The following is a 57,671-nucleotide window of genomic DNA, read 5'->3' on the forward strand; positions in this document are numbered from 1 at the left end:
TAACCTGATTACGCCAGTTATAAAGGGTAGCTTCGGATATTCCCTCCATCTGTGCAACAGCGGCCACAGTCATATTGTAGGGGGGCAACAGTTTTGCCAGTGTTGCAGCCTTACGCTCCGGTGAAATACGTTTCATGTGTCACTCTCCATGCCCTCAGATTGATTTATCAGGAGGTGTGACAACTATGCTGACACTGAGGGAACATCAGCGACCCCAGCGCCACACCCATAAGTAACTTTGAAGATTTCATTCTGCTTATCGCTCCTGACAATTCGCTGCCGGCTGGTACCCCATGCGCCAGCCCCTGCAGACAACCTGGAGCACGCCACAATACATGTAAGTGCAAATAATTCTCACATTAATATTTATTTACGAATGGATGTCGGCAGAGGTACCGAGAGAGGATTGGTAATATTTAATGGTGATAAAACATCCACCCAGCCAGGATAATAACAATTCCCGGCAAAGAAATTAGCGTAAACGACCCGCGTAATGTTTTGACTGTTTCACAACCATTATCCACTCCTCAGGTGAATTAATCATATAACAGTATCAGTTATTAACTAATTACCTAGAATTTTGAGTGACAGTGTCCCAGGGTGTGCATAGTAAATCAATAACTAGAGCTGTTAGAGTCTGGTGACTATATAGTCTGTCAGAGCTGCGGCATTCACCACAGCTATTTAATCAATATAAAAATCAATCACCTATTTCATTAACACTGAATAGATTTATTTATCTATTTTGGGAGGTTTTTTTATGAAAAAAAGGAATTAGCTTGACCTTTTCAGTTAGTGGTAATTCTATTTTCTTATGGATAAAAAAACCCACAGCCATGGAAAGGATAATACCAACAATTATCATTAGATAGTACATTTTATTTTGCATCCCAACTTCTTTGAAAGCAAGATACACTGCATTTATAGTTAGTATATGAGTCAAATAAACCGAATATGAAGCATCGCCCAGGGATGATAAGAAACTAATTTTTTTTGTGAATAAATCATCTGACAAAAAACCTATAAAAATCAATGCCGAAGGAATTCCGTAATGAAACACTCGGGCGAAACCATCACCTCCAACCTCAACACTGGAAGAAAAACAAATCCAGCCCAGACCAGTTAAAATCAGAAAAATGGCCATCTTTTTACCAATTGATATTTTTTTATAAATGAAAGAGAAGATAAGCATTCCAAAAACAAACTCGAGAGAGATCGTTGCACCTATAAACTTCACGTTAAAAGCGTTACCAACGCTCATTATTACCAATAGTATTGCTGTTGATGTTAAAATAGCATCCTTACGCAAAATAAGTGCAGCAGAAAAAATCAAATAGAAGTAAAATTCATAGCTAAGCGTCCATGCTACCATATTCAGGCTACCGCCATTTAGAAATGGAAGAAGTGTAATTGATTTCAATATTGAGGGTGTTTCGCTGTGAGTATTGACTATTTCAGGAAATAGTAGGAAGACAAATAAAAAAGGAATCAAGGTTACTAAGTAGATTGGGTAAATCCTTAGCACTCTATTCTTGAAAAATTCGACAGGTCCTAACTCTTTCTTTTCAGAAATATAGCTCATAATAAAACCCGAAATGACAAAAAACAAATCAACACCAGAAGCGCCGAAAAATAAATACCCCCCTCCTCCGTCATTTAGTGATGCTTTATTAGTCAGATGTAGTGTTACAACCATTAAGCAGGCAAAAAAACGAAGATATTGAATGGACCAGATCATACTTTTATAACCAAAAAAATTGTGTTTGTAATTTAGAATTATACCTGAAAGCTAGGGATTTTCCTAAAGTTTTGTGATTAATATATTTTTTTACTAATTCTGAGTGTAAGGTTATTCAGAAACTCAGGAGACTTTTCTCTGTTATATTCCGCCTGCCACCAGTCTGTGATATCCGGTACTTCATTCATTGTTCTAAACAGATAAAAATTTAGTAATTCAGTACTGCATGCCCAGTTAAATCATTCAATAAAAGCATTCTAAGTAGTTTTTCATGCCGTATAAAATTTAACCATACATTATGATCTTTGGTCTACTGGACCAGTGACAGTGGAATAAATTACAGTCCGATATCCATCCTGAGTTTCAGCGGATAACCACGGTGAGCAACGATTTTATCTAATCCCCTGATGCCCCACGATCAGTGCAATCTCCATGACAAGTGCCTCACGGTTAAAATCATCCTCCATATTGAATGTCAGGAAACATCTTACACAAACCAGAAAATCATTCATAAATTAAACTGCCAGCACTGATTTATTGCCTCTGGTAGAGTCAGCCGCACCGGAATACTTACCGGTGAACCCGCTTATGGTTCCCTGAATGACCATGTTGGATAATTACTTTAAAAAAGCTTTGTAAGAGCGTATTGAAGATAGCGCACAGCGAGTTTAGTGGAAGCTTCAATAACAGCGTCATTAAGCCATATATCCGGCTGGTAAGAAAATACCGTCCTGCTCAGTGATAATGTCCTGCATGCCTGACGTGTGCTCATGGTATACTGCGAGATCAGATAATGGGCGAGCTCACGCTTTATCACTGGTTTTAAGGATTTTTTCGATAACGTATTACAGTGTATGGTACTCAAAACTCAGATCAGCGAACATCTGTATTAGAAGCCGGTTTTCATATTCGAGGTTTTTCATTTTCCTGATATCAGAAGCTTCCATCCCGCCATAATTCGTTTTCCGGTTGAAATAGCTGCCTTCTGAAATTGTGGGTTCGCGGCAGGACCCCCCTCACTCTTCGAACGGCTTCAACAAACTAAAGAACGACGATAATCTGGTGTTCAGTAAACCAGGCTTGACGCATAGGGATCTCTATCCGGGAACCTAATCAATATGTCCGAAGGCCTCAAAAAGTGAATGGTCCTTTCTGCAAGGATACTTAGAATTGGAGATTGTAAGATACTATTAAGAGACATATGTATCGGAATAGGATTTTGTAGAAAATTAATTTAACGGAGTTATATGGGTGAAACCATCGGGACGACAAGGCTAAAGTTAATGTACAATAAAATTAATAAAATTGAGACGAGTGATAAATGATTTTCATGAAGTAGCAAATGCAAATATTTTCTGGAAATAACGCGTGTTAATTCTCGCTATATATTCCCAGGAGAATATTTTCAAACCTTAATTAAACTGGGTTTTAAATTTATACCAATACACTCAGATGCCAGCCCGTGAAAAATCAATAGGACAGTAACACTCCTAGATATTATCGTCACAGAGCACCCGAACATTGCATAGTATATAGTGTATACGTGGTCTTATATAAGGGTAATGTCATTGACTACACTATCACCGGTGACATTTTGATGAGAATATATTGATATCATCCAATGTGACTGATTATCTGTGATGAATAGATTGTATCAACTAACTGTCCATTATCGGAAGAGACTATTCCTGCTTCATTAACATTCTTTCCGACGATAGCAATTTTTGATTGGGCATTAGATAACATCCATTCGTATTCTATATCAATATGGCCAGTATCGATACATCTAATCCCAGCTTTACTGAGTTCAAAAGATAAGACAGTAGCAGTAGGTCCTAAAGATATAAGAGCAACATCAAACAAGTCTTTATTATCAATAACTTCCTGATAAATTTCACCATAAAAATTAAATGCATTTCTATTAACAGTGGTTATCCTGATGACATTCGATGCAATGTTAAGGAGATCATTGCCAACACCTAGTTTTGTTCCTGCCCCCTCAACAATTAGAACCCTTGAACCTGCTAATAAATCTTTGAATTTCTGGAACGCGATAACGGAACTCCCTTTGTCTTTATAATCATTATAAGGCCTAGTCAAAGACGTATTTCCGTAAATATACTCTTTTGAGAGCAAATGGTTGTATTTATGAAAAAAGAATGCTTTGTGGAAAAACCAAAAAAGTGCAGGGCCTCTTTTAAAGGATTTAGTGTTAAAAAAACCATCAGGCATACAGACAAGACAATTTTTATTGTCATTCACTTCTTTTAAAATATTTATTAACCTCGTAGATAGATCCGCATTAAAACTTTGGAAACCAATGTTTTTATAATTAAGCATCTCTAATTCACCATCACCGTACCTAGCGACAGATAAATGAGGGTTTTTTATCAAAATATCAAAAGTTTCATTAATTGATAATACCTTAATATTTTTAACCTTATGGTATGAAAAAAAATACATTATTAGAGCCAAAGAGAATTTAAATGGGAATCTAATTTTTTTGTAAATGTTGTTTAGTGAAGTCATTTTTACCTCCTATGTCAGTATTTTCTTTCTGAAACAACTGGATATTATCATCGGTTATGGAGTTAGAAATCTTTCTGGCGAAGAAACAGCCACTATTAATTACCTTATCTGCATCATCTATTGTTAAAACCCTCGGGAAATCAGGCCCAGAAGTCCAATCTGTGTACTTAAGAGAGCTGGACTTAACTTCATCACTATCAAAAAAAATAACTTCAGGCCAGGTTTTTATAATAGAATGAAAAAAAACTTCATCACAACAATATGAATGAATGAATGCTTTATAGTACCACGGATTTCCATCTATAAAATCAATAGTATATTGGACTGCTTTATTTGATATACCAAACCAGTTACTCCCTTTATATAACTGAGGGAATTTTTTTGAGTGTATATTGAAAGAGTTATTTCTATAAAATAAAAATCTTGAATACTTATATAATTTAGATAAGACTTTATCTGCAAAATTTTTATTTCTCTTAAAATACCAGCATGGATATCTAAACCTTACTCTATCAAGGGGATTAACATAATTATCCCGGTCTCCTTGAAACTCAAAAAATTCACAGCCAGCGTTAATACTTATAAATTTATGAAACTCCTTCTGACCAGTTAATGGGATATCGTTTCCTGATAACAGGAAAAAATAGTCGAAGTCAAAGTGTTGTGAAAACTTCAAAAGTTTATGGGTAACCTCTATTTGACTAAAAGTCCCCCAGACTATATCAATCCGTTCTTCAAAAAGGAGAACATTTACAGATTTCAAAAAATAAAAATCTTCTATATTTGATTTTTTATCCACATGGATAATAATCAAGTTAGACTCGCAAGCTGAAAGTGTCTTAACTGTGTATAATAGAGGGTTGGTGACTTCATGGCATATTATTGCATAAATAAACTTCATTATCTTACCCTGAAATGTTAAAGAAATACGGTAAAATAAATAAACACTTTTACTAAACCAAGAATGAAAAATATTAATTACCATTATAAATCTAAATTAAAAATTTATTTAGAGCGGCAGCTTATGTTAATTAGAAGTAACCTGTACAATAAGAATTAATTAACTTACTCACAAAAGCATGGAGTTCATTAAAACATGAAAAACGCTATAAATTAAAATGTCAACGATCGAAAAATTACCTAATATGTATAAATTAAAATACACATTTACATTTTAGTCTATAAAGCAATTAAACCTGATAAAATCATAATACGAATAAAAACCTTTTCAAAGTTTAATCATAGCTACTCTTAGCTCAAATTAAATGAAATAGAAATCAATTAAACAAAGGGTTAGAATATAAAAAATAGATCAGAATCATAGAATGACTTAGTGAAAATCAATTAGAAGAATAATTTTTGAGTACAGATTTTAATATGGAAATATTTTTTGGAATGTTAAATATATTCGCATGAATATGAAAAATTTCAGCTTTTCTGTAAAAATAGTTGATTACGGTGAGAGACAATATTTCACACAACAATGCACTCCATGCCGCACCGTATATACCAAACTTCATGATTAACAACCAGGAAAAAAAGATAGTGAAGATGGCAGTAATAACTGCTTTCTTAGCTTCAAATTTATACCCCCCCTGTGAGATGATGTATCTTGCAGCTACTACTCCCAACGAGGAAAGTATACTGACTGGGATCAAAATTAAAGATATTGAATATACCTGACTATAATCCTCACCATAAAGAGTTGTTACTATGTACCTTCCTGTTAGCACAAAGAAAATAAAATACAGCGCTCCTACAGTAATCAGAGCAAGAGATAGAAATGAAGTAATTTCTGAACTAGTTTTTTTTTGCGATCCATATAGCATAGGAGTTAATGAAGCGATAATAGCACTGTTTACAAAACTCCATGCTGTACCTAACACTATAGCAACTGAATAGATTCCCAGTGCAAACATAGAGTCATATTTGATTAAAAATACCCGACCTACATTCAGATAAATCATAACTGACACTGTAGATATGACAAGACCAAAACCAGCTGACAATCCATACTTAATATGTTTCAGCCTTGGTTTATAAAAAAAAGAGTATTTTGTATGATTACGTTTAAAAATAAAAAATCTAATTAAAAATGGTATTAATCCCTGAGCTATAATCGACAAAGAAAGAAACTCTGGTGTCAGTTTCATAGCTACAATAGAATACCGAATTGCGAGAGAAATAAAAAGACCAATAACATTAGCAATAACGTTTAAGTTAGACTTTAGCGTTGCTTCATTAAAAATATTAAAGTAATCAATTACTGCAAAAAAAGATGATAAACCTACTGCCAAAGAAAATATAAATGTTAACCTGTCATACTCAAAGTAAAAGTATAAAAAAATAAAAACACTTGATACAAAAAAAGCGATAAGTTTCAATACTCCAAATGACCTAAGAAAGTTAACACCATACACAGGAAATTTGGAGATTAACTTAACTCCAATAGCATCACTCCCCCAAAAGACCAAAGCCTGAAGAACGGAAAAGTAAAGGATTGCAGTATTAACTTTACCGAAATTTGTTGGGCCAATATACTTCGCAACTGCAGATGTAACTAAAAACAAACCTGTTATCGAAAGTATTCTTTCTGAGAGAAGCCAGATGGTATTTGATACAACCCTATTTTTCATGAATTTCATATTGATAACATAACCTGTTAGATATGAAGTCAACTAGTGACGATCTAATGAATATAAAATTTTAAGTAAACTGACAGGTAGTAACCTGGGTATAACTCGCATAATGAAAAAAATAAGAGCTTTAGGTCCTGTGGAAATTTTTAATTTACGCTTTAATTTATATAACTGAATTTCGCTATGTATATATTTAAAACCCCGTCTTTTCAACATGGTACTACTGTCTACTCGAGCTTTAACCAGAACAGCATCAATATTTATAATATTTTTATTTTCAGCAATTAGACGAAGCCACAGATTATAATCCTCCATATAGTAATGATGAATATAACTTCCTGACCTGATTATGTCTTCTTTCCTGAACATAACACTCATATGGTTGAAAGGGTTTTTTTTCTCAGAGAACTTCCTGATGGCAGAAAATTCCAGAGGTAATTTTTTTAACCTTTCCTCACCTTTATCATCAAACTCAATAATCCCGGAACCAACCATCACAAGTGACGGGTCTTTATCAAATTCTGCTATCTGACATTCGAACCTGTGAGGTTCACAAATATCATCTGTGTCCATTCTGGCGATAACGTCATAGGAACAATGTTGTAACCCGTGATTAAGAGCACGCCCTAAACCAACGTTTTTTTCAAGTGGTATTATTTTTAGATTAAGAGATGTAACATATTTTTGATAAACATTTACGAGATCTTGAAATACAGGACCATCAAGTACCAACACCACTTCATCTGCTTTTAGTGTCTGACATACTAGGCTGTCCAGACACTGAATGAGATTATTAGCAGTTTCTCTATGGTACAAAGACATTAATACAGAAAAATTATTTTTTTTCATCATTCAGTATTTCACACCAGGAAGAATATATTTTATTTTCGCTGAAACGCTCTGCATTCTCCAGAGCTTTAAAAGCCAGTGCACCCTTGACCTCTGAATCCGAAATTAACAAATTAAGATATTGGATATAAGATTCATCACTATCATAGCTAATTAAATAACCATCTCCATCTATCAGTTCTGAGGGTCCGGAAGGACAATTGAACGCAATCACAGGAAGACCAAAACTCTTTGCTTCTATCAAAACCATTGGAAGTCCTTCATATCTTGATGTCATCAATAAGCACGATGCCTTTCGATAATAATTCTGAATATTTTTAGTTGAGGGAATTATATCAACATTAGTCATTCCATTTTTTGAAATGTACGATTCTAAGGCGGAGCGTTCATCACCATCTCCGATAATTAGTAACCGCCAGTTTTCAGTCAGACTGTTCTTCCAGATTTCCAAAAGCCGGGTGAAGTTCTTCTGGTATGATAAACGACCTACTGCAATCGCTAAGTTTTCTTTTGTTGAAAGCTGAAGACTTGACTTTTCTATGATGGGGAAAGGCGACATGTTTTTTATTGATACTACTTTATCTTTATTAATAAATATTTTTTTTGCAATATAATCTTTATCGCTACCTGTGAGAGTTACTATTTTATCGTACAAAGAGTAGCAAGCTAACTTAAGAATCTTTAAGTGCACTGAAAATGAATTTATGCCAACATGGTCAGAGCAAATCACTTCATTATTAGCCAGCAATAATTTGGATAGAAGTATATATTGAACTGAAAGTTTACCCATAGATATTACGATGATTTTATTATTAGTTTTTCTTTCATCATTAATGATTTTTTTTATAGCTAAAATTCTGCTCAAGGAGCCATAGTTTTTCAGAATGACATTCTCATCCAGACTGTAGTAAGGCTCTCCATTGGACAAAGAATGAACAGTTATTTTGTGACCTCTTGATGAAAACATATTCGATAAAATAGATAATACTCTATCAGTTCCACCACTGTTAGAGACCCCATCAATCACAAATGAAATACCCATAATACCTCAAATAGTTTTTATTTATCCGCTTCTATAATTACTAATAACTTTAAAATTCCTGATAGAAAATGGCACAGATATGAATTAAATCTAAAATAGATTACCCATACCCATACTCATTTATCATTTATCATTTATCATTTATCATTTATCATTTAAGGAATGATGTTCTCTATTAGAGCTATTTTCAACTTCGATTGAAACTTTTTTACGGCATTTACTGGCTTTGTTGAATAAATCAGATTCGGGAGAGAGTTTCCCTATAGCAGGGCAGATTTACAAGCAAGACTCACGCTTTCAGGCATTCCTGCCTTTGTCATCCCGTTCAGCACCTGAACCATGGCCAGAGCCTCTGTCACCTGCCTGTCATAATCACGCAGCTTCAGTGAACACCGAACAGCTATTTTATTCGGTAAATCTCCGTCTATGTTATCAGGCGACGGTCATAATCTATTGTCTACTTCCACTGCGGATTGCTCCCGCTAACAAGCTGATTAGCAACGATACGATTACGGTCTGCATACTCACCGGTCCTGTAGCCCGCTTCATTTAGGACAGGGATAAGAGCGCTGATATTCATAAACCGCAGTTCATCATGACAAAGACGCGAATCGTAAGCTCCGTCGGCTTCCACTGCTCTGATATTTCTGTGAACCATCCGGATAAGACCCAGGAAGGCTTCTGAGTCCGTTACGTTGTTCATTGACAGGTCCGCACAGATGACTTCATGTGTTTTACCATCAACAGCAAGATGCTGCTTTCGCAAGATACGTCGGCTCTCTTTGGCGTGCTTTTTTTACTTTCCATTCGCCTTCACCTAAGACCTTCAGCTCATTAGAATCAATCACCTAATGCACGATTTCATCCCATTTGGACGATTTAAAACTGTTATTCACCGACTTTTTAAACCCTCATCAGGAAAAAATGGAATTGCTAAATCCACTGGCTATCAGGGTCAGCCAGAATACGCGTTTAATCATCAGGAGAGTCGTGATGGTAAGATCTGAATAGTGTTCATGCCGTCCGAGTGATGCAGGCGTTATAGAAATCAGATACATTACCTCTAATTTGATGCTTATTACCAGTCTGGTGATAAAATCATTTATTTTGAATTATAGCGCGTTTGACTACTATTTTCTTAACCAGGTAAACATCTTTTTTGTAAAAAATGAAAGTGGAACTGACAACTTTATCAAAAAAAGAAAAACTTTGGCGGTAGCGCTCAACGATTTTGAGGATAAAATATTGTGGTATGTGAAATATTTCTTGTTGGCGGCTTTTTTTAGTGCTTTTCCATCGATTAATGGCTTATTACTACTATTACATATTACATTAAATGTCACGAAGATAAAGTGAAACAAATAAGAATTAACGTAAGCCCGCCTGGTGTCATCGTTCCAGGAACCGTGAAGTTCATTATGAAGTTCTGTCAGAATCATTTCTTTATCACTGATACGGCGCCTGTCAAAACTTCGCATAATTGACCCGTTTCTTATACGATAGATATATAATTTATCATCTATGAAATCGACTTTCCTTCCTTTAAATAGTTTATAGAAGATAGCATAGTCTTCATATAACACCCCTTTAGGATATTTTATCCCCCTGAACACTTCATTTCTATAAAATTTTCCCCATGGATTTGGTTCAAGCATAATTGCCTCTATGCAAAGGGTCTCAATATTACTCCTCCTCATGCTTTCTGAGTAATAATCATTGTTATTAGATATTGACTTATCATTTAATTTCTTGTAGTTAAATACAACTATATCATTATCGTTAATGGCGTTTATACATGTTGAAAGACAATCTTCCGTTATCATATCATCGCCATCAACGAATATGATGTATTCACCTGAGGATAACTCTAAGGCAGTATTTCTTGCTTCGGAAACCCCCCGATTTTCAGTATTAAACAGTTTAAACCTTGCATCATCACTGATTATTCTGTTAATTGCATTTTCTGAGTTATCATTAGAACCATCATTGATGATTATAACTTCGAAATCAGCTAAACTTTGCTTTTTGATACTTTCAAGACAATCTGAAATGTATGCTTCAAGATTAAACACTGTAACTATAATCGATATCATAGGCATAAATTTATATTTTGTCAGTTAAGAGATGACTAAGAACAGTTTCAGGTGATTGATTTTCAGATAAAGAAGCTTTGTAACTCATTTTGAAAACACCAGGTTTATTATAGTTAATTCTCTCTGAAATTAATGGAGTCATTTCCCTCTCAAGATTTTCCTGTAAGAAGTACATATCACCCGTGTAATTACTGTTGCTTTCAATATCATCCCGCAACTCTGAGTTTGATTTAACTATACTGTCAAATATATAATCAACCAAGAAGTAATCAACGAGCTTATTCTCAGTTATCCAGTAACGATACAAATTATTCATCATTTCTTTAGCTGGTTTATATCCATCCGATACCCCAATAAAAAATATACACCACCTCCCTCTTGAAATGTATTTGTCTTCTTCATCAGCAGGGGTCTTCAGTGTGACTAAATCATTACAGTTTTCCAAGGATAATTTATTAGCCAGATATATGGTTGAATCCATCCACAATCCCCCATAAGTTGCCAGTAACGCCCATCTCAAAATATCACTGAAATGTGTTCTGGTGATTTCACCTGATGCATATTTTTTTTGAATATGTGCCGGTAATTCAATAAATTCGCTGATGTTATTTTCGCTTATTACAGTAACATTATAGTCTTCAGGTACATGCTTTTTAATCGATGCGATACACGCTTTTACCAGAAGTGGGGCATTTTCCTCTCCCTGCAACCATAGTATCCATACATACTTTTCCATAGTAACATTTACGTTTTTTTTGACAGAGAAATTCACTTTCTCTTTTTCAAGAATTTTAGAAACTTTAGTTTCTACTACCCTATGAACTAAGTTGTTTATTTTTCTTTTGAATACTACGTTTTTAATTATCAGGAATGATAGTTTCCTTAGCGCTTTAACAATTATAATCATATATATTTTCCCTTAATTTATTTACCTAACTCATGTCCAATCCAGTTACCATCGGAATTTATATATTTCAACTTACCTTCGAAATCTGCTTCGTTTCGTTCCAGATAAAATACCGGAGGTGTGACCAGTGACTTCCACATTTCACCAAGCATAATTGGCCTCCGTTGTAGGTAAATCGTCGAAAATGACAAGTTTAATAATGAAAAAACAAAAATAAATGTTACATATTTTTCAAGAGATTTTCTTTTTGAAAGAAGAAAAGATATTAAATAGAAATAAATCCCCATCTCTATAAAGTAGCGATTAAATGCGATATAAAAGGAAGAGAAAAGGAAACAACCACTTATATAGAGTGATACGAAGCTATTGTACTTTCTTGTACTTTCATTTTCATGGGTGAAGGAAAAAATAAGACACACTGCAGCTAGCACATAGTTATAATAGTTCACCATATTTTCATGTAGGTTTGTACTGGTATCCGCAAATGAAGCATTATCCACATATCCATTTATAGCATACTGGCTTATACCCCCAAGACTAAAGTTACCTAGAATATAGGGTACTATCAACTTACCTGACATGATTGATGCAGCAACTAAAAGAGGAACATGTTTTTTTTGGATCTTAATGACAAATGAAACTATTAATATCATAAAAGCAAATATCATTGCAAAGTGGACTAAGCAAGCAATAATTAGCAATGATATTGATTTGACCGTATTTTTTCCATTTGAAAAAAAGTATGTTGACACTCCGATTATAACGAATGAGACCCCCCATCCCATTCTTAAACCCAGAGCTATAACAATAATATTAACAAATGAAAGATAAAAGATATAATAATACTTAAGCTTACTGTCGCTAGCATCGTAGTTTTTATTAACAGCCATTTTCAATGCTGACAAATGGTTGAAAACCGAACTGGTAACTATAATAACTGATACATAATAAAATGGCAGCCCTGCTTTTTTTATCAAAAGCGTCAGTAAGTAATATATAACATCTACATGTCCCTGAACTGCCTCACTAAATGTCGTGCTATCTCCATAAATATTATAGGTTTCATAGAATCTGCGCGAAAGATCCTGATATGGAGGGATCATTGTAACCATTATCCCTGAAAACAGAGATATTAAGGCTATACTGACCCCCTGGTTCTTCCTGTTTAAATTCCCTATCACACCTAAGAAACCTAAAAAAGGGCATAACATGATCAGTATAAATGATCTGAAAATTTTAATGTTTATTCTCATGGCATGACTCTGTTCAATATGCTCCGTCTTTACCTAACACAACTGATATCGTTTTGAATAAAATCACAATATCATTCCACATTGACCAGTTTTTAACATACCACGCATCAAAATAGACGCGGGTTTCATAATCAACATCACTGCGGCCACTGACCTGCCAAAGCCCGGTCATACCCGGTTTACTCATCAGATAGTAATCCACCTGGTCGTGATATCGCTCAAGTTCTGCCTGAATTATCGGTCGTGGTCCTACCAGGCTCATCTCACCTTTTAGTACATTAAACAACTGCGGCAGTTCATCCATACTGGTGCGGCGCAGCACATCGCCAATTTTGGTAATTCGTGGATCATTCTTGAGTTTAAAGGTGGCATCCCATTCGGTTTTTGCTTCAGGGTCTGTGACCAGCAGTTGTTCAAGTAACTCTTTTGAGTTCACAGCCATCGATCGGAATTTCAGACATTTAAACGGTTTACCATGTTTACCGATGCGCTCATGTCCATAAATTGCCGGGCCGCCGTCTTTTTTCACTTTACTGCGTATATATAGCAGTAATGGCGACAACAGGATGATGATTGTCAGTGATGCGGTGATATCAAAAACCCGTTTCAGAAACCGTGATGACCATTTTGCCAGGCTCTGATGAACCCTGAAGATCATCACTTCATGGCTGAAGATAAACGACATATCGGTACTGTCCAGCGGCATACCGCGCAGGGTTGGGATCACCGATACATAGCGATAACCTTTAATCATCAGTTCACGCAGCCAGGTATTACGCAGTTCGCTCTGGTGATTTTCAACTGCCACAATAAACTGCAGTCTTTTATCAACCCCGTTACCCAGCCATGAGGTATCGCAGTGCAATAACGGGCCCCCCATTAACTCAGTTGTTTCATCCAGCTGCTGTTCGGTGTTAATAAAGCCGGTAACCCGGAACCCCAGGTTTTTTTCGCTGGTAATCGCCTGATACGCATCTATAGCATTTTTACCGCTACCGATAATAATAGCATCACGCTGCCAGAGACCGGCTCTGTCCAGTAATTTTTTTGTCAGCATACGCAGTACCGGCACCATTATCAGTACCAAAATCCAGGTCAATACCCAGAGATAGCGGGAAAAATACCACTTAGCAAAGGCGACAATCGCAATTTCAAATACCGCAAAGATTAACAGGGTACGCAAAATCTCTTTCAGTTCAAACCAGAAGGTCTTACGGTAGAAATAGTGACGTAACCGCATGGCAAACCAGCCAATACAGACCAGAGCCAGTGTCCAGTGCAGGCTAATCCAGCCTTCGGTGGGTTCCTCAGGAATACGGTCACTAAAATGGCTGAGTGTTAGATGTAATACTCCCATGGCGATATAAATTGCCAGGGTAAAACCGATAAAATCTGAGAGGATCAGCATTACACTGACCCAGAAATTTCGGGTTAAACGCGTCATGGTTTTCCTTACCAGTATCCCAAGTTTTGGTGGTATAAAGTGATATCAGACAGATTGGATTATGCCCGGTTGTATTTTAATTTAACCGCTCAGATATGAATTTAAATTGAGGCCTGCAGCCAGGTAAGCTGCAGGCTGGTTTGTCTTACAATTATTTCTGTTTGTCGTCGTAAGAATAGCCGTAGTGGCTGTAACCATAGCCATAGTAGCTGCTGGCTTTTTTGATTACCCCGTTCAGGATACAGCCTTTAATCTCTACCCCGCTCTGCTCAAAGCGACGAATACTAACCTCAAGTTCTTTCGTGGTATTTTGTTCAAAACGAGCCACCAGCAATGTAGTGCCGGCATAACGACCTATTATTGCTGCATCGGTGACCGCCAGAATTGGTGGAGTATCCACCAGTACCAGATCATAATTGCTGCTGGCCCAGTCGATCAGTTGCTGGAAACGGGAATGCATAAGCAGTTCTGCCGGATTAGGGGGGATTGCCCCGCGGGCGATAAAGTCAAAACCAGAAGATGTTACCGGTTTAATCCCCTGAGCCACAGATGATTTCCCGGACAGAATATCCGACAGGCCATGATCGGTACTATGATTAAAGATCTGATGGGTATAACCTTTACGCATATCCGCATCGATAAACAGCACCCGTTGTCCGCCCTGAGCAATCACCGCCGCCAGGTTACTGGTAATAAAGGTTTTACCGGCGTTTGGGCTGGCACCGGAAATCATTAGTACATTATTACGCGCTTCCATCATGGCAAAATGCAGGCTGGTACGCAGGCTACGTATTGCTTCAATCGCCAGATCGGCCGGATTATCAATCGCCAGAAAGCTGGTATTTTCTTTTCGTCTGCCTTTGACTTTCAGAGAACGTTTAGGTGTCTGCCGCGTCATCCATTCCGAAACAGGTACACTGGCATAAACATTAATCCCCAGCTCTTCTAATTGTTCGGGGGATTCGATACCACGGCGAAGAAATACTCTCAATAATACAAGTCCGACAGAAACAAATAATCCCAGAGTAACACCGATAAGTACAATCAGAACCTTTTGTGGCTTAACAGGTTTAGGCTGGGTAACAGCGTCATCGACAATCCGCACATTACCTATGGCACTATTTTTAGCAATATTCAATTCCTGCTGCCGATTAAGTAACTGCATATACACGGCGCGACCAGATTCAACATCTCTGCTTAACTGTAATACTTGTTGCTGAGCCGCAGGCATTTTAGAAACTTGTTTGTTTAGAATTGATTTTTCTTTCTCCAGAGTAGCTCTTTTTTCCAACAATGCTTTATAAGTAGGATGGTCTTTAGTATATAACTGAGAAATTTCTGCTTCGCGGAAAGTTAATTCATTTAACTGATTATTTACATTCACAATCTGATTTAAAGTAGACTGGGTCTGCATATTCAAATCAACAGAATCGCTTCGTTTACGATAAGCACTCAGTTTATCTTCAGCATTGTCCAGTTGAGTACGTACCTGAGGTAATTGCTGATTCAGGAATTCCAGGCTTTTGCTATCCTGCGCGGCCTGTAAATCGATATTCTGAGCCAGATAATTATCACTGATACTTTGTAGTACTCTTTTCACCTGATCAGGATCACTGCCGGTGAGAGTCAGATTCAGCATCCCGGTATCTTTACCCTGATCAACTGCCGAGAAAGATTGCTTCAGATTATTAATCGCATCCAGCCAGCTGATATACTTTACCGTAAATTCCGTGCCTGGCGCAGCCTGCAGGTCGGTAATCAGTAATGACAATCCCTTAGTTTCAATTAACTGACCGATATGCCCATGCAGGTTATAGCCCCCTCCGGTTAAATGATAATTACCATTCGCTTCGGCCTGCAGGGTAAGAACAGGTACTTTACCTGCCTGAGATTCAACATAGATTCTGCCGACTGTTATCTCCCCTGGCTTCTGACCTGTTAATCTTGCCAAGCCACGACCTATCAGCGGAAAATACTTTTGCTCTACCTGCGCCTGTAAAGTCAGGTCATCGACGGTTTTACCCAGAATCATTCGTGATCCCAGCAGAATAACCTCGGGTGCTGACTCTGGCTGGCTGTCGGGCAGCATCTGACTCAGACTGTTAATCAGTGAATTCCCCTGCTTTTGTTCTACCTGAATTAATGAGTTAGCCTGATAGACCGGCGTGGCAAATAAAGCATAGAAAATAGCCAATACAGTGAACAGCGCGGTGATACTAATAATTAATTTACGATGATCAATTAGCTCACCGAGTAAACGACCCAGATCAATTTCATCAGCATCCGGGCTAGCCGGTTTATTTGTTAAAGTGGGAGACATAAATTAACTTCCTAAGATTAACCGCCCAGTTTACCGGCCCAGCTGTTACATGCCTGGTCCAGTAACTGATAGACAAATTCAAACGCTTCCATACTCTGCCGGTAGGGATCTGGGATTTCTTTATTGCCCAGCCAGTGGCCGATTAACAGGGTTTTACCCCGTGCTTCGGGGGCGATTTTAGTCACCTGTTCGATATGGTGTTTTTCCATCACCAGAATAAGATCATATTGCCGTCCCAAAGTGCCGGTAAACTGCCGCCCTTTATGGTCTTCCAGCGACAGATTATGATTTTCGGCCACCGCGATCGCCGAATTATCGGCGGCATGGTCTACCAGTGCCCCTACCCCGGCCGAATCGATCTTTTTACCGGGCAGTGCCCGGCGCAACATCCGCTCGCCAATCGGTGAACGGCAGATATTACCGGTACAAACTACTAATATTGAATTAAACATTAATTTGGCCATTGTTTAATGTAGCGAACGGTTTCCGTCATATCATGTACCCCAGAAATGGTCGGTACCAGCTGCGAAATTACGCGGTTCCAGCGGACAATCGGAGCCGTGGTGACATAAACAATATCATAGGGCTGTAACTGGAACTCGGTAGACAGCACCATGGTAGAAGCATCTTTGGCATTTAGCTGATAGATATTAGCAATCCGGCCGTCTTTATCTTTGGGTATCTGACGAATAACGAATATTCCGGAAGCATCAGAATATTGCTGATTAATCCCCTGGGCACTGCCCAACGCTTCAGCCAGCGTCATACCACTACGGTCCATCTTCAGGGTGCTCTGTTGGCCTACTTCACCCATCACAAACACTTTCTGATCATCGTTACGTGGAACAAACAGAATATCCCCCGGATACAACAGGTGATTTTCCATTAAATCTCCCTTCTGCATCAGCGCCTGCAGGGAAATTACAATATCCTTACCATTATGGGTCAGCACCACGTTGCGCCAGTCGGCATCTGCCGATAACCCGCCAGCAGCATTAATCGCATCCATAATGGTCAACGGTACATTGGTAATCGGCTGCTGGCCAGATTTCGCTACCTCGCCGGTCACATAGGCTTTCTGCGAACGGAAAGCAGCAACAGCGACATCAACCTGTGGGCTTTCGATATAGGTTGATAAACGGCGAGCTATCTCAACCCGAACTTCATCCATGGTTCTCCCTGCAACATGCACCTTACCGATATACGGATAGAAGATATTACCGTCTGCACCCACCCAGTTACCGGTGTCACTGGCACTGCGGTAGGTACCTGCAGGGTTTGTGAGTTCCGGATGATCATAGACGGTAATCATCAGCACATCACCAGGACCGATACGGTACTGGTAACTGCTGAGCAGGCTGTCCAGTTGCGGATTAGGTTGCGCCAGCACCGGTTTAGACCGTAGCTGTTCGATTAAATCCGGGGTCATCGGGTAAACATTCACCAGTTTATCCCAGTCATAGTCGCTGTCCGGTAATTCAACTACATTTTTACGCAGACTGTTGAGGCTTTGTCCGGGGATGATGGTACAACCACTCAGCAGGGCTGCCAGGGCAGCTGCAGCGGTTAGTTTCAATACGGTTTTTTTCATCAATTTATTTCATCAGTTAATAGTAGACACTGCTGACTTTCACCTTCCCTGGGCCCTGCTGCACTCTGTAGCGGCCATCCCGGCCGCTGACTGCTGTTATGCAGGATGGGTAGTCAGTATTATAAATTAAACGGTACTTCCAGTGAGGCACCGGCACCCAGGTCATTATTATCGTTATGGTTTGCATCGGTGTACCAGCTGCTCAGATTGAGACGCACCGATTTATACACATCGCCTCCCCAACCCAACTGTACCCCTTTCAGGGTATCGGCATGCGGGAAGGCGCGGTTAATCCGCTGATTCTCCGGGTTTACTTTGGCGTAGAACAACCTTGCACTCCAGCGCTGGTTATCTTCAGTTACCAGTTCGGCTTTGGTCGCAAGCAAGCGGCCATCGCCACCCATGCTGTCACCCAGCGCATAACCCTGCTGGTAGTAGCCATCGGTATAAATATGGTGGGTATAGCTGTAGTTAGTGCGCCCCATATCGGTGCGGGTATCGTGACCTTCCACATACCAGTTTAGGGCATTTTTACCGATGCTATAGTGGCCTTCCACCCCGGCCAGATACATATTCGAGGAAGGCAGTTTACCGGCTTCATCTTCACCGATAATCTGCCCATAGATACTGATCGGAATACCGAGGGTCGGTTCCAGTTTTAGTTTGGCATCGAAACCTGCCAGCTGGTTCCCCGGCTCGTTCGGATCGTTGCCAGCAGTATTATCATCGCCGGCAAATCCATCCCAGAAATTACTCAAAGATTCCGGGCGTCCCTGCCCCCCCCACTGCATAATCCGGCTGGCGCCCAGTTCCAGTGACTGCCACGGGGAGACACTGAGCCGCATGCCGATAATCTTGGTATGGGGTACGGCGTTATATTGTGATTCCTGAGCCGCAGAAATCTGATACTGCCACGGGCCAATCCAGTTTAGCCACCAGGTCTCCGGGGCGGTCTGTTTATCACGCTGCAGCATAAACCCGGTCAGCGGACGTGCAGCATCGGAGCGGATCAGGCTGCCTTCATAACCCGGGCCCCACCACTGCGGGGTCTGACCAAAGGAGAGCCACTGGCCCCAGATTTTCACCGCACCATAGCTGTTATTCAGGTTAGCCCGGGAAGGAGATTCAATCTGCTCCCCCGCTTCCAGGTTGCCCTGCAGGTTGACATCCCACCAGTCGCCGCTGTTGCTGGCAATCACCGACAGGCTGTTATCGGCCGGGGTGGACTGAGCAAAAGGTTTAGGCTGTCCGGAACCGTCGGTCGAGGTATAGGCTTTCACCCGAACATCAGATTTCAGTACCCGTAACCGTTCCTGAACCCGCTGAAGCGCCAGTTGTTCAGAGGCATAAGAAGGATGGGCCTTATCCAGCGCCGCTTCGATAGCATCTTCGCTTAACGGCCAGGTACTCAGGCTAAGGTGAATTACCCCGCGATCGGCCAGCCAGCTCAGGTCTGAACGTAAATCACTGTCGGGTAATACCAGTCCGCCGGCAAAACTGCTGGCAGCAGGCAATAATGCAAGACCCACGGCCAGAGCTAACAGGCTCTTTTTTACACCGCGACGCGGCTGGCTGGGCTGCAGGTCATCTGCCCCGGTTAAGGCGTTATGCATCAGTGCTGTCTCCTTTGCTGTCCTCCCGGCCGCACAATCTGTATGGCTGTGGCAACCGGCTGACGTTAACATATAAATAAAGATGAATTTGTGGTTATTCTTAGTATGACTTCGCTTGACTTACCCCGTGTGCTGATGATTTTGCCAGAGCCTGCGGATTCAGGGCAACTGCTGCAGTTTTTTTCATCACAATTGTTCGGGGTTAACCAGATCTTTTAGCGGATGACTAAGAAAATAGCAGAGTTTACTGATTAGACTGTTTTTTTTTGCAGAAAAGTACTAAAAACCGTTTCACAGACACGCTACCGCCCCGGGCTTACAGCTACCCGTACACTTCAGGCAGGGAAGTTCAGCCGGTTTTCCGGTGATACCCGCCCGCGCAGATCTGCAGATTTTCGCCCTTCCGGAACCTGTTCCAAAACGACACCGGATAAAGTCTCAACAAATGATCAACAATTCCAGCAATATCTGCCAATTATTAAGAATTAATCCAGGTAAATATATAGAGAAATTCCTGGTTTTTTACCATTACTGACAGTCTGACTTGCAATTGACTAAAAATACCGCAGCACCGGCTCCCGGTGACGACTACCAATAAGATTTCTCCGCCAAAGAATACATTAGCGACACTACAATATGTACCAATGATGCAGAATTACCAGTATTGAGGCGTGGCAGAGAATAAAGCGCAGGGTCAGGTCTGTTAGATAGTTTGGGGTGAGATGAACGGGGTGAAATGGCTGCGGCCAGGGGCAATATGGCCCGGAACCGCAGGTACCTGAGCTAACCCCGGTCAGCCTTGACTGTCCGGGGACGCGGGCAGGAGTTACTTTGTTTCCGGGCGCAGCGCCGGGAACAGAATCACATCACGAATGGTATGGCTGTTGGTAAACAGCATCACCATCCGGTCAATACCAATCCCCAGCCCGGCGGTTGGCGGCAGGCCATGTTCCAGGGCAGTCACATAGTCTTCGTCGTAGAACATCGCTTCGTCATCACCGGCATCTTTGGCATTCACCTGTTGCTGAAAACGGTCGGCCTGGTCTTCGGCATCATTCAGCTCCGAGAAGCCGTTACCAATCTCACGCCCGCCGATAAAGAATTCAAAGCGGTCAGTGATTTCCGGGTTCTGATCATTACGCCGTGCCAGCGGTGAGACTTCGGCCGGGTATTCGGTAATAAAGGTAGGCTGAATCAGCTGGCTTTCGGCAGTCTCTTCGAAAATCTCGGTGACTACACGTCCCAGCCCCCAGCTTTTCTCCACTTTAATCCCCAGCGACGCGGCAATGGCTGTGGCCTTATCAAAGTCATCCAGGTCACTCAGCTCAGTTTCCGGACGGTATTTTTTAATCGCTTCACGCATGGTCAGGCGGGCAAAGGGTTGACCAAAATCAAACGTCTGGTCGCCGTAGGCCACTTCGGTGTGACCCAGCACTTTCTCTGCCAGCGTGCGGAACAGGCTTTCGGTCAGTTCGATCAGGTCGTTGTAATCCGCATACGCCATATAGAGTTCCATCATGGTGAACTCAGGGTTATGGCGTGGCGAAATCCCTTCATTACGGAAGTTACGGTTGATTTCAAACACCCGGTCAAAACCACCGACCACCAGACGCTTCAGATAGAGTTCCGGCGCAATACGCAGGTACATATCGATGTCCAGCGCATTATGATGTGTGATAAACGGACGGGCAGACGCACCGCCAGGGATTACCTGCATCATCGGGGTTTCCACTTCCATAAACTCGCGCTCTACCATGAACTGACGGATACCCGCCATAATCCTGGAACGCACCTGAAAAGTATGGCGGGATTCTTCGTTAGCAATCAGGTCCAGGTAACGCTGGCGGTAACGGGTTTCCTGGTCGGCCAGACCGTGGAATTTATCCGGTAACGGACGCAGTGCTTTGGTCAACAGACGCAGTTCGCTGCAATGAATCGACAGTTCACCGGTCTTGGTTTTAAACAATTTACCGCGGGCCCCGAGGATATCTCCCAGGTCCCATTTTTTAAATTGTTCGTTATAGTAGCCTTCCGGTAAATCATCCCGGGAGACATACAGCTGAATACGGCCGCCGTTATCCTGCAGGGTGACAAAAGAGGCTTTCCCCATGATACGCCGGGTCATCATACGTCCGGCCACGCTGACTTCGATGCCGAGGTCTTCCAGTTGCTCGCTGTCTTTATCATCAAACTGTTTATGCAGCTTGTCCGACAGGGTATCGCGACGGAAATCGTTCGGAAATGCTACACCATTCTGGCGCAGCGCGGCCAGCTTCTCACGACGACTTTTCAGTTCGTTGTTGAGTTCCTGGCTGTCATCAGCGTGCTGTGGTTGTTGTTCAGACATGGGGGTTCCTTATAAACCTGCTTTTAAACTTGCTTCAATAAAACGGTCGAGGTCGCCATCCAGTACTGCCTGGGTATTACGTGTTTCCACGCCGGTACGCAGATCTTTAATCCGCGAATCATCCAGTACATAAGAACGGATCTGGCTACCCCAGCCGATATCAGATTTGTTGTCTTCCAGCGCCTGTTTTTCGGCATTCTTTTTCTGCATTTCCAGCTCGTACAGCTTAGCCTTCATCTGCTTCATCGCCTGGTCTTTGTTTTTATGCTGGGAGCGGTCATTCTGACACTGGGTGACGGTGTTGGTCGGTATGTGGGTAATACGCACTGCCGATTCGGTCCGGTTAACGTGCTGTCCACCGGCCCCCGAGGCACGGTAAACGTCAATACGTAAATCGGCCGGGTTAATCTCGATATCAATATCGTCTGAAACTTCGGGGTAAACAAACGCCGAGCTGAACGAGGTATGACGGCGGCCGCCGGAGTCGAACGGACTCTTACGCACCAGACGGTGAACACCGGTTTCGGTACGCAGCCAGCCGAATGCATATTCCCCGGAAATACGGATAGTCGCCGATTTAATCCCCGCGACATCGCCATCAGACTCTTCAATCACTTCCGATTTAAAGCCTTTATCTTCAGCCCAGCGCAGATACATGCGCAGCAGCATGCTGGCCCAGTCCTGGGCTTCGGTGCCACCAGACCCGGCCTGCAGATCGATATAGCAGTCCGCACTGTCGTACTCCCCGGAGAACATCCGGCGGAATTCCAGTTCGGCCAGTTTCTTGTCCAGATCATCCAGTTCAGCCACTGCTTCGTTGAATGTCTCTTCGTCGTCCGCTTCTACCGCCAGATCCAGCAGACCGCTGACATCTTCCAGCCCCTGAGCCAGCTGATTCAGGGTGTTAACAATCACTTCCAGTGAGGAACGCTCTTTACCCAGCGCCTGTGCGCGCTCCGGTTCGTTCCACACATCGGACTGTTCCAGCTCAGCATTTACTTCTTCGAGACGTTCATTTTTAGCATCGTAGTCAAAGATACCCCCTAAGCACATTGCTGCGCTCAGTAAGGTCCTGGATACGGTTTCTGACCGGATTAATTTCAAACATGGCGTAATAGTTCTTTTAGTTGGTCGGTTATTGGCTTAATTAAGGCCACACAGTGTACCGCAAAGGTGAAGTTTCGGGTATCCCCTGTGCAGCAGCAAGCTGCTATTTGTTGCACAGAAAACCCCGTTTATTAAGAAAGATCAGCTGACCGGCCAGAGGTGTTCGACTAACAGTTGTACGTTACGCTGGCCGCGAAACTCATTAACATCCAGTTTATAGGCCAGTTCCGCCTGTTGAACGCTGTTATCCGGCCACAGGCTGGTATCGATATTAAACGCGATACCATCCAGTAGCGGGCCGCCGCCCAGTGGCTCCAGCATCAGTTTCAGGTGACGTTCGCCGACCAGCCGTTGCTGTAGAATGCGGAATTTACCGTCGAACACCGGTTCCGGGAAAGCCTGCCCCCAGGGGCCTGCTTCACGCAGAATTTCGGCGGTATGCAGAGTCAGTTCCTGGCCGGAAAGTTCGCCATCGGACCAGACCACTCCCTGTAGCTGCTGTTCATCCAGCCACTGTCCGGCAAGTTCGGCAAATGCCCGCCGGAAGGGGGCAAACTGTTCTTCCCTGATTGACAATCCGGCCGCCATCGCATGGCCGCCAAACTTAAGTATCAGTCCGGGGTTCAGGGTATCCAGCCGTTCCAGCACATCGCGCAGATGCAGACCGCTGATGGAACGCCCCGACCCTTTCAGGGTTCCGTCGCCCGCCGGCGCGAAGGCGAATACCGGGCGATGAAAACGTTCTTTCAGCCGTGAGGCCACAATACCGACCACGCCCTGATGCCATTGCGGATGATAGAAAGCCAGGCCGTTAGGTAACTGTTGCTGCTGTTCCAGTGAGTCGCACAGGCTTAATGCTTCGGCCTGCATCCCCTGCTCAATCTCTTTGCGGGTCTGATTCAGTGCGTCCAGTTCACTGGCCAGCATCCGGGCCTGTTGGGTATCGTTACACAGTAGTAACGCGACACCGACCGACATGTCATCCAGCCGTCCTGCGGCATTCAGCCTCGGCCCCAGGGCGAAACCAAGATCGCTGGCCACCAGCTTTGCCGGCTGGCGGTTTGCCACTTCCAGTAAAGCACGGATACCGGGACGACATTTCCCGGCACGGATACGCTGTAACCCCTGCCAGACCAGGATACGGTTATTAGCATCCAGTGGCACCACATCGGCGACGGTCCCCAGTGCCACCAGGTCGAGGAGTTCGGCCAGGTTGGGTTGAGGTCGTTCACTGAACCACTGTTGTTCGCGTAAATGCGCCCGCAGCGCCAGCATCAGGTAAAACGCCACGCCAACGCCTGCCAGTGAACGCGACAGAAATCCGCAGTCTTCAAGATTGGGATTCACGATAGCAGCGGCAGCCGGCAGGGTGTCGCCCGGCAAGTGATGATCGGTGATCACCACCGGGATGCCATATTCACTGGCCAGCGCCACCCCGGCATGTGAGGAAATACCGTTGTCCACGGTCAGAATAAGTTCCGCACCACGCGCCCGGGCCTGCTCTACCACTTCGGGGCTCAGGCCATAGCCGTCTTCAAAGCGGTTAGGGACCAGAAAATCAACATTCTCTGCCCCCATATTCCGTAATGCCAGCAGTGATAATGCGGTACTGGTGGCGCCGTCGGCGTCGAAATCTCCCACCACCATAATCCGCTGCCCTGTAAGCATCGCCTGGTGCAGTAGTGCCGCCGCCGTTTCAATTCCGTTTAGCCCGTGCCAGGGCAACAGGGCCGCGGCCCCCCGCTCCAGCTCAGTGGCTGAACGAACACCGCGCATTGTATATAACCGGCGCAATAATGCCGGCATGTCGTCAGGTAAAACAACCTCTGCGGTCACCTGACGACGGCGCAGTTGCGAAACATGTTTTCCGGCCAAAAGTTACTTACCTGTATTCAGACTATCGAGATATTGTTTCAGTTCCTGTGGTCCCTGATAGCCCGGGATCAGTGTGCCATTTTCGGTAATGATGGCCGGCGTTCCCTGAATACCATACATCAGTCCCAGCTGGTACTGACGGGCAAGGTCTATATTACAGCTGGCCGTTGACGGGGTCTGGCCATTCATAGCCGCATCAAAGGCTTTATTACGGTCAGCCATACACCATACCGATTGCATCGCTTTTGACACCTGACCGCCCATTCCCTCACGCGGGAATGCCAGATACCGCACGGTAATGCCTAACGCATTATAATCTGCCATCTGCTGATGTAACTTGCGGCAGTAACCACAGGTAATATCGGTAAATACCGTCACCACATATTTCTGTTTCGGTGCCTTATAAATAATCATATCCGGCACCATCTGTTCCATCTTCTTGCCCAGCTGACGGAAAGTGACATTAACCGGACGCGGACCGCTGACATCGTACAGCGGGCCCTGAATCATTTGCTTACCATCATCGCTTATATAGAAAACGCCGCTGTCAGTCAGCACGGTTTTCATGCCCGGTAATGGCGATGGCTGGATATCGGTAACTTTAACACCCAGCCGCTGCAGAGTGCTCTGAATTGCTGAATCGTCTGCATGAGCCAGACCGGAAAGTGCTGACCACAATAAGGTCATTGCTAAAAGCGTTTTTTTCATGAACATCTCGTCCTTTATGTCCACCGGTTCAGCCCCGGGGATGATGCTGTTGATGTAACTGTCGTAGCCGTTCGTTAGCTACATGAGTATAGATCTGAGTCGTTGACAGGTCGCTGTGACCGAGCAACATTTGTACTACCCGCAAATCAGCACCGTGATTTAACAGATGCGTGGCAAAGGCATGGCGCAAAACGTGCGGTGACAACTTTTCGCTGTCGATACCGGCCAGTAACGCGTAGTGTTTTATCCGGTGCCAGAACGTCTGCCGTGTCATTTGCTGTGCGCGGTTACTGGGAAACATCACATCCATTGACTGGCCATTGGTCAGCCAGGGACGGCCATATTCCAGATATTGCTCCAGCCAGTACACCGCCTCTTCCCCCAGAGGTACCAGCCGTTCTTTATCGCCTTTACCAGTCACCCGAACCACGCCCTGACGCAGGCTGATATCGCTGACGGATAACCCCACCAGCTCAGAGACCCGTAATCCGGTCGCATAGAGTAACTCCAGCATGGCTTTATCACGTAATTCCAGAGGAATTTCTGTCGAAGGGGCCTGCAGCAGGCGTTCAATCTGTGATTCGCTCAGGTCTTTGGGCAACCGCTGTGGCAGTTTTGGCGATGAGAGTACCGCGCTGGGGTCATCACCACGCAGCTTTTCCCGGTACAGATACTGAAATAAGCGACGCATTGCGCTGAGCTGCCGGGCCGAGCTGCTGGCTTTATAACCACCTTCAAGGCGTTCAGCAAGGAAACTCTGTAAATCTTCTGCCGTGACATCCAGTAACGAGAGCTGATGCGTTGCCAGCCAGTCGGTGAGCTGATGCAGGTCCTGGCGATAAGAGGAAAGGGTATTTTGTGCCAGGTTACGTTCAATCCACAACGTGTCGAGGAACAGTTCGATTCTGCTGAGATTTTCATCCTGTTGCTGTTGTTCCTGCACCTTTCCTCCTTTATTCGCAACGCAGCTCATGACAATTTAGCCGGCGGATTTATCGCCGCGCCGCCATTATGCCTGAAATGGTCAGGCAATGGCTAAGATAATCTCCGCAAGCTCCGGCGGTACTGGCTGGCCTGGCCTGACCCGGAATAGTCGCAGATTTAGCCTGTGTTAGCCGCAACACGCCAGCGCCTTTAGCGCCATTCTCTGCTACCATACGCGCCAGTTTTCGATCAACTGAGCAACTGATGGTATGAAAATCGGATTATTCTATGGTTCCAGTACCTGCTATACCGAAATAGTGGCGGAAAAAATCCGCGATTTTATCGGCGCGGATTTGGTCACTTTACACAATGTCAAAGACGGTACCACCGAATCCATGCAGCACTATGATCTGCTGATTATGGGAATCCCGACCTGGGATTTCGGTGAGTTACAGGAAGACTGGGAAGCCATCTGGCCGATGCTGCCGGACTTACAGCTGCAGGGAAAAATCGTGGCGTTGTACGGAATGGGCGACCAGATTGGTTACAGCGAATGGTTTCTGGATGCGCTGGGTATGCTGCATGATTTGCTGCAACCGATGGGGGTTCGCTTTATCGGCTACTGGCCTACCGAAGGCTTTGAGTTTATCAGCCAGAAAGCGGTAGTGCCGGGCGGCTCACAGTTTGTCGGGCTGGCGCTGGATGATGTTAATCAGTTTGAACGGACCGATGAACGGATTGAGCAGTGGTGCGAACAGATTCTGACCGAAATGTCAGGTCTGCTGTAACGGCTTTGCGTTAAGAAGCAGTAATACTTCTGGCAGCGACGGGGGGTGCGGTGAATTTTGTGCCTGAAAATTTAAGTAAATATTTGCACTTAATATTCGACCGGGAGTGACGCCCCCTCCTGCAACTGCCAGATTATGTGGCAGAGTGACCGGTTGTGTACCTGATAAATTGCACACTGTGACTATTAACTATGACGACTAAACCACGGTTCCGGTTTAAGCTCCCGCCCCTTCAGTAAACCACTGAGCCCTTAAAATCCCTGTCCGGTCAGGCGCCGTTGTCAGTACAGAACCGATGCGGCACTGCTGAATACCCGCCCCGTCTGCCGGTTAGTCGGGTAACCTGCAACAATAAAACCAGTGCATGCGCAGGCCACGCCAGTCGGTTTCCGGCATGGCATCCTGCATCAGCCAGAATGTGATTCGCTGGCTGTGTTCATTTTCCAGTGTCAGTAATACTCCACAAGGGAGCCAGCCCGGATTTCGCACCGTCCGCCAGCGTTGCTGTTGCCAGTACCAGATGCCCTGATTATCGAGCTGTATTGCCCCGCAACGCTGATAAAATCGCCGCCGGGCCAGCTTGCCTTCCCGCCAGACCAGCAGGAAAGCCAGCAGCTTCAGGGGGGACCACAGTAACGGCCAGGGCGAACAGAGCAGCGCCAGTAACAGCAGAATCTCTGCCCCCCGCTGAATCCGTACTGCCCAGCGTGAGGCAATCAGCTCAGAGTGCCACCGGCCCGCGTTGTGCGTTGCGTTCACGAATCAGGTTCACCATCCGTTTCAGCTCAGGGTCTGCCGGTTCGCCGTGCTCCATCATCCAGTTAAATAAATCAGGATCATCGGCCCGCAGCAGGTTAATAAAGCACTGTTTATCGTGGTCACTGAGCGAATCATATTCATATTTAAAGAACGGCATAATCGCGATATCCAGTTCCAGCATGCCACGGCGGCAGGCCCACTGAACGCGGGATTTATCTTCGATACCCGGGGAGGTCATGTTCGGCATTATTTATCCTGTGCTGTTAACCGACAGGCAGACAGTTTACCCCGGATAACCAGCCCCTTGCGACTCTCCCCGCTGACCGGGAGTTAAAATTGCGCACTGTGCCGCAGGCCGGCAAGGGTGAGCTTAAATTCGTCGTCGGTTTCCGGCAAAACCCTCCTCCTTGCGCATTTGTGGTGTGGTTGTGCCCTTTTCAGTAACGCCGCTTTGGTGAATAATGCACAGATACAGGTCAATTTCGTCACCGGTGCAGGAATACGGTCAACCGCCGACTCCGCCGCACCGGTACTTCAGATTCAGTCACAGGATCTTTTTATGCCCGCAAATACTCTTTCACACCCGGCACCGGCAGACGCCCTGCCACTGACCGTTATCGCACTCGACGACTGGGCACTGGTGACCGCCCGCGGACCGGACAGCACCAGCTATCTGCAGGGTCAGCTTACGCTGGATGTCGCAGCCCTTGAGGAAAATGATCACCGGCTGGCCGCCCATTGTGATGCGAAAGGCAAGATGTGGAGTAGCCTGCGCCTGTTCCATGACCTTGAGGATTACGGCTATCTGCTGCGCCGCCAGGTCCGCGAACAGCAACTGACCGAGCTGAAAAAATATGCGGTATTTTCCAAAGTCACTCTGGCGGCTGACGACAGCCGTCAACTGACCGGCGTGGCGGGCAGCGGTGCCCGCGAGGCACTGGCCGGGCAATTTGCTCAGTTGCCGGACAGTGAGAATCCACGGGTGGTGGCCGGTGAAACCCTGCTACTGTGGTTGCCCTTACCAGAGGAACGTTTTCTGGTGATTGCCGCTGAACCACAAACCACGGCACTACGTCAGGCATTAAACAGCGCACAGACGGCAGACAGTCAGCAATGGCTGGCGCTGAATATCGCCGCCGGAGAGCCGGTGATTGACAGCGCTGTCAGCGACGAATTTATTCCGCAGGCGACCAATCTGCAGGCTCTGAATGCTATCAGTTTTAAGAAGGGTTGCTACACCGGTCAGGAGATGGTGGCGCGGGCAAAATATCGTGGCGCGAATAAACGCGCCCTCTACTGGCTGTCGGGTCACAGTGAAAAAACTCCGGCCGCCGGAGATTCGCTGGAGTTGCAGATGGGCGATAAATGGCGCCGGACCGGTACCGTGCTGGCTGCCGTCAGGCTGAGTAACGGCCAACTGTCACTGCAGGCGGTGCTGAATAATGACCTGGAGAGTGACGCGGTTCTGCGTCCGGAAGGGGATGAAGGCGCGGTACTTAACGTGCAGCCCCTGCCCTATTCCCTGGCAGAAGCCGACTGACCTTCTGCGGCAGTGTCTGAGCTGGCACTGCCGTGAGTCAGAGTTTACTGCAGGTAAAAGTAAATGGCGCAGAAGTGGCAGACTGCGCCCCCCAGCACAAAGCCGTGCCAGATGGCATGGTTAAACGGAATTCGCCGCGAGACATAAAAAATAACCCCCAGCGAATAGACAATCCCACCGATGGCCAGTAACCAGACACAGGCGGGCGACAGCCGGGTCGCCATCTGATAAATCACCACCAGCGATAACCAGCCCATCAGCAAATAGGTGACCAGCGAGACGATTTTAAAGCGGTGAGCAAACCCCAGTTTAAAAATTATCCCCGCCAGCGCCAGTAACCAGATAACCACCATCAGTCCGTAGGCTAACGGAGATTTCAGCCCCACCAGCAAAAACGGGGTGTAGGTGCCGGCAATCAGCAGATAAATAGCACAATGGTCAAATTTCTTCAGCCAGGGTTTCGCCCCCGGAGAGGGAACGGCATGATAGAGCGTGGACGCAAAGAACAGCAGGATCATGCTGCCACCGTACAGGCTGTAACTGGTGATTGCCATTGCACCGGCCTGGGTCTTAATTGCCTTAGTCAGTAACAATACCAACCCGACAATACCGAATACGCATCCCAGGGCGTGACTGACACTGTTGGCAACTTCTTCGGCGACGGAGTATCCCTTCGGAAAAAAACGGTGTTTGGTCATCGAATGCTTCCTGAATTATTCCCAGATTCCTGATAGATCACCCACAGCGTAGCGAAGAATATTTTCAGTGTACAGTTGTAAGCTGAAATAAATTTGTGAACGGCTGTAACCGGATTACCGGACACAGGGACTGGCTCGGCATCCCCCCTTATTTCTGTGCAAAATCAACCTGCGCGGACCGGTTCAGCGACTGCCGCGTCACTGCTTAACCGCGAGTACAACAGGTCATTACACCACTCCCCGTTAAGTCAGAAGCTTTGCCTTAAACAACCTTCGTACTGAAAACCGCATCGTTCCATCAGGCGTATGCAGGGGCTGTTACCCTCAGTCACCCGGCAGAACAACCGGTGGCCGTAGTGGCCGGAAAAAAATGCCCTGGCCAGCGCATTCAGAGACTCGCTGCCATAGCCCTTGCCCTGCCCGTCACGGCTGAGAATAAAACCCGCTTCAGCCATCCCGGGCTCGGTCATACACCAGCCGGTAAGCCCGACCGGCCTGCCTTGCCTGGCTTCGCAAAGTAACAGACAGAGCCAGTGGTTGCTGTGGCGATCCCAGTCAACCAGGCGTTGATTAAAGCGTTCACGGATCTCCGGCTCAGCCAGCGGATCACTGATAAAGCGCATCACCTGCCGGTCCTGGTACAACCCGAAAAAGAACGGCCAGTCCTGTGCGGTTAAGCGGCGACCAGTCAGGCGGGCAGTGTTCAGTTGCTTCATCGATTCTCCCCAATAAAAAACCGCGGTCTGTAAGGAGCCGCGGTATTAACCTTACCCGAACTTTATGACGGTAATAGCCTTACTGTGCCTGATAATCGCTGAGCGGTACACAGGAGCAGAACAGATTACGATCGCCATAAACATCATCCAGCCGTTTGACTGTCGGCCAGTATTTATCCTCACTGCCGGCCGGGAAAACGGCCTGTTCACGGGAGTAACTGTGCTGCCAGTCTTGCGTTATTTCCTGCTGGGTATGTGGGGCATTGACCAGCGGGTTATCGTCCGCCGGCCATTCACCCGCAGCCACTTTGTCAATTTCGCTGCGGATCGCCAGCATGGCGGCGATAAACCGGTCCAGTTCCTGCTGACTTTCCGACTCGGTAGGTTCCACCATCAGTGTGCCGGCTACCGGGAATGACATGGTCGGTGCGTGGAAACCGTAGTCAATCAGCCGTTTGGCAATATCCATCTCACTGATCCCGGTCTGCTCTTTCAGCGGACGGATATCCAGGATACATTCATGCGCCACATGTCCGTGCGCGCCGGTATACAGAATCGGGTAAGCATCGCTTAGCCGGCGGGCAATATAGTTCGCATTCAGAATCGCTACCGAGCTGGCCTGGCGCAAACCTCCCGCGCCCATCATCCGGATATACATCCAGCTGATAGGCAAAATAGAAGCGCTGCCAAAGGGGGCTGCCGAAACCGCCCCTTCGCGGGTCAGAACGCCCTCCAGCTGGACCACACTGTGTCCCGGAACAAACGGTGCCAGGTGCGCTTTAACGCCAATCGGCCCCATTCCCGGCCCGCCGCCGCCATGCGGAATACAGAATGTTTTGTGCAGATTAAGGTGAGATACATCGGCACCGATAAATCCTGGCGAGGTGAGCCCGACCTGCGCATTCATATTGGCGCCATCCAGATAGACCTGGCCACCGTGCTGATGAACAATCTCACAGACTTCGCCGATAGTGGCTTCATAGACGCCGTGGGTCGACGGGTAAGTGACCATAATACAGGAAAGCTGTTCACCCGCCTGTCCGGCTTTCAGGCGAAGATCATCCAGATCTATGTTGCCCTGTTTATCACAGGCCACCACCACCACTTCCATCCCCGCCATTTGTGCCGAGGCAGGATTGGTGCCGTGGGCAGAGGCCGGAATCAGACAGATATTGCGTTCCGGCTGCTGACGGCTTTCATGATAACGGCGGATAGCCAGCAGGCCGGCATATTCCCCCTGGGCACCGGAATTGGGCTGCATACAGAGGGCATCGTAGCCGGTCAGTTGCACCAGCCAGCGTGACAACATATCAATCATCTGCAGGTAACCAGCTGCCTGAGAGGTCGGACAGAAAGGGTGTAACCCTGCAAATTCCGGCCAGGTGATCGGCAACATTTCTGCGGCGGCATTGAGTTTCATGGTGCAGGAACCGAGCGGGATCATCGCCTGATTCAGGGCCAGATCTTTTTTCTCCAGCCGGTGCAGATAACGCATCATTTCCGTTTCACTGTGATAACGGTTAAACACCGGGTGGCTGAGGATGGCATCTGTGCGGTATAACGCCTGCGGGATCGAATGGCTTTCTGCCGCCAGTGACTGATCGAGACTTTCAATATCTGCGGGTGCCGTGTCACCGGTCAGAATGGTTACCAGAGTCTGCAGATCCTGACGCACGGTGGTCTCATCCAGCGTGATCCCTACCGCCTGGTGCAGATCCGTACGCAGGTTAACCTGATGCTCAGCCGCACGTTGCAGTACCGCCGCCTTGTCTTTGACTTCCACCATCAGGGTATCAAACCACTGAAGATTACGAATTTTTATTCCCCGTTGCTGCAACGCGGCCGCCAGAATATCGGTCATCCGGTGAATACGTTCAGCAATGGTTTTCAGCCCTTGTGGCCCGTGCCACACCGCATACATTCCGGCAATATTGGCCAGCAACACCTGCGAGGTACAGATGTTAGAATTGGCTTTTTCACGGCGGATATGTTGCTCACGGGTCTGCATGGCCATACGCAGCGCCTGATTACCGCTGACATCCCGTGATACCCCGATAATCCGGCCCGGCATGGCACGTTTATGTTCGTCACGACTGGCGAAGAACGCCGCATGCGGTCCGCCATAGCCCATAGGCACACCAAAACGCTGTGATGACCCAAAGACAATATCCGCGCCCTGGGCGCCCGGTGAGGTCAGTAATACCAGCGCCATAAAATCGGCGGCAACACTGACAATCACTTTGCGTTGTTTTAGCTGAGCGATGATTTCACGATAGTCATGCAGATGACCGCGGGTACCGCAGTACTGCAACAGGACGCCAAACAGGTCCTGATGGTCAGCCGCCCGTTCAGCCGCATCGATGATCAGTTCAAAACCAAAGGTTTCGGCACGGGTCCGTACCACATCCAGGGTTTGCGGATGGACATCATCGGCCACAAAGAATTTGTTGGCATTTTTCAGTTTACTGACGCGTTTCGCCATGGCCATCGCTTCGGCCGCCGCGGTCGCCTCATCCAGCAGCGAGGCCGAGGCGATATCCATGCCGGTTAAATCCAGGGTCAGTTGCTGGAAGTTAAGCAGTGCTTCCAGCCGGCCCTGAGAAACCTCCGGCTGATAAGGCGTGTAGGCGGTGTACCAGCCCGGATTCTCCAGCAGATTTCGCAGGATCACCGGCGGGGTAATCACCGCGCTGTAACCCATCCCTATCCAGGATTTATAACACTTATTTTTTCCGGCAATTGCCTTAAGCTCAGCCAGAGCCTGTTGCTCAGTGACCGCCTCACCTGTCGCCGGCAGTTCCGGCAGACGGATTGACTGCGGAACAATCGCATTAATCAGTGCCGGTAAGCTGTCCGCACCGATGCTCTGTAGCATGGTTTGTTGCTGCTGTTCGGTCGGGCCAATATGGCGGGAGATAAAGTCATTCTGGTTTTCAAGCTGGCTGAGAGTCCGGGTCATCGCTGTGCATCCTGAATCAGGCTGGAATTAATACGGCAGCATCACTGGCGACTGCCGTTTAAGGTCACTCCGGCCACAGACTGTGCAGCCGGGGTCTGGCAGTTATTCGCCAATGGCGGCCTGATAGGCTGCTGCATCCAGCAGGCCATCTTCACCACCGGCAGGTTGCAGTCTGAACAACCAGCCTTCGCTGTAAGGGTCGCTGTTGACCAGCTCCGGGTTTTCTCCCAGCGCTTCGTTGACAGCAATCACTTCACCGTTAAGCGGTGCATAGATATCGGATGCGGCTTTGACGGATTCGGCCACCGCACAATCATCTCCCTGTTGCAGTTGCGCGCCCACCTCAGGCAGGTCAACAAACACCATGTCACCCAGCAGTTCCTGGGCATGTTCGGTAATGCCAACCGTTACACTGCCATCCTGTTCAAAACGCACCCACTCGTGACTTTCACGGTATTTAAGTTCAGCCGGGACATTGCTCATTAGGGTTATCTCCTGAAATTATTCTTTATACCAAAGGTTTGCCGGCGCGAACGAACACCGGCCGGGTGACGGTGACCGGCATCTCACGCTGGCGAATTTGTACCACCGCAGTATCAGCGATTGAGGCAGGAACCCGTGCCAGGGCAATACCGCAGCCCAGGGTGGGGGAAAATGAACCGCTGGTGATAATCCCCTGCTGCTGTACACCGTCACTGTCAGTAAACAGCACCGGTAGCTCATTTCGCAATACACCTTTTTCTTTCAGCACCAGACCGACCAGTTTTTCGTGGCCCTGCCGGCGTTGCTGTTCCAGTGCCTCACGCCCGATAAACTGGCGATCCTCCGGTTGCCAGGCGATAGTCCAGCCCATATTCGCCGCCAGCGGGGACACTGACTCATCCATTTCCTGACCATACAGATTCATCCCGGCTTCCAGCCGCAGGGTATCGCGGGCACCGAGCCCGGCCGGTTTCACTCCGGCGTGAAGCAACTTCTGCCAGAAGTCAGCGGCCTGGCTGGCGGGCAGCGCAATTTCATAGCCTGCTTCGCCGGTGTAACCGGTGGTGGCAATAAACAAATCACCACTCTGTACCCCGAAAAACGGTGCCAGCCCTTCGGTTTGCTGACGCTGGCTGTCGGTAAACAGGCTGCGGGCTTTCTGCTGTGCCTGTGGCCCCTGCACCGCTATCAGTGCCAGTTCGCTGCGTTCCTGTAATGTCACCCCAAACCCGCGGGCATGCTCAGTTAACCAGCCAAGGTCTTTTTCCCGGGTGGCAGAATTGACCACCAGCCGGAAATACTCTTCGCTCAGGAAATAGACGATTAAATCATCAATCACCCCTCCGGAAGCATTCAGCATCGCGCTGTATAAGGCTTTGCCCGGAACGGTCAGTTTGGCAACATCATTCGCCAGCAGATAGCGCAGGAACTCGCGGCTGCGCGGCCCGGTAATATCCACGATGGTCATATGCGAAACATCGAACATTCCGGCATCGTGGCGGACGGCCTGATGTTCATCAATCTGAGAACCGTAATGCAGAGGCATCATCCAGCCGTGAAAATCCACCATTCTGGCCCCGCAGGCCTGATGCTGTTCAAACAAAGGTGTGTGCTGAGTCATAACTGTCCCGTTGATAAGTAAGGGTTTACCCTGAGCCGTCAGGCCGCCACGATTCTCTGTCGCAACGCAAACGTTATCCTTAGCAAAAACTTACCACTGAAAGGCAAAATTAACTATAAGCAAAATAATGGTGAAACAGGGGCGTGCACTATAATAGTGCACAGATAGTTACAGTTAAAAACATCACAATATAATAAAATGACAGTTTAAAACTCCAGAATACTGAGCTTTACTCAGCATATTCGCAGAGTATCGGTAGGGGTTAATGTTAAGACAGGATGCCATTCCCACCACTTCGGATTAGAAAAAGTAAGGCAAAGCACAGCGTCAAATTAGAATAAATCAAACGAGGATCCATTACGGTGCAATCAAAGCTGAGCAGTGTGAGTCTCCACCCGGCAATCACACTGAGATCATGCAGACAGGAGGTTTTATTAAGGCGCATCTGAGAAAAACAGGTAAATCGGGCCCGATATAATTCTGGCTTAATGAACGGTGGCTTATCGCTGAAGTGATATACAAAACCTGAGAGCCAATAATTAAATATGACCCGGCGTTGTCCGGAATTTTTGTGTATAGTTGCTGCAAAGTGGTATCTGCATTTTAAGGATGGAAGGTGGATTGCTATGAAAGTGAGTGATGCTACGCTACTCAGGTCAGGGTTTAGTCATGCAGACCTGGAAAAACTGAAAAACAATATTGCTCATTACGGCGGATCGCTGGATTCCGTGACCCATGATCTGGCTAACCGCTTTAATGCCTCAAAGTGGATAACTATCGCTGCTTTTATCCTGCTTGCTTTCACACTGATGCTGGCATCTGTAGCTACCAGCATCACGCTTGCGACCACACTGGCGGTTGTATTAACTTTTATATGGTATTTAACGCCAGCGAAACTGGCATATAAGTCATGGCGCTTTCGCAGGGTAATCACTCATTCGAAGCCGTATCATTAATCGACATAAGGTCAAATATGATCTTAGCTTTAACACCATAACCGACAATTTTCATTGTAAGTTTTGGACGGCTTAGGGTGCTGACTTTCCGGTAATAATCGGCGGGCAGATATCGAAATAAACGCCATGTCCCGGGGCGTCTGAACAGACCGAATATGCTACAGGCATTTGCAACCAGCGAGACTGATTTATATAGCCCGAGCCCACTATGACGGCTAAATCCCATAAATTCAGCGGTGGACATAGTTGCATCAGCAACCAAACCCTCTGAGGTTTGATTATCCATTGCATAATGGGCAACTTCTTTACTTATGCCATTCGCCCCTTCGATAACCAGAACAGCACCAGCAAGAACTCCCATAGGTGTCATAGAACCAATCAAGGTTAGACCAACAGCTATTTCAACACCGGATAAAACCACATTTACAGCAGATATCACATACCCAACAATTTTATTATTTTCCCGGATGAACTCCACTTTGGCGTAAAGTTTTGCTGTCTTCATACGTAACATCCGGCCTTGTTCTTCGAGGTTTTCGGTCTCTGCTCTCAGATTTTTAATGCATGCTATGCACTCTTCATCCGATTTCGCGCGCCGGGCTGCAGCAAATTGCTGCGCGACAACCTGTTTTATTTCCCGGACAAAAATACTCCGGGTCAGGCTATCCTGCAGGTGAAAGGCGGAAAGTCTGTTGGCAGTATTAACCAGTTTTCTGGCTTCAAGGTTAACCATTGTTTCTGCCCAGGCTTTATTTCTACCGCCTGAGCGCATCATATCGGTTAAGTTCGCATCCATTCTTGTTCTCCCTGTATATTACATCGCCGATAATACCTCGTTAATTTCAGTAATAAACCATCTTTTAGCCGGAAATATGTCGGTCCCGATATACCTGTTTTCTCCGATACAGTCTAAAGTAAAACTCCCGTTTAATCAGAGTCAGAACTGAAGCTGAAGCCGGATGTATCGACCTTCCGAACCGAACATCTGAGGCCACAGCAGCACCTGTCCATTATTGATTCGCTCCAAAATGCGCTTAAGCCCGTTTTCGGCCACAATAAACAGGCCCCCATAATGCCTTCAATAATGAGGGCATTTTCCAGAAAACAAATGCGGACCCATGAAGGTGCATTCAGCGGCTAAGTAAATCCATCAGTAACCGGAACAGCCGCTGGTCATCGACTCCGGTAATCACTTTCGCGTTGGGCTGACGTCCGGCCAGATGCCGTTCGCTGACAAAACCGACACTTCGCCCGTAGTTAATGCCGGGAGTACAATCGACGCTCACCAGTGCCGGAATCCCCGTAAAACAGTCAGGCTCTAACAGTCCGGCGATCACACAGGGATCATGCAGACAAGGATCGGCTGCGCCGTAATCTGCCAGCATTACGGCTGCCAGCTGACAGGACGGTGAATCCGATTGCCGCAATACTTCGATGCGCGGTGCGGTTAACCGTGCTTTTGAGGTCACATCCAGTCCGAACAGGGTCAGTGGTACTCCGGCCGCCAGTACCACTTCGGCAGCATGAGGATCGCAGGCAAAATTAAACTCAGCCGCCGGGGTGGTATTCCCCGGAGAGAATACCGCCCCGCCCATCACGACTATCTGTTTTATTTGCGGGATAATCTCTGGTGCCTTAATCAGTGCCAGGGCAATGTTGGTCATTGGGCCGAGCACGCAGAGTGATATCTCGCCAGGTGCCGCCAGCACGGTGTCGATAATAAAATCGACGGCATGTTGTTGCGCGGGACGCAACTTCGATTCAGGGAGGCCACTGTTGCCCAGGCCATCTGCGCCGTGTACTGACGACAGGCGGGCGGGTCCCGGAAAAATCGCCCGCGAACATCCGGCAAACACAGGGATATCTTCCCGCTGCAGGAAAGAGAGAATACGTAATGCATTGCGGGTAACCGCCGGCAAAGGCAGATTACCGGCTACCGTAGTAATTCCGCACACCTCAAGCTGCTCACCCGCGGCCAGTGCCATCATTAATGCCACGGCATCATCAACACCGGGGTCACAATCGATAATTATCTTTTCCATACCCTCTCCTGCCCTACGGATATCGTTCCGCAGGGCCTGTCGTGATAAGTCGCTTATTTAAGCAACTGATTGGTGTAGTATTTATCGGCCGGTAACACCGTCTTAATCTGGCCGGTTGCCTGCAACGCTCTGGCAATCGGCAACCAGTTGTCATCACTCTGCATCATGTAACCCTGCGGCCCTTTCATATCCGGTGAGATAATTTTCCAGGCTTTGCTGCTCAGAGCCACTGAACCACTGTCCGGATAGGCTTTATGCAGCAGTTCGGCAGCATCATCCGGATGAGCGGCAGCCCATTCGGTGGCTTTAATCGTGGCCTGCATCCATTTCTTCGCTACATCACCGTGTTGCTGCAGATAGCGGGTCGAGGCGGTATAAGCCCACACCGGGACATCCGGCACTCCGGCATCTTTACCCACCAGCTGTCCCGGTGTCTTGTTTTGTGACAGTTCCACATCCGGAACCAGGAAGTTATTGGTATTGGTGGCAATATCCACTTTACCGGCCAGTAGCAACGGCACATCACTGTCCTGAGCAATAATAAATTTCACATCACTTTCCTGAAGACCTGCCGCTTTCAGCACAAACGGCATCATCGCTTTACTCCAGGAATCGGTAAAAATCGCGATCGATTTACCTTTCAGATCCTTCAGTGACACCGGCACTCCGGGGCGGGTAAACAACCCCCAGTTATTATGCTGGGCATACAGACCTACCGCGATCACCGGCAGCCCCTGATCGGCCGCAAACACCACATCCGAGGTAGCATTCAGGCCGACATCGGCCTGGCCCAGGGCCAGCATCCGGGCGGTGGTTTGTGAATCCGGCGGGAAGATCACTTTCACGTCCAGACCCGCCTGTTGATAGAAACCTTTTTGCTGCCCGACTACAATCGGGATCAGTTGATGATCGGCACCCGCCCAGTCATAAACAAAGCGGATCGGAGTCAGAGTTTCGGCATGCGCAAAGCCCGCCGAAACACCGGACAGTAATGCACTGAGAATGGCGGTACGAATAATAGCTGCTTTCACTGTGTCTACCTCTGTCGGGATAATAGGTTACGGTGAGTTTCACCGGGCTTAACGTAAATAACGCGGGGCTTTGGTCCGGCTACGCCACGGGGTAGCAATCCTTTCCAGGCCCAGTACAATCAGAAACGAACCCACGCCAATTGATGTCAGCAGGATCATCGCCGCATATACCCCGGCGGTATCCATTCGCGCATTGGCGCTGAGCAGATACGTCCCCAGCCCCTGTTGTGCCGAGGCCGTCCATTCACCGATCACCGCGCCCGTCACCGCATAGGTCGCCCCGATTTTAAGACCGGAGAACAACGGACCGACGCAGGCCGGCAGTTTGACCAGCATAAATACCCGCAGCGGTTTGCCCCCCATCAGTCTGGCCAGGTTCAGCATATCGCGGTCGATGCCCGCCAGCCCGTCCAGCACATTGACCACCACCGGGAAAAAGACAATCCAGGCCACAATAATCAGCTTAGGCAGCAGGCCGAAACCAAAAATAATCACCAGCGGTGCGGCAATCGCGACAATCGGGACCGCCTGGGAAACGATTAACGCCGGCATGACCAGCCGCTGAACCAGTGGAATTTGCCCCATCAGCAATGCCAGTACAAATCCCGCCACCGCGCCAAGCAGATAGCCCATGGCGGTTTCAGATAATGTCTGCCAGGTCAGTAACTGCAGGCGCTGTCCATTTTCCACCAGGGTCCGGAAAGCGGTTAGCGGGGAAGGAATCACATACTGTGGCAGCCCGGAAACCCAGATCACCAACTGCCACAGCACGATAATCATCACCAGCGAAATCAGCCAGACCAGCACAGCCCGCCACGGATGTTGCTGAGTATTACTCATGGCGGCCTCCGTTTTGTTTCTCATCGTGATACAGGCGGCTCATGATTTGCCGTTTCAGCTGCACAAACGTCTCTCCGGTCAGATCTTCCAGGGTGCGGGGCCTTGGCAGTTGCACCGTCAGAATTTCGGCAATCCGTCCCGGACGCGGGGTCATCACCACAATCCGGTCCGCAAGAAAAATCGCTTCATCCACATCGTGGGTGACAAACAGCACCGTCCGGTTCAGGTCACGCCAGATTTGTAATAACCACTCCTGCATACTGAATCTGGTCTGGGCATCCAGAGCACCGAAGGGTTCATCCAGCAGCATCACTTCTTTGCCGGCGGCGACGGTACGCATCATCGCTACCCGCTGGCGCATTCCGCCCGATAACGCATGGGGATAATGGTCGAGAAAATCCCCCAGCCCGTAACGGGTTGCCAGTTCCTCAGCCTGATGGCGATCGGCCGCACTCACTCCACAGGTCAACGCGGCGGCCAGGGTGATATTGCCGCGCACGGTACGCCACGGCAGCATCAGGTCTTTTTGCAGCATATAACCGACCTGACCTGGCTTATTCGTGACATCTTTTCCTTCCAGCATAATCCGTCCTTCACTGGACGGCAGCAGCCCGGAGACCACGTTAAACAGGGTGCTTTTGCCGCAGCCTGAAGCGCCTAGTATGCAGATAAACTCGCCTTCCCGGACCTGCAGGCTGACATTACTCAGCGCGGTGACATCCCCGTAACGCACGGTGAGATTATTAATTTCCAGCCGGATCGGTCGTGAATCCCCCGGGTCCAGCGCAGGAGGCAGATCTGTGGTCAGTACAGACATAGAGTCTCCCTGTCAGGATAGTGTTAGTTAAGCGCAGAAGACAGGATGAGTTGTACACCCCGGGAAAGCATCTGTTCGCGGGCGGCAGCCAGTGAACCCTGTATATCGATAGCTTTACAGGCATCCTCAATCACCGAGGTCGTAAAGCCCGCCAGACTGGCATCGATGGCTGTCATAGAGACGCAAAAATCAGTTGCCAGTCCCACGATATACAGTGTGTGGATATCGCGGGCACGTAAGTAAGCGGCGAGTCCGGTGGTGGTTTGCCGGTCAGCTTCAGTAAAGGCTGAATAGCTGTCGATATGAGAGTGGCAGCCTTTGCGGATAATCAGTTGCGCATGAGGGACCTGTAAACCGGCATGCAGAGCAGCATCTTCACTGCCCTGAACCGCATGAACCGGCCAGAGAATTTGCGGACCGTAGGGAGTATCGATAAATTCACCCGGTTGTTTCCCCGGATGATTCGCCGCGAAGGAGATATGGCCGGCCGGATGCCAGTCCTGGGTCAGGATAACGTTGGAGAAGCGGCCTGCCAGCTGGTTGATTAGCGGGATGATGGTTTCACCGCCGTCGACCGCCAGCGTTCCACCGGTTACAAAGCAATTCTGTACATCGACAATAATTAACGCGCTGTGCTGGTCATTCGCCGGCACAGTGGTCGCTGATGACTGCATAACATTATCCCCGTCATTATAATAAGCGCTGTCGCAATACACCGACGCCAGACGAAGGCAACCGGCGTTCAGATTATAACCAGCGCTAACCGCAATGCCCGATTATAGGTTCATATTTCAGAGACTTAAAGCACTATATTCTCTGTGGAATTTTTACCATAACAGGAGTTTCTTATCCGGCGGGGAGACATTTACCGGAAACAAAAACCGGTGAACCGCTTAGCCTCTGTGATGAATCACTGAACAGGGGGGAGATTATCTTATTGTGGCCCGCAGGAATGCGGGCCGGATTGCAAAGTTAACTATTTTTCAGCCAGTCAGGCAGATCATGCAGACCCATCGCCTGTTTCAGTAACTGAGGCTTCACCCCGGGTAAGGTATCCGCCAGCTTCAGGCCAATATCCCGCAGCAGTTTACGGGCCGGGTGGCTACCGGCAAACAGATCGCGAAAGCCCTGCATCGAAGCCAGCATCAGGGCAGCACTGTGTTTCCGGCTGCGCTCATAGCGACGCAGATAGAGGTGCTGACCAATATCTTTCCCTTGTTGCTGCAAGCGGCGAATTTCACCTATCAGTTCAGCCGCATCCATAAAGCCGAGATTCACTCCCTGACCCGCCAGCGGATGTATGGTATGGGCGGCATCGCCCACCAGAGCCAGCCGGTGGGCGGCAAACTGGCGTGCATAGCGGGCAGTCAGCGGAAAGGTTTTACGCTCGCTTTCCAGCTGGCAGCGACCCAGTTTCATGTCAAAGGCTACCGCCAGTTGCTGGTTAAACTGATCTTCGGACATGCCCTCTGCCCGGCTGGCCTGCTGTGGATCACAGGACCAGACAATGGAACTGAGGTGCGGGTCCTGTAATGGCAGGAACGCCAGAATACCTTCTGCATAAAAAATCTGCCGCGCGACCGACCCGTGGGGCTGTTCGGTACGGATATTGGCGACCAGCGCATGATGCTGGTAGTCGCGGAATACCAGGGGGATATCGGCTTTATCACGTAACCAGGAGTTGGCACCGTCGGCAGCCACCAACAATCTGGCGGTTAACATGGTGCCGTCCTGCAGAGTCACAAAGGCTTCGTTATCGCCGAAGGCTACCTGTTGTAACTGAGCAGGCGCTATCAGTTGGATGTCGCTGCACTGGCTGGCACGTTGCCAGAGTGCATGGTGAATCACCTGATTTTCAACAATATGTCCCAGACTGGCGATCCCCTGCGGTCGTTCATCAAAACGAATATGACCAAAGCTGTCTTTTTCCCAGACTTCCATCCCGTGGTAGGCGCTGGCCCGCATGGCCAGGATATCCTGCCATACGCCGAGATGGCTGAGCAGCCGTTCGCTGGCAAGGTTGATTGCCGACACGCGGATGGCAGGTGCAGCCTGCATATCAGGAGCAGAGGGAGGTGTTTGTTCCAGCACCGCCACCTTCAGACCACTCCCCTGTAGCCCACAGGCAACGGCCAGTCCGACCATACCGCCTCCGGCAATCACAACATCAAAGCTTTGCATCACTGTTCTCTCATTAACGTTTTACCCAGCCCAGAGTGCGCCCGGCCAGTGGATGTTTAAGCCACGGCAAGTTACCCATGACACTTAAACCGGCATTCCGGCCGATAATTAACGGCAGGTCCTGATTAGAGAATAACCTGACCAGTCCGTCGGTAATGGCGACCGTTTTTTGTCTGTCCGGCAGACGACGCTGCCGATACTGTTCCAGCACCGAATAACTGCCAGTATCCTGCCCTTCCGCATGTGCCTGCGCCACGGTTTCGGCCAGGGTCATCACATCGCGCAGCCCGAGATTAAATCCCTGTCCGGCAATAGGATGCAGCGTTTGTGCGGCATTTCCCACCAGCGCCAGCCGGTGGCGGGTGATCTCCGTCGCCTGCTGTAACGCCAGAGGATAGTAATCGCGTTTGCCACAGTGCAGAAAACGCCCCTGACGCCAGCCAAAGGCCTGTTGCAGCTGGTCGAGAAACTGCGGGTCACTCCACTGGTGAACCTGTTCACGCAGTTCTGCCGGCAGGCTCCAGACCAGCGAAAAACGATTTCCGGACATCGGCAGCAGTGCCAGCGGTCCGTCGGTGGTGAAGCGTTCATAGGCCCTGCCGCGTGGCGGCTCACTGGTGGTCACATTCGCGATAACTGCAAGTTGCCGGTAGTCTTCTCTCTGCCAGTGAACACCACATCCTGCCGCCAGCGAGGAACCCGAACCATTTGCCATTACCAGCAGACTGCCGCTAAGTTGCTGACCATCGTTCAGGCCGACTGTCACCTGCTCTGCTGTCCGATGTACCTCTGTAACCTGTGCGGGGCAAATCACCGTGACACCCCGGGCTTTTTTTAACCGCTCAAACAGCCGCTGACCCGCTTCGTGTAGTTCAATCACATTACCCAGCGCCGGCACCCCGTATTCACGATGACTGATGCCGACATAGCCGGGATGCCCGCGATCGCTGACATGAATATCGGTAATTGCCGTCGCGCAGTCGGCCAGAGAAGGCCAGACGCCAATATTCTGCAACTGCTGACAAGTGCCGGCCGCCAGAGCGATGGCCCTGCCGTCAAAACCGGGATGACCACGTTCACCCGGAGTGGTCGCTTCAATCAGAGTGACAGGAAGTTTTCCATTCGTCAGGTGAGAAACGGCCAGTGCCAGGGTCGCACCGGTCATCCCTCCCCCCGCAATTATCATGCTCATGCTGGCGTATTTTATCCGTTACTGGTGTGACTTTCTGGCCGCAGCCATCAGTGCCTCGATATCATCTGCTGTTTTTACTACAGTATCGGTCAGGTTTTCATGACCGTGCTCAGTAATCAGGATATCGTCTTCAATTCTTATACCAATCCCGCGATATTGTGCAGGAACATCGGCATCCGGCGCAATGTAAAGCCCTGGCTCCACGGTCAGTACCATGCCTGGCTCAAGCAGCCGTTCACGGGAAGGTGAACCATAGTCGCCCACATCATGCACATCCAGCCCCATCCAGTGACCCAGTCCGTGCATATAAAACTGCCGGTGGGCATTTTCAGCAATCAGGGTATCCACATCCCCCTGCATCACGCCCAGTTCAACCAGCCCGCTGACCATGATGCGGATCACCTGGTCATTCACTTCACGGATACTGACACCCGGCCGGTAGAGCGATAAGGCATGTTCCAGCGAGGCCAGCACTATGTCATAAATCTGTCGTTGTGCCGGGCTGAAACGTCCGTTAACCGGAAACGTCCGGGTGATATCGCCGGCATAGCCATAGAGTTCACAACCGGCATCAATCAGTACCAGATCGCCGTCGCGCAACTCGCTCTCATTCTCGGTGTAGTGCAGAATGCAGCCATTTTCACCGCCACCCACAATGGTGTTATAGGCGGCAAACCGCGAACCGTGGCGGCTGAACTCATGCAGAATTTCGCCTTCCAGCTGATATTCAAACATCCCGGGGCGGCAGCGTTCCATGGCCCGCTGATGTGCCAGTGCCGAAATTTTGCCGGTTTTGCGCAGAACAGCTATCTCTTCGGCATCTTTAAATAGCCGCATTTCATGCACCCACGGCCGCCAGTCTGTGACGGTCGCCGGGGCCTGCAAATTTTGACGGCTACCATTGCGTAAGGTCTCCAGCGCGGCAGACAGCTTCTGGTCGGCAAACGGATACTCACCCGGCGCGTGATAGACAACATCCAGCCCATTGAGCAGTTGCGAGAGTTGCTGGTCCACATCGTCCCAGGGTAACGCCTTATCCACGCCCAGCTTTTCCGGGGCCGCTTGTTGCCCCAGACGACGGCCAAACCAGATTTCAGCATTCAGGTCACGGACGCGGTTAAACAGTACACTGTGATTATGATTTTCATCGCTTTTAATCAATACCAGCAACGCTTCCGGCTCGTTAAATCCGGTGAAGTACCAGAAATCACTGTTCTGGCGAAACAGATACTCAGTGTCACGGCTGCGGGTGACTTCCGGGGCGGCAAAAATTAACGCTGCACTACCGGGCACCATTTTGGCCAGCAAAGACTGGCGGCGTTGTAGATAATTTTCCAGAGTAATCATAATCAGGCTCCCTGTTTACCCGGCACTCAGGCACGGAAATTGATTAATGTAACGTAGGTTTCTGTACTTCCGGTGCTGTCGGTTGTGGCCGGTTAAAGGTTTCATAGCACAGTACCGCAGCCACCCTGACGTACTCCACCACTTCTTCCAGTGACTGCTCCAGTTCTTCCTGATCTTCATCTTCATCGTACCCCAGTTGAGCAATGGTACGCAGATCGTCAATGGCTTCGCCGGTTTCGCCGGTGACTTTATCCAGTTTTGGCTGAGTCACGCCCAGCCCCAACAGGAAGTGATTTACCCAGCCGGCCAGTGCATCCGCACGTTCGAATACGCTGGTTTTACTGTCATCGGGCATTAACAGACGGAACATAAAGCCGTCATCTTCCAGCGTTTGCTGAACAGAGTCATGCAACTGCTGTAACGGCTGAGACAGGGTCTGGGAGAAAGCCATACCGTCGTTCGCCAGGTCATGGACCAGGGTTTTCCAGCTGTGATCCTGATTGCCACCACAGATTATACCGCTGATCAGACCGTGCATCTCCGACGCGGTCATACCTACGCCCTGCAACGACAAGGTGGCAGATAAGGCTTCAAAAGAAGGTAGTGCGTTCTGTAAGGACATAGTTAATCATCAATGTTGGAGAGTTAAGTTCATGGTATGCTACCACTAGCAGCCTGAAGGATTCCAGAAAAGGGGTTGTAAGTTATTATTCAGGCCTATATAGTGGCCCCCGTTCCCCGATATAAAGCATCGGAAGCGGGTAATGTAATCAGTCAGGAAGGTGGCATGTCTGCGCAACCAGTAGATATTCAGATATTTGGTCGTTCGTTAAGAGTCAATTGTCCGCCGGAACAGCAGGAAGCGTTAACTGCGGCAGCAGCTGACCTTGACCAGCGCTTACAGGACCTGAAAGTCCGAACCCGGGTAAACAACACCGAACAGTTGGTGTTTATCGCTGCGTTAAACATTTGTCATGAGTTAGCGCAGGAAAAGAACAAGACCCGTGATTATGCATCGAATATGGAACAACGCATTCGTATGTTACAGCAGACTATTGAACAGGCATTAGTCGAGCAGGGTCGGATCACTGATCGTCAGGGTCCAAAATTCGAATAACACTTCATGAATCCTGTGCTAGACTAATCATGAAGTAAAAATTCTCTGGGATGTTTGTGAACGGGCCAGTCCCCTGAGCCGATATTTCATACCAAACAGAATATGGCGCTTCATTAACTGTGAGCATGCCCGGTTCGTCCGGGAAGCCTGATGATAATGACGACATGTTCACCTTGAACCAAGGGTTCAAGGGTTACAGCCTGTAGCGGCATCCCGGAGATCTCCTTTCTGTAGTTCGGTTTCTAAATTTCCCCTCTGTCGTATTGATGTAGTACTGATAAGGTACTGTTCTGACTCTGAAGTCGTTAAGATATCGCCTTGATGTTGTACCTGTATCAGCCCGAAGGTTCCGGTTATTACCGCCATTTCTGCCTGCGACGAGTGACTTATGATTCCTGATCGCCGGGGCGGGTCTGAAGCGAATGCGTTACAGCAGACAGGCTGACCATTCTGCCTGCTGCTCACTCTGTGTTAGAGTGACTGACCAGCTCAATCATCATGGACAGCATCGTGGAAACCTCACCTGACAACCAACGTCAGCAGATTCGTAATGAAATCCGTCGCCGCCGCAGAGCACTGAGTGGTGCAGAGCAACAGTTAGCAGCACAACAGGCCGCGCAACAGGCGGTCAGTTTTCTGCCGGTCAGTCAGGCAAAAAAAATCGCCCTGTTCCTGTCGGTAGATGGTGAACTGGATACCCGCCCGCTAATCGAATTATTGTGGCAGAAAGGCCAGCAGGTATACCTGCCTGTTCTGCATCCCTTCTCTGCCGGTAATTTGCTGTTTATGCGTTATCAGCCGGAAACGCCGCTCCGCCCTAACCGGCTACGAATCCCTGAACCCGGATTAGATATCCGTCAGATGGCCACTCTGGATGAGCTGGATATTATTCTGGTGCCACTGGTGGCGTTTGATGCCCAAGGGCAACGGCTGGGGATGGGAGGCGGATATTACGACCGGACACTCCAGCGCTGGCAACAACATGGCTGTCTGCCAGTCGGATTTGCCCATCACTGTCAACAGGTCGGGGAGTTACCGACAGCAGACTGGGATATCCCGCTCCCGGCACTGATTACCCCGGACAGAGTCTGGCAATGGTCACCGCCCGTACCGGCCAATGACTCACCGGTAAACTAAAGACAGAGCCGGGATCAGAGAGCCGATTAGCGCGGTATCCGCAGCCAGCGGAATCCGCTCATCTGTACGCCGCAGACAAAAAAGGGAAAAGCCTGGCTTTTCCCTTTTCATCACGGGGGAGAGTCCTCCCCCCGTATGGTCAGTGAGTGATTAGTACAGCAGACGGGCGCGCAGTGTCCCCTGAATACCTTTCATCGCTTCCAGCGCTTTATCAGCAATGTCCTGTGGTGCATCAATATCGATAACCACATAACCCATAAACGGAGTGGTTTGCAGGTACTGGCCGACAATGTTGATCCCCTGGTCCGCAAAGATCTGGTTAATGGCAGTCAGTACACCCGGACGGTTTTCATGAATATGCAGCAAACGGCTGGCGCTGGCAGCATGAGCTGGCAGGGAGACTTCCGGGAAGTTCACTGCTGACAGGGTAGAACCGTTGTCAGAGTATTTGATTAACTTACCAGAGACTTCCAGACCGATATTTTCCTGAGCTTCTTCGGTCGATCCACCGATATGCGGCGTCAGGATCACGTTATCAAACTCACACAGCGGAGAGATAAACGGATCGTTGTTAGACGCAGGTTCTACCGGATAAACGTCGATGGCTGCACCGCCAACATGTTTGCTGGCCAGAGCGTCACACAGCGCAGGAATATCGATAACAGTTCCGCGTGAGGCATTGATCAGCAGTCCGCCTTTTTTCATCGCGGCCAGCTCTTCAGCACCGATCATATTCTGAGTGTTAGGTGTTTCAGGAACATGCAGAGTGACCACATCGCTCATCGCCAGCAGGTCGTACATTTTTTTCACCTGGGTGGCATTACCCAGCGGGAGCTTATCTTCCACATCATAAAAGAACACATGCATGCCCAGGCTTTCAGCCAGTACACCCAGTTGCATCCCGATGTGACCGTAACCAATAATCCCCAGTTTCTTGCCACGGGCTTCGAAGGAACCTTTGGCATTTTTATTCCAGATTCCACGGTGCGCTTTGGCATTGGCTTCAGGAATGCCACGCAGTAACAGCAGCAGTTCACCGATCACCAGTTCTGCCACCGAACGGGTGTTAGAGAAAGGTGCATTAAATACCGGGATACCACGTTTAGCGGCTGCGTCCAGGTCAACCTGGTTGGTTCCGATACAGAAACAACCGACAGCGACCAGTTTTTCGGCGGCAGCGAAAACTTCTTCAGTTAACTGGGAACGGGAACGGATACCGATAAAGTGCGCATCACGAATCGACTCTTTCAGAGCGTCTGTATCCAGCGCGCCTTTGTGGAATTCGATGTTGGTGTAGCCTGCTGCGCGTAAATTATCCAGTGCTGTCTGATGAACACCTTCCACCAGCAGGAACTTAATTTTATCTTTCTCGAGTGATACCTTTGCCATTGCCCGACCTTATGGTTAACGATAATGAGAGGAATATAAGAATTTCTTCTGTCAACATAACAAATATTACGCTACGGGCAACAGAAACCGATTGCCCTGAAAAAATGCCCGGCAGCGGGTTACAGCAGATTGCGGGGAAAAGCAGATTCTTAACGCCACCGGGAAGCAGATTTTATCAGCCGTTAACTAAACTGTGATATAAATCACTAAAATCCGCGATAAAAAAAAGACGACAGTTAGTCGTCTTTGGTTAGTGTAATTACTCCGTTATCGGTACCAATCAATGCCACATCAGCACCTCTGGCGGCGAACAGTCCGACTGTCACCACACCCGGCAGAGCATTAATCATAATCTCCAGTTCCCGTGGATTCACGATACTCAGATTATGAACATCCAGGATAATATTACCGTTGTCCGTTAACACATTCTGACGGTACTCCGGTAACCCCCCCATTTTGACTAACTGACGGGCCACGTAAGATCTTGCCATTGGAATGACTTCAACCGGCAGGGGGAAACGCCCCAGCACATCGACCTGCTTGCTTTCATCGGCAATGCAGATAAATTTATCAGCCACAGCTGCGATAATCTTTTCGCGGGTCAGTGCAGCCCCGCCCCCTTTGATCATTTGCATCTGCGGGTTGATTTCATCCGCACCGTCGACATACACCGACAAACGATCGATAGTGTTCAGGTCAAACACCTGAATACCATAGCTGAGTAATTTCTCTGTCGAGGCTTCGGAGCTGGATACCGCGCCTTCGATGTCATTTTTTATTGTCGCTAATGCATCAATAAAATGGGCTGCCGTGCTGCCGGTACCTACACCGACCACTGACCCCGGCTCTACAAACCTGAGTGCTGCCCAGCCTACCGCTTTTTTTAGTTCATCCCGGCTCATGATATGTTTAAACCTGTACGCTCTGTTCGTTGGCGTAGTATAAAACAAGCAGCAGGAAAAAAAATTAATGTTGCGGGCAGATTGCGTGGATTATATTGCAGACCGTAATTTTTTTCTGACAATGCAGCGTACAGCACAAAGCAAACACTATAATGCAGGATACGTTCCTCCCTGAAGCAGAGAGCAAAACGATGAAACGCCCGGATTACCGAACCCTTCAGGCTCTGGATGCAGTTATCCGCGAGCGCGGTTTTGAACGCGCCGCACAAAAACTTTGTATTACCCAGTCTGCAGTCTCGCAGAGAATTAAGCAGCTTGAGAATCTGTTTGGTCAGCCGTTGCTGGTACGGACTGTACCGCCGCGCCCCACCGAACAGGGCCAGAAATTACTGGCATTGTTGCATCAGGTTGAAATGCTGGAGGAGCAATGGCTGGCCGATGAAACCGGCGGCAGTACGCCATTGCTACTGTCGATAGCGGTCAACGCCGACAGTCTGGCGACCTGGCTGTTACCTGCGCTGAAAGATGTGCTGGCAGATTCGCCGGTACGCCTGAATTTACAGGTAGAAGATGAAAGCCGTACCCAGGAGCGCTTGCGGCGCGGTGAGGTGGTAGGTGCCGTCAGTATCCAGCCTCAGGCGCTGCCAAGTTGTCTGGTCGATCAGCTGGGCGCACTGGATTACCTGTTCGTTGCCTCTCCGGATTTCGCCAAACGCTATTTCCCCAACGGGGTAACCCGTTCCGCACTGCTGAAAGCACCGGCGGTGGCGTTCGATCATCTGGATGATATGCATCAGGCTTTCTTACAACAATATTTCGATTTGCCCCCGGGCAGTGTCCCCTGCCATATCGTCAATTCATCAGAAGCCTTTGTCCAACTGGCAAGGCAAGGTTCGGTCTGCTGTATGATCCCCCATCTGCAGATTGGTGGTGAATTAGCCCGCGGTGAACTGGTCGATTTAACCCCGGGGCTCTACCAGCGGCGGATGCTGTACTGGCATCGTTTTGCGCCAGAAAGCCGACTGATGCGCCGTGTGACTGACGCACTGCTGGAACATGGTCATGGTGTATTGCGTCAGGATGATTTCCCGGCCGGCGTCGATTCGTCCGCCGGCCAGGCCCGCTAATCTTCCTGCCTGCGGCGTTAATTAGTCGTCGCAGGTTGTGGTTTCAGTTCAAACACCACATTAAGCTCATCATCAAAATTGATGCTCTGCTGCTGATAAGTCTCCTGCGGGGTGGTATCTGCGCTGGCTTTTGCCAGTGCATACATCCGCATCACCGGCTGTGGCCGGTCACTGCCGGTATGATACTGAATGCTCCATACCGGTCCCAGTTCGGCATGGAAACCGGCAGCCAAAGCCTGTGCCTGGCTGATGGCATCTTTAATCGCTTCTTCGCGGGCCTGCTGTTGATAGCGGGCGGCATCGGCGACTCCCGGCGTGACCGAACGGATTTCGTTCAGCCCGCCTTTCAGGGCACCATCCAGCAACTCATTGAGTTTATCAATTTTCCGCACCGTCACAGTGACCTGGCGGGTGGCCTGATAGCCCGTCAGCTGAGGTTTGCCCTGCTTGCTGTAATCATATTGCGGCTGGGTGTTGATATTGGCCGCATCGATATCTTTATTCTCAATTCCCTGGCTATGCAGAAAATCGAAATATTTGGCGACCCGGGCATCCACCTGTTTTTTCGCCTCAGTCGCCTGTTGCGCACTGAGCTGCACCACAATGCTGAGTGTTGCCATATCCGGCTTTGCCTGAACCGAAGCATGGCCGGAGGTGGAGATATGCGGTGAGTCCGGAACTTCTGCGGCCAAAGCCGCGACTGAGGTTAAACTTCCCGCCAGAATGGCAGGGATAACGAGCTGAAATAATTTCACAATAAGGGTTCCCTGTCTGCAATTTACCGCCTGAGATTACAGGCAATAGCGGGAAATTGCAGTCAGCTGCCGTCTGAAAATTCGACGGCAGACACAGTTTTACACTACGGCACGCAGCATGGTCACGCCTTCGCTGCCCAGCCTGATGGCCAGATAAAACATCATGCCGGCGACCAGCAAATTAATCACCTGCTGAGTACGCCCCTGTTTAAGCCAGGGAGAGAGCGCGCTGGCCAGCAGAGCCAGTGCATAAAACCAGACTACCGAAGCCGTTACGGCCCCCAGCGCAAACCACACCCGGGACTCTGCCGGCACCTGGCTTCCCAGGCTGCCAAGGACCACAAAGGTATCCAGATAGACATGAGGATTCAGCCAGGTGACCGCAATCAGGGTCAGCAGGATTTTAAACCGCCGCTGCTGGACTGTTTGCGGATCACTGCTTTGCGTCGAAGGCCGCAGGGCCTGGCGTAAGGTTCCCCATCCATACCACAACAGAAAGGCGCAACCTGCCCAGGTAATCATTTGTAGCGCCAACGGAGAGTGTTGCAGAACCGCACTTCCGCCAAACACTCCGGCACAAATCAGTACCACATCGCTCAGAATACAGAAGCTGGCCGACATCAGCGCATAGCGGCGTAATATTCCCTGATTGAGGATCAGTGTATTTTGTGGTCCCAGCGGCAGGATGAGTGCTGCCCCAAGGGTAATTCCTTGTAAATAGAATAACATAGAGTGTTCTCCGCCAATTAATGCGCAGAGTCTGGCGATTTTCAGGGAAAAAGTGAAATGGAAAGAACTTATCCGTAATTAGGAAAATTAATCATGCGGGAGAAATAAAGGCCTGCCGGGGATAGTCACACCGGCAGGCAGGAGAGATTAGGCTTTTTCTTCAGCTTTACCCGCTGTTGGATTGATGATATGCACATCCATCTGCGGATAAGGAATACCAATGCTGTTGGCATCCAGCGCCCGTTTAAAGGCAGCCATTAAATCCCAGTAGGTCTGAGTTTGATCGTTATAAGTGGTCCAGCAGCGGACAATAACATTCAGGGTCGATGCTCCCATTTCATTCAGGGCAACAACCACGGGTTTGTCTTTAAGAACACGTTGCTCAGCTTCTACCACCTGACGTAACACCGCAAAGACCTGATCAATATCCGCATCGTATGAAACACCAATAATAAACTGGCTACGGCTTAAAGGTTCACGGTTATAGTTAACGATTTTCGAGGAAATGATCCCACCGTTAGGCACCACCACAATATTGCCGTCAGTGGTACGCAAGGTGGTTGAGAAAATTTGCACACTCACAACAGTACCGGCAGCTCCGCCAATATCCACATATTCGCCGACACGGAACGGGCGGAAGGTGACCAGCAGTACACCGGCAGCAAAGTTAGACAGGGAACCCTGCAGTGCCAGCCCCACGGCCAGACCTACGGCACCCAGCACTGCGATCACCGATGCGGTCTGAACGCCAACACGGCTCAGTGCAGCAATCAGCGTAAAGGCAATAACAACGTAGCGAACCAGCACCGATAAAAAGTCGGCCACTGTCTGATCAATACTACGGGCCAGCAGGAGTTTGTTAAAGCCATTAGATAATACGCGGGCAACAATAAAACCCACAAACAAAATAGCCAGAGCGGCGGCAACGTTTACCGCATAGCTTAGTAACAGTTCCTGGTTACGTGCCAGCCAGCTGCCGGCATTGTGAATGCTATCAACGACGTTTAAGTCTTGCATCGAATAATCCTGTAATAAATTCCTGAATGAAACCACAGAGGCTGTTATCAGCCGATCAGCGCCAAGGGTAAACAATTAATGGCGGATTGCCAAATCCGCCGGCGGCTGAGTCACTGTTTTTAGGAAATTATTACCCGTTGTTATCATTTTGGGGAATATCCCCGGTTAACTTTACGGATTATTCGGCCCTTTTCGGCTGACTGGTGCGTAGCGTGTAATCAGCCATAATCGACCAGTCTCGCTCCCCGCCCCCGTCTTCGATGGCACGCGACATCTGCTGATGAACCGCTGACAACATTGGTAAGGGGGCGGCCAGTTGTGTCGCAGCCTCAGTCGCCAGATTGAGATCTTTCAGCCCAAGTGTGGCTTTAAAGCCCGGCTGGTATTCCCCTTCCGCAATCAGCTGCGAATAGACCTGATATGATCGGCCGCCAAACAGGGTGCCCAGAATCAGCTCGAAAAAGTCATTGCGTGGCACACCATTGACATCGGTCAGAGCGACCGCCTCGGCGATGGCTTCAATCGTCATCGCAATCATCATATTGCAGGCAATTTTGGCCGCATGAGCGGCGGGAGGGTGATCTCCCAGCGGCCACACTTTGCGGCCAATGGCCTGAAACAACGGCTCAGCCCGGGTAATTAAATCCGGATGACCGGCCGCGAGGATATTCAGTTCACCACGGGCTGCCACATCCGGGCGGCCCAGTACCGGAGCGGCAATAAATCCGATCCCTGCCTTACGGTGGTAGTCAGTCAGTTGCTCTGACATGGCCACCGAGAGTGTGGAACTGACGATATGAATTACCCCGGGCCGGCACTGGCTGAAAAAATCCCCGGCAAAGACGACTTCACCAATCGCTGCATCATCAGAAAGCATCGTCAGCACAGCATCAGACTGAAAAACTTCCGCCGGGGTAGTTACTGCCCCGACACCCGGCATCGTCGTGCCAGATCGGGTCCAGCATTTTACGCTGTGCCCTGCCGCCAGTAACCGGCCAGCGATGCCACGCCCCATTGCCCCTAATCCAATTAAGCCATACTCCATCACACACTCCTTCTGATTACAAAGATACGCCGCGGATACGGGCAGGAATAAGATCGGTAAACTTCGGGATGTCCTGCATCACGCCCGCGATATCGTCGGCATTAAACGCCTGCTGAACCGCCTGTTCATCACGAAAGATACATTCGCAAATTGCCAGGGTTCCGGGCCGTGTCTCTGCAGGAAAAAAGGCGCTGACACTCTCCAGTCCGTACTGTTGCCATGCCCGCATGACCAACGGCAGATGATGTTCAGTGTAGTAACGCCGGTCAAACCGGCTGTCAGCAGTCCCCTGATAGGTAACATAGACGATAACCTGTGACGATAAATTGTGCATAGTGATTTCCGGAAAAACAGAGTGAATGAACCGGCGACAGGCCGGTGGTTACTGCGGGTTTATTCTGCGGTCGCCGGCAAGTGAGATGCTAACCATTGACTCAGCATGATTTAAATACCGATCGGTATAAATTTATGAGACACCGATTCCATTGTCAATTAATTCTATATCGAATGATATAAAAACAATACACTGTTGCCCGGGATAACTTAGCCGATGCAGGGGGCCGGTAAGGGTTAAGCGACCATCGTGACGCAAAAAAAAAGCCTGCCAACCGGCAGGCTTTCTCTGACCCTCTGAACGATTACAGACGGTCGATAGCGTTAAGTTCTTTAAAGGCCTGTTCCAGACGAACCACCATAGAACTCTGAGCAGCACGTAACCAAACGCGCGGGTCATAGTATTTTTTGTTTGGTTTATCTTCGCCTTCCGGGTTACCCAGCTGTGACTGCAGGTAGCCTTCATTCTTTTTGTAGAACTCCAGAATACCGTGCCAGTTCGCCCACTGAGTATCAGTATCGATGTTCATTTTAATCACACCGTAACCGATAGATTCTTTAATCTCTTCCGCAGAAGAACCAGAACCCCCGTGGAAAACGAAATTCAGGGCGTTGTGCGGCAGACCGTGTTTCTCGCTGACATAATCCTGAGAGTTACGCAGAATTTTTGGAGTCAGCTGAACGTTACCTGGTTTATAAACGCCGTGAACGTTACCGAATGATGCCGCAATAGTGAAGTTCGGGCTGATAGCATTCAGTTTGGTATAGGCATAATCAACATCTTCAGGCTGGGTATACAGCGCGGAGTTATCCAGATGAGAGTTGTCGACACCATCTTCTTCGCCACCGGTACAACCCAGTTCAATTTCCAGTGTCATACCCATCTTAGCCATACGGGCCAGGTACTTACTGCTGATCTCGATATTTTCTTCCAGTGACTCTTCTGACAGGTCAATCATATGAGAAGAGAACAGGGGTTTACCGGTTTTTGCAAAGTGCGCTTCACCTGCATCCAGTAGCCCGTCGATCCACGGCAGTAATTTCTTCGCACAGTGGTCGGTATGCAGGATCACCGGCACACCATAGGCTTCTGCCATCAGATGCACGTGATGCGCACCGGCAATGGCTCCCATGATTGACGCACCCTGAGGTTTGTCAGTTTTGTAGCCTTTACCCGCAATAAACGCAGCACCGCCGTTAGAAAACTGAATAATGACCGGTGCTTTGGCTTTCGCCGCAGCTTCCAGTACCGCATTGATTGAGTCGCTGCCTACACAGTTAACTGCCGGCAGAGCAAAGTGATTTTCTTTGGCTACTTTGAAGATCTTCTGCACATCTTCGCCAGTAACTACACCAGGTTTTACGAAATCAAAAATTTTAGACATAACATTGTCCTGTTTCGTTGGCCGTAAACGGAAGCCCGTCAATCGGGCAAAATCGGGTGCAGCCAGCGGGCCGCACCTGCTGCTGAATTACTGTTTTGCGCGCTCTTCCAGCATAGCAACGGCCGGAAGTTTTTTGCCTTCAACAAATTCCAGGAATGCGCCACCGCCGGTTGAGATGTAAGAGATTTTGTTCTCAATACCGAACAGGTCAATCGCGGCCAGAGTATCGCCGCCACCAGCCACAGAGAATGCTTCACTGTCAGCAATCGCATTCGCCACAATTTCGG

General features: G+C 48.3%; 53 protein-coding genes, 1 other RNA gene and 2 pseudogenes (1 of these 56 running past the window's edge). 7 read left to right on the forward strand and 49 right to left on the reverse strand.

The window, feature by feature from the left end:
- The 23 genes and pseudogenes from B3Z23_RS16955 to B3Z23_RS17065 form a co-directional block, all read right to left on the reverse strand.
- Positions 1–136, reverse strand: a 136-nt coding sequence (locus B3Z23_RS16955) for a transposase (protein WP_294907861.1), incomplete at its 3' end; no start/stop codon positions are given.
- A 600-nt stretch (positions 137–736) separates the two neighbouring features.
- A complete protein-coding gene (locus B3Z23_RS16960) occupies positions 737–1,738 on the reverse strand; it encodes an acyltransferase family protein (protein ID WP_294912376.1) in 1,002 nt (333 codons plus the stop codon).
- Between the two features lie 77 nt (positions 1,739–1,815).
- Positions 1,816–2,827, reverse strand: a pseudogene (locus B3Z23_RS16965) (transposase).
- Between the two features lie 525 nt (positions 2,828–3,352).
- A complete protein-coding gene (locus tag B3Z23_RS16970) occupies positions 3,353–4,267 on the reverse strand; it encodes a GT-D fold domain-containing glycosyltransferase (RefSeq protein ID WP_294912378.1) in 915 nt (304 codons plus the stop codon).
- Complete coding sequence (locus B3Z23_RS16975) at positions 4,233–5,168, reverse strand: beta-1,6-N-acetylglucosaminyltransferase (RefSeq protein ID WP_294912380.1); 936 nt, start codon at positions 5,166–5,168, stop codon at positions 4,233–4,235. The genes B3Z23_RS16970 and B3Z23_RS16975 overlap by 35 nt, the downstream gene beginning before the upstream one ends.
- A gap of 439 nt (positions 5,169–5,607) precedes the next feature.
- Positions 5,608–6,912 (reverse strand): polysaccharide biosynthesis C-terminal domain-containing protein, encoded by a 1,305-nt coding sequence (locus tag B3Z23_RS16980; protein WP_294912382.1) that lies wholly within the window; start codon positions 6,910–6,912, stop codon positions 5,608–5,610.
- Positions 6,913–6,945: 33 nt separating this feature from the next.
- Positions 6,946–7,758 carry a glycosyltransferase gene (locus tag B3Z23_RS16985; RefSeq protein WP_294912384.1) on the reverse strand — a complete coding sequence of 271 codons (813 nt, stop codon included), beginning with the start codon at positions 7,756–7,758 and terminating at the stop codon, positions 6,946–6,948.
- A complete protein-coding gene (locus tag B3Z23_RS16990) occupies positions 7,742–8,797 on the reverse strand; it encodes a glycosyltransferase (RefSeq protein WP_294912386.1) in 1,056 nt (351 codons plus the stop codon). The genes B3Z23_RS16985 and B3Z23_RS16990 overlap by 17 nt, the downstream gene beginning before the upstream one ends.
- A 260-nt stretch (positions 8,798–9,057) precedes the next feature.
- Positions 9,058–9,843: pseudogene (locus B3Z23_RS16995) on the reverse strand (IS5 family transposase); the annotation flags it as partial.
- A gap of 84 nt (positions 9,844–9,927) precedes the next feature.
- Positions 9,928–10,896, reverse strand: a complete 969-nt coding sequence (locus B3Z23_RS17000) for a glycosyltransferase family 2 protein (RefSeq protein ID WP_294912388.1) — start codon at positions 10,894–10,896, stop codon at positions 9,928–9,930.
- Positions 10,897–10,900: 4 nt separating this feature from the next.
- Positions 10,901–11,797: a capsular polysaccharide synthesis protein gene (locus B3Z23_RS17005; RefSeq protein ID WP_294912389.1), complete on the reverse strand. Its 897-nt coding sequence runs from the start codon at positions 11,795–11,797 to the stop codon at positions 10,901–10,903.
- Positions 11,798–11,814: 17 nt separating this feature from the next.
- On the reverse strand, positions 11,815–13,050 hold the full coding sequence (locus B3Z23_RS17010; protein WP_294912390.1) for an EpsG family protein: 1,236 nt from the start codon (positions 13,048–13,050) through the stop codon (positions 11,815–11,817).
- A 13-nt stretch (positions 13,051–13,063) separates the two neighbouring features.
- The gene (gene wbaP, locus B3Z23_RS17015) at positions 13,064–14,494 is read right to left on the reverse strand and encodes an undecaprenyl-phosphate galactose phosphotransferase WbaP (RefSeq protein ID WP_294912392.1); all 1,431 of its coding nucleotides are present in this window, start codon (positions 14,492–14,494) and stop codon (positions 13,064–13,066) included.
- A gap of 151 nt (positions 14,495–14,645) precedes the next feature.
- Positions 14,646–16,814 carry a polysaccharide biosynthesis tyrosine autokinase gene (locus tag B3Z23_RS17020; protein ID WP_294912394.1) on the reverse strand — a complete coding sequence of 723 codons (2,169 nt, stop codon included), beginning with the start codon at positions 16,812–16,814 and terminating at the stop codon, positions 14,646–14,648.
- A 17-nt stretch (positions 16,815–16,831) separates the two neighbouring features.
- Positions 16,832–17,266, reverse strand: a complete 435-nt coding sequence (locus B3Z23_RS17025; protein ID WP_294912396.1) for a protein tyrosine phosphatase — start codon at positions 17,264–17,266, stop codon at positions 16,832–16,834.
- The gene (locus B3Z23_RS17030; protein ID WP_294912398.1) at positions 17,266–18,405 is read right to left on the reverse strand and encodes a polysaccharide export protein; all 1,140 of its coding nucleotides are present in this window, start codon (positions 18,403–18,405) and stop codon (positions 17,266–17,268) included. The genes B3Z23_RS17025 and B3Z23_RS17030 overlap by 1 nt, the downstream gene beginning before the upstream one ends.
- 119 nt (positions 18,406–18,524) lie before the next feature.
- Positions 18,525–20,018 (reverse strand): capsule assembly Wzi family protein, encoded by a 1,494-nt coding sequence (locus B3Z23_RS17035; protein WP_294912400.1) that lies wholly within the window; start codon positions 20,016–20,018, stop codon positions 18,525–18,527.
- Between the two features lie 826 nt (positions 20,019–20,844).
- Positions 20,845–22,365: a lysine--tRNA ligase gene (gene lysS, locus B3Z23_RS17040; protein WP_294912401.1), complete on the reverse strand. Its 1,521-nt coding sequence runs from the start codon at positions 22,363–22,365 to the stop codon at positions 20,845–20,847.
- Between the two features lie 9 nt (positions 22,366–22,374).
- Positions 22,375–23,473 (reverse strand): peptide chain release factor 2 gene (gene prfB / locus B3Z23_RS17045; protein WP_294912402.1). Its coding sequence is split into 2 segments (ribosomal slippage): positions 22,375–23,397 and positions 23,399–23,473, totalling 1,098 coding nucleotides; the frame shifts between segments, so codons are not numbered across the junction.
- A gap of 140 nt (positions 23,474–23,613) precedes the next feature.
- Entirely contained in the window at positions 23,614–25,347 is a 1,734-nt protein-coding gene (recJ, locus tag B3Z23_RS17050; RefSeq protein ID WP_294912404.1) for a single-stranded-DNA-specific exonuclease RecJ, read from the reverse strand.
- Between the two features lie 3 nt (positions 25,348–25,350).
- Complete coding sequence (dsbC, locus tag B3Z23_RS17055) at positions 25,351–26,055, reverse strand: bifunctional protein-disulfide isomerase/oxidoreductase DsbC (RefSeq protein WP_294912406.1); 705 nt, start codon at positions 26,053–26,055, stop codon at positions 25,351–25,353.
- A 28-nt stretch (positions 26,056–26,083) separates the two neighbouring features.
- Positions 26,084–26,998 carry a site-specific tyrosine recombinase XerD gene (xerD, locus tag B3Z23_RS17060; protein WP_294912407.1) on the reverse strand — a complete coding sequence of 305 codons (915 nt, stop codon included), beginning with the start codon at positions 26,996–26,998 and terminating at the stop codon, positions 26,084–26,086.
- A gap of 49 nt (positions 26,999–27,047) precedes the next feature.
- The gene (locus B3Z23_RS17065; RefSeq protein WP_294912408.1) at positions 27,048–27,212 is read right to left on the reverse strand and encodes a hypothetical protein; all 165 of its coding nucleotides are present in this window, start codon (positions 27,210–27,212) and stop codon (positions 27,048–27,050) included.
- A gap of 36 nt (positions 27,213–27,248) precedes the next feature.
- On the opposite strand from B3Z23_RS17065, the gene fldB reads away from it, so the two are divergent.
- On the forward strand, positions 27,249–27,767 hold the full coding sequence (fldB, locus tag B3Z23_RS17070) for a flavodoxin FldB (RefSeq protein WP_294912409.1): 519 nt from the start codon (positions 27,249–27,251) through the stop codon (positions 27,765–27,767).
- A 330-nt stretch (positions 27,768–28,097) separates the two neighbouring features.
- Here the strand turns inward: fldB and B3Z23_RS17075 are convergent, their stop codons facing one another.
- On the reverse strand, positions 28,098–28,526 hold the full coding sequence (locus B3Z23_RS17075) for a protein YgfX (RefSeq protein ID WP_294912410.1): 429 nt from the start codon (positions 28,524–28,526) through the stop codon (positions 28,098–28,100).
- Positions 28,489–28,764: an FAD assembly factor SdhE gene (sdhE, locus tag B3Z23_RS17080; protein ID WP_038019344.1), complete on the reverse strand. Its 276-nt coding sequence runs from the start codon at positions 28,762–28,764 to the stop codon at positions 28,489–28,491. The genes B3Z23_RS17075 and sdhE overlap by 38 nt, the downstream gene beginning before the upstream one ends.
- Before the next feature lie 321 nt (positions 28,765–29,085).
- On the opposite strand from sdhE, the gene ygfZ reads away from it, so the two are divergent.
- Positions 29,086–30,066, forward strand: coding sequence for a tRNA-modifying protein YgfZ (gene ygfZ / locus B3Z23_RS17085; RefSeq protein ID WP_294912411.1), 981 nt, complete (start codon positions 29,086–29,088; stop codon positions 30,064–30,066).
- A 44-nt stretch (positions 30,067–30,110) separates the two neighbouring features.
- Here ygfZ and trhA read toward each other — a convergent pair whose 3' ends face one another.
- The 5 genes from trhA to gcvT form a co-directional block, all read right to left on the reverse strand.
- Positions 30,111–30,764 carry a PAQR family membrane homeostasis protein TrhA gene (trhA, locus tag B3Z23_RS17090; protein WP_046791826.1) on the reverse strand — a complete coding sequence of 218 codons (654 nt, stop codon included), beginning with the start codon at positions 30,762–30,764 and terminating at the stop codon, positions 30,111–30,113.
- A gap of 248 nt (positions 30,765–31,012) precedes the next feature.
- Positions 31,013–31,480 (reverse strand): GNAT family N-acetyltransferase, encoded by a 468-nt coding sequence (locus B3Z23_RS17095; protein WP_294912412.1) that lies wholly within the window; start codon positions 31,478–31,480, stop codon positions 31,013–31,015.
- Positions 31,481–31,559: 79 nt separating this feature from the next.
- Positions 31,560–34,439 carry an aminomethyl-transferring glycine dehydrogenase gene (gene gcvP / locus B3Z23_RS17100; RefSeq protein ID WP_294912413.1) on the reverse strand — a complete coding sequence of 960 codons (2,880 nt, stop codon included), beginning with the start codon at positions 34,437–34,439 and terminating at the stop codon, positions 31,560–31,562.
- A gap of 102 nt (positions 34,440–34,541) precedes the next feature.
- On the reverse strand, positions 34,542–34,922 hold the full coding sequence (gene gcvH, locus B3Z23_RS17105) for a glycine cleavage system protein GcvH (protein WP_294912415.1): 381 nt from the start codon (positions 34,920–34,922) through the stop codon (positions 34,542–34,544).
- Between the two features lie 25 nt (positions 34,923–34,947).
- Positions 34,948–36,042 carry a glycine cleavage system aminomethyltransferase GcvT gene (gene gcvT, locus B3Z23_RS17110; protein WP_294912416.1) on the reverse strand — a complete coding sequence of 365 codons (1,095 nt, stop codon included), beginning with the start codon at positions 36,040–36,042 and terminating at the stop codon, positions 34,948–34,950.
- Between the two features lie 626 nt (positions 36,043–36,668).
- Between gcvT and B3Z23_RS17115 the strand changes: the two genes are divergently transcribed.
- Complete coding sequence (locus B3Z23_RS17115) at positions 36,669–36,998, forward strand: hypothetical protein (RefSeq protein ID WP_294912418.1); 330 nt, start codon at positions 36,669–36,671, stop codon at positions 36,996–36,998.
- Here B3Z23_RS17115 and B3Z23_RS17120 read toward each other — a convergent pair.
- The 10 genes from B3Z23_RS17120 to B3Z23_RS17165 form a co-directional block, all read right to left on the reverse strand.
- Entirely contained in the window at positions 36,973–37,794 is an 822-nt protein-coding gene (locus B3Z23_RS17120) for a DUF4225 domain-containing protein (protein ID WP_294912419.1), read from the reverse strand. The genes B3Z23_RS17115 and B3Z23_RS17120 overlap by 26 nt on opposite strands.
- Before the next feature lie 334 nt (positions 37,795–38,128).
- Positions 38,129–39,040 carry a nucleoside hydrolase gene (locus tag B3Z23_RS17125; protein WP_294912421.1) on the reverse strand — a complete coding sequence of 304 codons (912 nt, stop codon included), beginning with the start codon at positions 39,038–39,040 and terminating at the stop codon, positions 38,129–38,131.
- Positions 39,041–39,093: 53 nt separating this feature from the next.
- The gene (locus tag B3Z23_RS17130; RefSeq protein ID WP_294912422.1) at positions 39,094–40,071 is read right to left on the reverse strand and encodes an ABC transporter substrate-binding protein; all 978 of its coding nucleotides are present in this window, start codon (positions 40,069–40,071) and stop codon (positions 39,094–39,096) included.
- 48 nt (positions 40,072–40,119) lie between these two features.
- On the reverse strand, positions 40,120–40,911 hold the full coding sequence (locus tag B3Z23_RS17135; RefSeq protein WP_294912423.1) for an ABC transporter permease: 792 nt from the start codon (positions 40,909–40,911) through the stop codon (positions 40,120–40,122).
- Positions 40,904–41,728 (reverse strand): ABC transporter ATP-binding protein, encoded by an 825-nt coding sequence (locus tag B3Z23_RS17140; RefSeq protein ID WP_294912424.1) that lies wholly within the window; start codon positions 41,726–41,728, stop codon positions 40,904–40,906. Before B3Z23_RS17140 ends, B3Z23_RS17135 begins: the two co-directional genes overlap by 8 nt.
- A 23-nt stretch (positions 41,729–41,751) precedes the next feature.
- The gene (pncA, locus tag B3Z23_RS17145) at positions 41,752–42,402 is read right to left on the reverse strand and encodes a bifunctional nicotinamidase/pyrazinamidase (RefSeq protein ID WP_294912425.1); all 651 of its coding nucleotides are present in this window, start codon (positions 42,400–42,402) and stop codon (positions 41,752–41,754) included.
- Between the two features lie 298 nt (positions 42,403–42,700).
- Complete coding sequence (ubiI, locus tag B3Z23_RS17150) at positions 42,701–43,909, reverse strand: FAD-dependent 2-octaprenylphenol hydroxylase (RefSeq protein WP_294912426.1); 1,209 nt, start codon at positions 43,907–43,909, stop codon at positions 42,701–42,703.
- Between the two features lie 13 nt (positions 43,910–43,922).
- Positions 43,923–45,101, reverse strand: a complete 1,179-nt coding sequence (ubiH, locus tag B3Z23_RS17155) for a 2-octaprenyl-6-methoxyphenyl hydroxylase (RefSeq protein ID WP_294912427.1) — start codon at positions 45,099–45,101, stop codon at positions 43,923–43,925.
- 18 nt (positions 45,102–45,119) lie between these two features.
- Positions 45,120–46,448, reverse strand: coding sequence for a Xaa-Pro aminopeptidase (gene pepP / locus B3Z23_RS17160; protein ID WP_294912428.1), 1,329 nt, complete (start codon positions 46,446–46,448; stop codon positions 45,120–45,122).
- Positions 46,449–46,491: 43 nt separating this feature from the next.
- Positions 46,492–47,070, reverse strand: coding sequence for a YecA family protein (locus B3Z23_RS17165; RefSeq protein WP_294912429.1), 579 nt, complete (start codon positions 47,068–47,070; stop codon positions 46,492–46,494).
- 165 nt (positions 47,071–47,235) lie between these two features.
- On the opposite strand from B3Z23_RS17165, the gene zapA reads away from it, so the two are divergent.
- The 3 genes from zapA (at position 47,236) to B3Z23_RS17180 (ending at position 48,702) form a co-directional block, all read left to right on the forward strand.
- Entirely contained in the window at positions 47,236–47,565 is a 330-nt protein-coding gene (gene zapA / locus B3Z23_RS17170; RefSeq protein ID WP_038018096.1) for a cell division protein ZapA, read from the forward strand.
- Between the two features lie 39 nt (positions 47,566–47,604).
- Positions 47,605–47,789, forward strand: a non-coding RNA gene (gene ssrS / locus B3Z23_RS17175) — 6S RNA.
- Positions 47,790–48,075: 286 nt separating this feature from the next.
- The gene (locus tag B3Z23_RS17180) at positions 48,076–48,702 is read left to right on the forward strand and encodes a 5-formyltetrahydrofolate cyclo-ligase (RefSeq protein ID WP_294912430.1); all 627 of its coding nucleotides are present in this window, start codon (positions 48,076–48,078) and stop codon (positions 48,700–48,702) included.
- A 150-nt stretch (positions 48,703–48,852) separates the two neighbouring features.
- Here B3Z23_RS17180 and serA read toward each other — a convergent pair whose 3' ends face one another.
- Both serA and rpiA read right to left on the reverse strand, forming a co-directional pair.
- Entirely contained in the window at positions 48,853–50,091 is a 1,239-nt protein-coding gene (serA, locus tag B3Z23_RS17185; protein WP_294912431.1) for a phosphoglycerate dehydrogenase, read from the reverse strand.
- Between the two features lie 236 nt (positions 50,092–50,327).
- Positions 50,328–50,993, reverse strand: a complete 666-nt coding sequence (rpiA, locus tag B3Z23_RS17190) for a ribose-5-phosphate isomerase RpiA (RefSeq protein ID WP_294912432.1) — start codon at positions 50,991–50,993, stop codon at positions 50,328–50,330.
- Between the two features lie 191 nt (positions 50,994–51,184).
- Between rpiA and B3Z23_RS17195 the strand changes: the two genes are divergently transcribed.
- Complete coding sequence (locus tag B3Z23_RS17195) at positions 51,185–52,120, forward strand: LysR family transcriptional regulator ArgP (protein WP_294912443.1); 936 nt, start codon at positions 51,185–51,187, stop codon at positions 52,118–52,120.
- A 17-nt stretch (positions 52,121–52,137) separates the two neighbouring features.
- Here the strand turns inward: B3Z23_RS17195 and B3Z23_RS17200 are convergent, their stop codons facing one another.
- From B3Z23_RS17200 to pgk, 7 genes are all read right to left on the reverse strand, one after another.
- Positions 52,138–52,875, reverse strand: coding sequence for an oxidative stress defense protein (locus B3Z23_RS17200; RefSeq protein WP_294912433.1), 738 nt, complete (start codon positions 52,873–52,875; stop codon positions 52,138–52,140).
- Between the two features lie 99 nt (positions 52,876–52,974).
- On the reverse strand, positions 52,975–53,604 hold the full coding sequence (locus tag B3Z23_RS17205; RefSeq protein WP_294912434.1) for a LysE family transporter: 630 nt from the start codon (positions 53,602–53,604) through the stop codon (positions 52,975–52,977).
- 147 nt (positions 53,605–53,751) lie between these two features.
- Positions 53,752–54,621, reverse strand: coding sequence for a small-conductance mechanosensitive channel MscS (mscS, locus tag B3Z23_RS17210; protein WP_294912435.1), 870 nt, complete (start codon positions 54,619–54,621; stop codon positions 53,752–53,754).
- 178 nt (positions 54,622–54,799) lie between these two features.
- Positions 54,800–55,666, reverse strand: coding sequence for an NAD(P)-dependent oxidoreductase (locus tag B3Z23_RS17215; RefSeq protein ID WP_294912437.1), 867 nt, complete (start codon positions 55,664–55,666; stop codon positions 54,800–54,802).
- A 16-nt stretch (positions 55,667–55,682) separates the two neighbouring features.
- Positions 55,683–56,000: an EthD family reductase gene (locus tag B3Z23_RS17220; RefSeq protein WP_294912439.1), complete on the reverse strand. Its 318-nt coding sequence runs from the start codon at positions 55,998–56,000 to the stop codon at positions 55,683–55,685.
- A gap of 304 nt (positions 56,001–56,304) precedes the next feature.
- Entirely contained in the window at positions 56,305–57,384 is a 1,080-nt protein-coding gene (fbaA, locus tag B3Z23_RS17225; RefSeq protein ID WP_038018074.1) for a class II fructose-bisphosphate aldolase, read from the reverse strand.
- Positions 57,385–57,471: 87 nt separating this feature from the next.
- Positions 57,472–57,671, reverse strand: the final stretch of a protein-coding gene (gene pgk / locus B3Z23_RS17230; RefSeq protein WP_038018072.1) for a phosphoglycerate kinase. The gene runs 964 nt beyond the window's last position; only the last 200 of its 1,164 coding nucleotides appear in the window; the start codon falls outside the window, past its right edge; its stop codon occupies positions 57,472–57,474.

It is taken from the genome of Tatumella sp. UBA2305 (genome assembly GCF_002345795.1).
Taxonomy (GTDB): Bacteria; Pseudomonadota; Gammaproteobacteria; order Enterobacterales; family Enterobacteriaceae; genus Tatumella; species Tatumella morbirosei.

Coding starts and splice junctions, on each gene's coding strand:
- mscS (WP_294912435.1), bottom strand. CDS start 54,621: ATGCAAGACTTAAACGTCGTTGATAGCATTCACAATGCCGGCAGCTGG.
- rpiA (WP_294912432.1), bottom strand. CDS start 50,993: ATGAGCCGGGATGAACTAAAAAAAGCGGTAGGCTGGGCAGCACTCAGG.
- B3Z23_RS17035 (WP_294912400.1), bottom strand. CDS start 20,018: ATGCATAACGCCTTAACCGGGGCAGATGACCTGCAGCCCAGCCAGCCG.
- B3Z23_RS17065 (WP_294912408.1), bottom strand. CDS start 27,212: ATGGTAGCAGAGAATGGCGCTAAAGGCGCTGGCGTGTTGCGGCTAACA.
- B3Z23_RS17030 (WP_294912398.1), bottom strand. CDS start 18,405: ATGAAAAAAACCGTATTGAAACTAACCGCTGCAGCTGCCCTGGCAGCC.
- ygfZ (WP_294912411.1), top strand. CDS start 29,086: ATGCCCGCAAATACTCTTTCACACCCGGCACCGGCAGACGCCCTGCCA.
- wbaP (WP_294912392.1), bottom strand. CDS start 14,494: ATGACGCGTTTAACCCGAAATTTCTGGGTCAGTGTAATGCTGATCCTC.
- ubiI (WP_294912426.1), bottom strand. CDS start 43,909: ATGCAAAGCTTTGATGTTGTGATTGCCGGAGGCGGTATGGTCGGACTG.
- dsbC (WP_294912406.1), bottom strand. CDS start 26,055: ATGAAAAAAACGCTTTTAGCAATGACCTTATTGTGGTCAGCACTTTCC.
- B3Z23_RS16970 (WP_294912378.1), bottom strand. CDS start 4,267: ATGACTTCACTAAACAACATTTACAAAAAAATTAGATTCCCATTTAAA.
- B3Z23_RS17135 (WP_294912423.1), bottom strand. CDS start 40,911: ATGAGTAATACTCAGCAACATCCGTGGCGGGCTGTGCTGGTCTGGCTG.
- serA (WP_294912431.1), bottom strand. CDS start 50,091: ATGGCAAAGGTATCACTCGAGAAAGATAAAATTAAGTTCCTGCTGGTG.
- pncA (WP_294912425.1), bottom strand. CDS start 42,402: ATGCAGTCATCAGCGACCACTGTGCCGGCGAATGACCAGCACAGCGCG.
- ubiH (WP_294912427.1), bottom strand. CDS start 45,101: ATGAGCATGATAATTGCGGGGGGAGGGATGACCGGTGCGACCCTGGCA.
- gcvP (WP_294912413.1), bottom strand. CDS start 34,439: ATGACCCGGACTCTCAGCCAGCTTGAAAACCAGAATGACTTTATCTCC.
- B3Z23_RS17195 (WP_294912443.1), top strand. CDS start 51,185: ATGAAACGCCCGGATTACCGAACCCTTCAGGCTCTGGATGCAGTTATC.
- B3Z23_RS17010 (WP_294912390.1), bottom strand. CDS start 13,050: ATGAGAATAAACATTAAAATTTTCAGATCATTTATACTGATCATGTTA.
- B3Z23_RS17020 (WP_294912394.1), bottom strand. CDS start 16,814: ATGTCTCCCACTTTAACAAATAAACCGGCTAGCCCGGATGCTGATGAA.
- trhA (WP_046791826.1), bottom strand. CDS start 30,764: ATGACCAAACACCGTTTTTTTCCGAAGGGATACTCCGTCGCCGAAGAA.
- B3Z23_RS17120 (WP_294912419.1), bottom strand. CDS start 37,794: ATGGATGCGAACTTAACCGATATGATGCGCTCAGGCGGTAGAAATAAA.
- gcvH (WP_294912415.1), bottom strand. CDS start 34,922: ATGAGCAATGTCCCGGCTGAACTTAAATACCGTGAAAGTCACGAGTGG.
- B3Z23_RS17220 (WP_294912439.1), bottom strand. CDS start 56,000: ATGCACAATTTATCGTCACAGGTTATCGTCTATGTTACCTATCAGGGG.
- B3Z23_RS17205 (WP_294912434.1), bottom strand. CDS start 53,604: ATGTTATTCTATTTACAAGGAATTACCCTTGGGGCAGCACTCATCCTG.
- B3Z23_RS17215 (WP_294912437.1), bottom strand. CDS start 55,666: ATGGAGTATGGCTTAATTGGATTAGGGGCAATGGGGCGTGGCATCGCT.
- B3Z23_RS17095 (WP_294912412.1), bottom strand. CDS start 31,480: ATGAAGCAACTGAACACTGCCCGCCTGACTGGTCGCCGCTTAACCGCA.
- B3Z23_RS17125 (WP_294912421.1), bottom strand. CDS start 39,040: ATGGAAAAGATAATTATCGATTGTGACCCCGGTGTTGATGATGCCGTG.
- gcvT (WP_294912416.1), bottom strand. CDS start 36,042: ATGACTCAGCACACACCTTTGTTTGAACAGCATCAGGCCTGCGGGGCC.
- B3Z23_RS17140 (WP_294912424.1), bottom strand. CDS start 41,728: ATGTCTGTACTGACCACAGATCTGCCTCCTGCGCTGGACCCGGGGGAT.
- B3Z23_RS16985 (WP_294912384.1), bottom strand. CDS start 7,758: ATGATGAAAAAAAATAATTTTTCTGTATTAATGTCTTTGTACCATAGA.
- lysS (WP_294912401.1), bottom strand. CDS start 22,365: ATGTCTGAACAACAACCACAGCACGCTGATGACAGCCAGGAACTCAAC.
- B3Z23_RS17000 (WP_294912388.1), bottom strand. CDS start 10,896: ATGCCTATGATATCGATTATAGTTACAGTGTTTAATCTTGAAGCATAC.
- zapA (WP_038018096.1), top strand. CDS start 47,236: ATGTCTGCGCAACCAGTAGATATTCAGATATTTGGTCGTTCGTTAAGA.
- B3Z23_RS16990 (WP_294912386.1), bottom strand. CDS start 8,797: ATGGGTATTTCATTTGTGATTGATGGGGTCTCTAACAGTGGTGGAACT.
- B3Z23_RS16960 (WP_294912376.1), bottom strand. CDS start 1,738: ATGATCTGGTCCATTCAATATCTTCGTTTTTTTGCCTGCTTAATGGTT.
- pepP (WP_294912428.1), bottom strand. CDS start 46,448: ATGATTACTCTGGAAAATTATCTACAACGCCGCCAGTCTTTGCTGGCC.
- B3Z23_RS17115 (WP_294912418.1), top strand. CDS start 36,669: ATGAAAGTGAGTGATGCTACGCTACTCAGGTCAGGGTTTAGTCATGCA.
- fldB (WP_294912409.1), top strand. CDS start 27,249: ATGAAAATCGGATTATTCTATGGTTCCAGTACCTGCTATACCGAAATA.
- B3Z23_RS16975 (WP_294912380.1), bottom strand. CDS start 5,168: ATGAAGTTTATTTATGCAATAATATGCCATGAAGTCACCAACCCTCTA.
- fbaA (WP_038018074.1), bottom strand. CDS start 57,384: ATGTCTAAAATTTTTGATTTCGTAAAACCTGGTGTAGTTACTGGCGAA.
- sdhE (WP_038019344.1), bottom strand. CDS start 28,764: ATGACCTCCCCGGGTATCGAAGATAAATCCCGCGTTCAGTGGGCCTGC.
- B3Z23_RS17025 (WP_294912396.1), bottom strand. CDS start 17,266: ATGTTTAATTCAATATTAGTAGTTTGTACCGGTAATATCTGCCGTTCA.
- B3Z23_RS17165 (WP_294912429.1), bottom strand. CDS start 47,070: ATGTCCTTACAGAACGCACTACCTTCTTTTGAAGCCTTATCTGCCACC.
- B3Z23_RS17005 (WP_294912389.1), bottom strand. CDS start 11,797: ATGATTATAATTGTTAAAGCGCTAAGGAAACTATCATTCCTGATAATT.
- B3Z23_RS16980 (WP_294912382.1), bottom strand. CDS start 6,912: ATGAAATTCATGAAAAATAGGGTTGTATCAAATACCATCTGGCTTCTC.